Origin of the sequence: Bacillus sp. CGMCC 1.60114, from assembly GCF_042676365.1 — a bacterium.
Classification (GTDB): domain Bacteria; phylum Bacillota; class Bacilli; order Bacillales; family Bacillaceae_G; genus Bacillus_A; species Bacillus_A rhizoplanae_A.
In genome coordinates, this window is sequence record NZ_JBHTHG010000118.1 from 324148 (window position 1) to 379673 (window position 55526).

65 protein-coding genes and 2 pseudogenes (2 of these 67 only partly in view) are annotated in these 55526 nt (G+C 35.8%); 56 read left to right on the plus strand and 11 right to left on the minus strand.

The window, feature by feature from the left end:
- From ACFQZ1_RS22920 to ACFQZ1_RS22970, 11 genes are all read left to right on the plus strand, one after another.
- On the plus strand, positions 1-331 hold the 3' end of the coding sequence (locus ACFQZ1_RS22920) for an NAD(P)/FAD-dependent oxidoreductase (protein ID WP_377884446.1). 1142 nt of this gene lie to the left of the window's left edge; only the last 331 of its 1473 coding nucleotides appear in the window; its start codon lies beyond the left edge, outside the window; the stop codon is at positions 329-331.
- An 826-nt stretch (positions 332-1157) separates the two neighbouring features.
- Positions 1158-2468, plus strand: coding sequence for an aspartate aminotransferase family protein (locus ACFQZ1_RS22925; protein WP_377884447.1), 1311 nt, complete (start codon positions 1158-1160; stop codon positions 2466-2468).
- On the plus strand, positions 2465-3163 hold the full coding sequence (locus tag ACFQZ1_RS22930; protein WP_377884448.1) for a 3-oxoacid CoA-transferase subunit A: 699 nt from the start codon (positions 2465-2467) through the stop codon (positions 3161-3163). Before ACFQZ1_RS22925 ends, ACFQZ1_RS22930 begins: the two co-directional genes overlap by 4 nt.
- Complete coding sequence (locus ACFQZ1_RS22935) at positions 3148-3810, plus strand: CoA transferase subunit B (protein WP_377884960.1); 663 nt, start codon at positions 3148-3150, stop codon at positions 3808-3810. Before ACFQZ1_RS22930 ends, ACFQZ1_RS22935 begins: the two co-directional genes overlap by 16 nt.
- Before the next feature lie 15 nt (positions 3811-3825).
- On the plus strand, positions 3826-5094 hold the full coding sequence (locus ACFQZ1_RS22940) for a peptidase (RefSeq protein WP_377884449.1): 1269 nt from the start codon (positions 3826-3828) through the stop codon (positions 5092-5094).
- Positions 5091-5945: a putative beta-lysine N-acetyltransferase gene (gene ablB, locus ACFQZ1_RS22945; RefSeq protein WP_377884450.1), complete on the plus strand. Its 855-nt coding sequence runs from the start codon at positions 5091-5093 to the stop codon at positions 5943-5945. Before ACFQZ1_RS22940 ends, ablB begins: the two co-directional genes overlap by 4 nt.
- A gap of 202 nt (positions 5946-6147) precedes the next feature.
- Positions 6148-7527 carry a sigma-54 interaction domain-containing protein gene (locus ACFQZ1_RS22950; RefSeq protein ID WP_377884451.1) on the plus strand — a complete coding sequence of 460 codons (1380 nt, stop codon included), beginning with the start codon at positions 6148-6150 and terminating at the stop codon, positions 7525-7527.
- A 248-nt stretch (positions 7528-7775) separates the two neighbouring features.
- Positions 7776-9194 (plus strand): lysine 2,3-aminomutase, encoded by a 1419-nt coding sequence (gene kamA / locus ACFQZ1_RS22955; protein WP_377884452.1) that lies wholly within the window; start codon positions 7776-7778, stop codon positions 9192-9194.
- Positions 9191-9463 carry a YokU family protein gene (locus ACFQZ1_RS22960; RefSeq protein WP_377884453.1) on the plus strand — a complete coding sequence of 91 codons (273 nt, stop codon included), beginning with the start codon at positions 9191-9193 and terminating at the stop codon, positions 9461-9463. Before kamA ends, ACFQZ1_RS22960 begins: the two co-directional genes overlap by 4 nt.
- Before the next feature lie 74 nt (positions 9464-9537).
- Positions 9538-9753, plus strand: a complete 216-nt coding sequence (locus ACFQZ1_RS22965; RefSeq protein ID WP_336480491.1) for a YozE family protein — start codon at positions 9538-9540, stop codon at positions 9751-9753.
- 353 nt (positions 9754-10106) lie between these two features.
- Complete coding sequence (locus tag ACFQZ1_RS22970; RefSeq protein WP_377884454.1) at positions 10107-11582, plus strand: recombinase family protein; 1476 nt, start codon at positions 10107-10109, stop codon at positions 11580-11582.
- A 307-nt stretch (positions 11583-11889) separates the two neighbouring features.
- Here the strand turns inward: ACFQZ1_RS22970 and ACFQZ1_RS22975 are convergent, their stop codons facing one another.
- Complete coding sequence (locus ACFQZ1_RS22975) at positions 11890-12063, minus strand: hypothetical protein (protein ID WP_377884455.1); 174 nt, start codon at positions 12061-12063, stop codon at positions 11890-11892.
- 364 nt (positions 12064-12427) lie between these two features.
- Between ACFQZ1_RS22975 and ACFQZ1_RS22980 the strand changes: the two genes are divergently transcribed.
- The 3 genes from ACFQZ1_RS22980 to ACFQZ1_RS22990 all read left to right on the plus strand — a co-directional run bounded on the left by ACFQZ1_RS22980 (position 12428) and on the right by ACFQZ1_RS22990 (position 13345).
- A complete protein-coding gene (locus ACFQZ1_RS22980) occupies positions 12428-12565 on the plus strand; it encodes a hypothetical protein (RefSeq protein WP_377884457.1) in 138 nt (45 codons plus the stop codon).
- Positions 12566-12626: 61 nt separating this feature from the next.
- Complete coding sequence (locus ACFQZ1_RS22985) at positions 12627-12764, plus strand: hypothetical protein (protein WP_377884458.1); 138 nt, start codon at positions 12627-12629, stop codon at positions 12762-12764.
- A gap of 8 nt (positions 12765-12772) precedes the next feature.
- Positions 12773-13345 (plus strand): hypothetical protein, encoded by a 573-nt coding sequence (locus tag ACFQZ1_RS22990; RefSeq protein ID WP_377884459.1) that lies wholly within the window; start codon positions 12773-12775, stop codon positions 13343-13345.
- Between the two features lies 1 nt (position 13346).
- Here ACFQZ1_RS22990 and ACFQZ1_RS22995 read toward each other — a convergent pair whose 3' ends face one another.
- The gene (locus ACFQZ1_RS22995) at positions 13347-13502 is read right to left on the minus strand and encodes a DUF3930 family protein (protein ID WP_377884460.1); all 156 of its coding nucleotides are present in this window, start codon (positions 13500-13502) and stop codon (positions 13347-13349) included.
- A gap of 154 nt (positions 13503-13656) precedes the next feature.
- On the opposite strand from ACFQZ1_RS22995, the gene ACFQZ1_RS23000 reads away from it, so the two are divergent.
- The 5 genes from ACFQZ1_RS23000 to ACFQZ1_RS23020 all read left to right on the plus strand — a co-directional run bounded on the left by ACFQZ1_RS23000 (position 13657) and on the right by ACFQZ1_RS23020 (position 16594).
- Positions 13657-13842, plus strand: a complete 186-nt coding sequence (locus ACFQZ1_RS23000; RefSeq protein ID WP_377884461.1) for a YozD family protein — start codon at positions 13657-13659, stop codon at positions 13840-13842.
- A 276-nt stretch (positions 13843-14118) separates the two neighbouring features.
- Positions 14119-14310 carry a hypothetical protein gene (locus ACFQZ1_RS23005; RefSeq protein WP_377884462.1) on the plus strand — a complete coding sequence of 64 codons (192 nt, stop codon included), beginning with the start codon at positions 14119-14121 and terminating at the stop codon, positions 14308-14310.
- Complete coding sequence (locus ACFQZ1_RS23010; protein WP_377884463.1) at positions 14310-15128, plus strand: serine/threonine protein kinase; 819 nt, start codon at positions 14310-14312, stop codon at positions 15126-15128. Before ACFQZ1_RS23005 ends, ACFQZ1_RS23010 begins: the two co-directional genes overlap by 1 nt.
- Positions 15110-15868, plus strand: coding sequence for a sporulation protein (locus tag ACFQZ1_RS23015; protein WP_377884464.1), 759 nt, complete (start codon positions 15110-15112; stop codon positions 15866-15868). The genes ACFQZ1_RS23010 and ACFQZ1_RS23015 overlap by 19 nt, the downstream gene beginning before the upstream one ends.
- A gap of 72 nt (positions 15869-15940) precedes the next feature.
- Positions 15941-16594, plus strand: a complete 654-nt coding sequence (locus ACFQZ1_RS23020) for a phosphatase PAP2 family protein (protein WP_377884465.1) — start codon at positions 15941-15943, stop codon at positions 16592-16594.
- Positions 16595-16663: 69 nt separating this feature from the next.
- On the opposite strand, the gene ACFQZ1_RS23025 is transcribed toward ACFQZ1_RS23020, so the two are convergent.
- On the minus strand, positions 16664-17545 hold the full coding sequence (locus ACFQZ1_RS23025) for a cation diffusion facilitator family transporter (protein WP_377884466.1): 882 nt from the start codon (positions 17543-17545) through the stop codon (positions 16664-16666).
- A 483-nt stretch (positions 17546-18028) separates the two neighbouring features.
- Here ACFQZ1_RS23025 and ACFQZ1_RS23030 point away from each other — a divergent pair, with 483 nt between their 5' ends.
- Together ACFQZ1_RS23030 and ACFQZ1_RS23035 are read left to right on the plus strand one after the other, a co-directional pair.
- Complete coding sequence (locus ACFQZ1_RS23030) at positions 18029-19498, plus strand: RNA-guided endonuclease InsQ/TnpB family protein (protein ID WP_377884467.1); 1470 nt, start codon at positions 18029-18031, stop codon at positions 19496-19498.
- A 440-nt stretch (positions 19499-19938) separates the two neighbouring features.
- The gene (locus ACFQZ1_RS23035) at positions 19939-21306 is read left to right on the plus strand and encodes a beta-propeller fold lactonase family protein (protein ID WP_377884468.1); all 1368 of its coding nucleotides are present in this window, start codon (positions 19939-19941) and stop codon (positions 21304-21306) included.
- A 90-nt stretch (positions 21307-21396) separates the two neighbouring features.
- Here the strand turns inward: ACFQZ1_RS23035 and ACFQZ1_RS23040 are convergent, their stop codons facing one another.
- Both ACFQZ1_RS23040 and ACFQZ1_RS23045 read right to left on the minus strand, forming a co-directional pair.
- Positions 21397-21711, minus strand: coding sequence for a thioredoxin family protein (locus ACFQZ1_RS23040; RefSeq protein WP_377884469.1), 315 nt, complete (start codon positions 21709-21711; stop codon positions 21397-21399).
- Between the two features lie 79 nt (positions 21712-21790).
- Positions 21791-22159, minus strand: a pseudogene (locus ACFQZ1_RS23045) (tyrosine-type recombinase/integrase).
- A gap of 113 nt (positions 22160-22272) precedes the next feature.
- Between ACFQZ1_RS23045 and ACFQZ1_RS23050 the strand changes: the two are divergent.
- The 9 genes from ACFQZ1_RS23050 to ACFQZ1_RS23090 all read left to right on the plus strand — a co-directional run bounded on the left by ACFQZ1_RS23050 (position 22273) and on the right by ACFQZ1_RS23090 (position 25053).
- The gene (locus tag ACFQZ1_RS23050; protein ID WP_377884470.1) at positions 22273-22371 is read left to right on the plus strand and encodes a hypothetical protein; all 99 of its coding nucleotides are present in this window, start codon (positions 22273-22275) and stop codon (positions 22369-22371) included.
- Entirely contained in the window at positions 22368-22565 is a 198-nt protein-coding gene (locus ACFQZ1_RS23055) for a hypothetical protein (protein ID WP_377884471.1), read from the plus strand. Before ACFQZ1_RS23050 ends, ACFQZ1_RS23055 begins: the two co-directional genes overlap by 4 nt.
- 286 nt (positions 22566-22851) lie before the next feature.
- Positions 22852-23214, plus strand: coding sequence for a cell division protein SepF (locus ACFQZ1_RS23060; protein WP_377884473.1), 363 nt, complete (start codon positions 22852-22854; stop codon positions 23212-23214).
- An 18-nt stretch (positions 23215-23232) separates the two neighbouring features.
- A complete protein-coding gene (locus ACFQZ1_RS23065) occupies positions 23233-23397 on the plus strand; it encodes a DUF3954 domain-containing protein (protein WP_377884474.1) in 165 nt (54 codons plus the stop codon).
- A gap of 26 nt (positions 23398-23423) precedes the next feature.
- A complete protein-coding gene (locus ACFQZ1_RS23070) occupies positions 23424-23675 on the plus strand; it encodes a helix-turn-helix domain containing protein (protein WP_377884475.1) in 252 nt (83 codons plus the stop codon).
- A 19-nt stretch (positions 23676-23694) separates the two neighbouring features.
- Entirely contained in the window at positions 23695-24150 is a 456-nt protein-coding gene (locus ACFQZ1_RS23075; protein WP_377884476.1) for a nucleoside triphosphate pyrophosphohydrolase family protein, read from the plus strand.
- A 37-nt stretch (positions 24151-24187) separates the two neighbouring features.
- Complete coding sequence (locus ACFQZ1_RS23080) at positions 24188-24406, plus strand: hypothetical protein (RefSeq protein ID WP_377884477.1); 219 nt, start codon at positions 24188-24190, stop codon at positions 24404-24406.
- A 38-nt stretch (positions 24407-24444) separates the two neighbouring features.
- Positions 24445-24711 (plus strand): hypothetical protein, encoded by a 267-nt coding sequence (locus tag ACFQZ1_RS23085; protein ID WP_377884478.1) that lies wholly within the window; start codon positions 24445-24447, stop codon positions 24709-24711.
- A gap of 165 nt (positions 24712-24876) precedes the next feature.
- Complete coding sequence (locus ACFQZ1_RS23090; RefSeq protein WP_377884479.1) at positions 24877-25053, plus strand: hypothetical protein; 177 nt, start codon at positions 24877-24879, stop codon at positions 25051-25053.
- A gap of 156 nt (positions 25054-25209) precedes the next feature.
- On the opposite strand, the gene ACFQZ1_RS23095 is transcribed toward ACFQZ1_RS23090, so the two are convergent.
- Positions 25210-25323, minus strand: coding sequence for a YjcZ family sporulation protein (locus ACFQZ1_RS23095; RefSeq protein ID WP_377881711.1), 114 nt, complete (start codon positions 25321-25323; stop codon positions 25210-25212).
- Between the two features lie 175 nt (positions 25324-25498).
- Between ACFQZ1_RS23095 and ACFQZ1_RS23100 the strand changes: the two genes are divergently transcribed.
- The 7 genes from ACFQZ1_RS23100 to ACFQZ1_RS23130 all read left to right on the plus strand — a co-directional run bounded on the left by ACFQZ1_RS23100 (position 25499) and on the right by ACFQZ1_RS23130 (position 28075).
- Positions 25499-25714, plus strand: coding sequence for a hypothetical protein (locus ACFQZ1_RS23100; RefSeq protein ID WP_377884480.1), 216 nt, complete (start codon positions 25499-25501; stop codon positions 25712-25714).
- 10 nt (positions 25715-25724) lie between these two features.
- Positions 25725-25847 (plus strand): DUF3983 domain-containing protein, encoded by a 123-nt coding sequence (locus tag ACFQZ1_RS23105; RefSeq protein ID WP_377884481.1) that lies wholly within the window; start codon positions 25725-25727, stop codon positions 25845-25847.
- 116 nt (positions 25848-25963) lie between these two features.
- Complete coding sequence (locus ACFQZ1_RS23110) at positions 25964-26134, plus strand: hypothetical protein (RefSeq protein ID WP_377884482.1); 171 nt, start codon at positions 25964-25966, stop codon at positions 26132-26134.
- A 23-nt stretch (positions 26135-26157) separates the two neighbouring features.
- Positions 26158-26643, plus strand: a complete 486-nt coding sequence (locus tag ACFQZ1_RS23115) for an ArpU family phage packaging/lysis transcriptional regulator (protein ID WP_377884484.1) — start codon at positions 26158-26160, stop codon at positions 26641-26643.
- On the plus strand, positions 26640-27182 hold the full coding sequence (locus ACFQZ1_RS23120; protein WP_377884487.1) for a site-specific integrase: 543 nt from the start codon (positions 26640-26642) through the stop codon (positions 27180-27182). The genes ACFQZ1_RS23115 and ACFQZ1_RS23120 overlap by 4 nt, the downstream gene beginning before the upstream one ends.
- A gap of 167 nt (positions 27183-27349) precedes the next feature.
- Positions 27350-27625, plus strand: coding sequence for a stage V sporulation protein S (locus ACFQZ1_RS23125; protein ID WP_253630046.1), 276 nt, complete (start codon positions 27350-27352; stop codon positions 27623-27625).
- A gap of 243 nt (positions 27626-27868) precedes the next feature.
- The gene (locus ACFQZ1_RS23130) at positions 27869-28075 is read left to right on the plus strand and encodes a hypothetical protein (protein ID WP_377884489.1); all 207 of its coding nucleotides are present in this window, start codon (positions 27869-27871) and stop codon (positions 28073-28075) included.
- A gap of 105 nt (positions 28076-28180) precedes the next feature.
- Here the strand turns inward: ACFQZ1_RS23130 and ACFQZ1_RS23135 are convergent, their stop codons facing one another.
- A complete protein-coding gene (locus ACFQZ1_RS23135; RefSeq protein WP_377884490.1) occupies positions 28181-28375 on the minus strand; it encodes a hypothetical protein in 195 nt (64 codons plus the stop codon).
- Positions 28376-28534: 159 nt separating this feature from the next.
- Between ACFQZ1_RS23135 and ACFQZ1_RS23140 the strand changes: the two genes are divergently transcribed.
- The gene (locus ACFQZ1_RS23140; RefSeq protein ID WP_377884492.1) at positions 28535-28771 is read left to right on the plus strand and encodes a DUF3947 family protein; all 237 of its coding nucleotides are present in this window, start codon (positions 28535-28537) and stop codon (positions 28769-28771) included.
- 247 nt (positions 28772-29018) lie between these two features.
- Here the strand turns inward: ACFQZ1_RS23140 and ACFQZ1_RS23145 are convergent, their stop codons facing one another.
- Positions 29019-29234 carry a spore germination protein gene (locus tag ACFQZ1_RS23145; protein WP_377884494.1) on the minus strand — a complete coding sequence of 72 codons (216 nt, stop codon included), beginning with the start codon at positions 29232-29234 and terminating at the stop codon, positions 29019-29021.
- A gap of 307 nt (positions 29235-29541) precedes the next feature.
- On the opposite strand from ACFQZ1_RS23145, the gene ACFQZ1_RS23150 reads away from it, so the two are divergent.
- Both ACFQZ1_RS23150 and ACFQZ1_RS23155 read left to right on the plus strand, forming a co-directional pair.
- On the plus strand, positions 29542-29721 hold the full coding sequence (locus tag ACFQZ1_RS23150; protein ID WP_377884496.1) for a hypothetical protein: 180 nt from the start codon (positions 29542-29544) through the stop codon (positions 29719-29721).
- A gap of 550 nt (positions 29722-30271) precedes the next feature.
- On the plus strand, positions 30272-31096 hold the full coding sequence (locus ACFQZ1_RS23155) for a GH25 family lysozyme (RefSeq protein ID WP_377884498.1): 825 nt from the start codon (positions 30272-30274) through the stop codon (positions 31094-31096).
- Positions 31097-31278: 182 nt separating this feature from the next.
- Here ACFQZ1_RS23155 and ACFQZ1_RS23160 read toward each other — a convergent pair whose 3' ends face one another.
- Complete coding sequence (locus ACFQZ1_RS23160) at positions 31279-31773, minus strand: cupin domain-containing protein (protein WP_377884500.1); 495 nt, start codon at positions 31771-31773, stop codon at positions 31279-31281.
- Between the two features lie 492 nt (positions 31774-32265).
- Here ACFQZ1_RS23160 and ACFQZ1_RS23165 point away from each other — a divergent pair, with 492 nt between their 5' ends.
- The 9 genes from ACFQZ1_RS23165 (at position 32266) to ACFQZ1_RS23205 (ending at position 45027) form a co-directional block, all read left to right on the plus strand.
- The gene (locus ACFQZ1_RS23165; RefSeq protein WP_377884501.1) at positions 32266-33582 is read left to right on the plus strand and encodes an MFS transporter; all 1317 of its coding nucleotides are present in this window, start codon (positions 32266-32268) and stop codon (positions 33580-33582) included.
- A gap of 273 nt (positions 33583-33855) precedes the next feature.
- Positions 33856-34164, plus strand: coding sequence for a magnetosome magnetite crystal formation protein family (locus tag ACFQZ1_RS23170; RefSeq protein WP_377884503.1), 309 nt, complete (start codon positions 33856-33858; stop codon positions 34162-34164).
- Between the two features lie 858 nt (positions 34165-35022).
- A complete protein-coding gene (gene mmgD / locus ACFQZ1_RS23175) occupies positions 35023-36141 on the plus strand; it encodes a citrate synthase (protein ID WP_377884505.1) in 1119 nt (372 codons plus the stop codon).
- A 98-nt stretch (positions 36142-36239) separates the two neighbouring features.
- Positions 36240-37676 carry a 2-methylcitrate dehydratase gene (prpD, locus tag ACFQZ1_RS23180; protein ID WP_377884507.1) on the plus strand — a complete coding sequence of 479 codons (1437 nt, stop codon included), beginning with the start codon at positions 36240-36242 and terminating at the stop codon, positions 37674-37676.
- Between the two features lie 17 nt (positions 37677-37693).
- On the plus strand, positions 37694-38602 hold the full coding sequence (gene prpB / locus ACFQZ1_RS23185; RefSeq protein WP_377884509.1) for a methylisocitrate lyase: 909 nt from the start codon (positions 37694-37696) through the stop codon (positions 38600-38602).
- 403 nt (positions 38603-39005) lie between these two features.
- Positions 39006-40766: a sigma 54-interacting transcriptional regulator gene (locus ACFQZ1_RS23190; RefSeq protein ID WP_377884511.1), complete on the plus strand. Its 1761-nt coding sequence runs from the start codon at positions 39006-39008 to the stop codon at positions 40764-40766.
- Between the two features lie 139 nt (positions 40767-40905).
- Complete coding sequence (locus ACFQZ1_RS23195) at positions 40906-42615, plus strand: acyl-CoA dehydrogenase family protein (protein ID WP_377884513.1); 1710 nt, start codon at positions 40906-40908, stop codon at positions 42613-42615.
- A 16-nt stretch (positions 42616-42631) separates the two neighbouring features.
- Positions 42632-43522 (plus strand): NAD(P)-dependent oxidoreductase, encoded by an 891-nt coding sequence (locus tag ACFQZ1_RS23200; protein ID WP_377884515.1) that lies wholly within the window; start codon positions 42632-42634, stop codon positions 43520-43522.
- A gap of 44 nt (positions 43523-43566) precedes the next feature.
- The gene (locus tag ACFQZ1_RS23205) at positions 43567-45027 is read left to right on the plus strand and encodes a CoA-acylating methylmalonate-semialdehyde dehydrogenase (RefSeq protein ID WP_377884517.1); all 1461 of its coding nucleotides are present in this window, start codon (positions 43567-43569) and stop codon (positions 45025-45027) included.
- A 69-nt stretch (positions 45028-45096) separates the two neighbouring features.
- Here ACFQZ1_RS23205 and ACFQZ1_RS23210 read toward each other — a convergent pair whose 3' ends face one another.
- Positions 45097-46149: an enoyl-CoA hydratase/isomerase family protein gene (locus tag ACFQZ1_RS23210; RefSeq protein ID WP_377884519.1), complete on the minus strand. Its 1053-nt coding sequence runs from the start codon at positions 46147-46149 to the stop codon at positions 45097-45099.
- Positions 46150-46163: 14 nt separating this feature from the next.
- Positions 46164-46949 carry an enoyl-CoA hydratase-related protein gene (locus ACFQZ1_RS23215; RefSeq protein WP_377884521.1) on the minus strand — a complete coding sequence of 262 codons (786 nt, stop codon included), beginning with the start codon at positions 46947-46949 and terminating at the stop codon, positions 46164-46166.
- A 740-nt stretch (positions 46950-47689) separates the two neighbouring features.
- On the opposite strand from ACFQZ1_RS23215, the gene ACFQZ1_RS23220 reads away from it, so the two are divergent.
- The 7 genes and pseudogenes from ACFQZ1_RS23220 to ACFQZ1_RS23250 form a co-directional block, all read left to right on the plus strand.
- Positions 47690-47950, plus strand: a complete 261-nt coding sequence (locus tag ACFQZ1_RS23220) for a hypothetical protein (protein WP_377884523.1) — start codon at positions 47690-47692, stop codon at positions 47948-47950.
- 532 nt (positions 47951-48482) lie between these two features.
- Complete coding sequence (locus ACFQZ1_RS23225) at positions 48483-48722, plus strand: DUF2584 family protein (RefSeq protein WP_377884525.1); 240 nt, start codon at positions 48483-48485, stop codon at positions 48720-48722.
- Positions 48723-48743: 21 nt separating this feature from the next.
- A complete protein-coding gene (locus ACFQZ1_RS23230) occupies positions 48744-49901 on the plus strand; it encodes an exonuclease SbcCD subunit D (protein WP_377884527.1) in 1158 nt (385 codons plus the stop codon).
- Positions 49898-52987, plus strand: a complete 3090-nt coding sequence (locus tag ACFQZ1_RS23235; protein ID WP_377884529.1) for an AAA family ATPase — start codon at positions 49898-49900, stop codon at positions 52985-52987. The genes ACFQZ1_RS23230 and ACFQZ1_RS23235 overlap by 4 nt, the downstream gene beginning before the upstream one ends.
- Before the next feature lie 343 nt (positions 52988-53330).
- Positions 53331-53807: pseudogene (locus ACFQZ1_RS23240) on the plus strand (GNAT family N-acetyltransferase); the annotation flags it as partial.
- 105 nt (positions 53808-53912) lie between these two features.
- The gene (locus ACFQZ1_RS23245) at positions 53913-54449 is read left to right on the plus strand and encodes a DinB family protein (RefSeq protein WP_377884530.1); all 537 of its coding nucleotides are present in this window, start codon (positions 53913-53915) and stop codon (positions 54447-54449) included.
- 189 nt (positions 54450-54638) lie between these two features.
- On the plus strand, positions 54639-55526 hold the 5' portion of the coding sequence (locus tag ACFQZ1_RS23250; RefSeq protein ID WP_377884531.1) for a metallophosphoesterase. 249 nt of this gene lie beyond the right edge of the window; 888 of the gene's 1137 nt are visible here — the first part of the coding sequence; the start codon lies at positions 54639-54641; its stop codon lies beyond the right edge, outside the window.

Consider the following 55526-nt stretch of genomic DNA (forward strand, 5'->3'; position numbering starts at 1 on the left):
AGAAGCAGTACCAGGTGACTTAGGTCTTGTATTGCCATACAATACAATGAAAAGTTTAATTGAAATGACAGAAGCATTGAATCACGTCACACCAGGTATTGCATCTGAACATACATTATTTTACGGCGTAGAAGCGAAATTCTACTCCGCAAGACCAAAACTAACCGAACATTTTGAATCTGAAATTTCCGGCTTATACTTAGGCGGAGACGGTGCTGGCGTAACACGCGGACTAGCGCAAGCAAGCGCATGCGGCGTTTACATCGCTCGTCACATTGTAGAGCATTTAACGAGTAAAACAGAAAAAAGAGAAGAAGTTGTAGTGGGGTAATATATAATAGAAGAAAAACGATCTTATTGTATAGAATAAGATCGTTTTTTTTAGCATTAATTCATCAACTGAATGAAATTACATGTCTATTAAAAATATAATATACAATGGAAATCACTGATAGTTAGCTATTTATAAGAATTAGAGCATAGTATGTAATTTAGCACTTATAGGCGTTGGAAAGGTAGAAGAAATAAATTCATCCCGTTATTCATTGGAAGTAAGACCCCTACCTCAAGATTGAGAGAAAAGTAAAGAAATCCCTCACCATCGAAGTTTCACTTTATTAAAAATCTCAAGTTAGGAAATAAAATTTGATTGTTATACTAACCTGTTGTTCTTTGCCATAGGGCTCTCTTTCGTTTTGCACTAAGAAGCAATGCGGTTTCTATTTTAAGAATTAAAGAAGTGAGAGGAGATGATTGATTAATGGGAAATTTCCCCTTGTTGAATTTTGTCTAAATTTATTTGAAAGTATACGAGATAAAGTGACCAAGAAGGAAGGAGATTTACTAGAGGGTTGTCGAAGTTTACACATTAACAACATGTTTTTACTTCGAAGGTTATTTTAGAAGAGAGGAGTAAGAGGGATTTTTTAGTTACTGGCGGTGTTTGTGTAAGGAGGGGGATGTAGAGAGAATATTGTTGACTTCTACTCAGTTATTTCTGAAATTTCTTTCTATTTCATTTTTATGCATTTATTTTTATATTCTATAATAATGGCTTTTTAATAGATTCACTGCATAGGCAGAGAGTTCTTTTTTTATGAGAGAAAAGTTGATTTTCTTTATATTTACATATGAGTTGAAGAAACGGGGGAAGCGTCATGCGCGATTACTTAATTAAACCACTTGTTGGTCAACCTTATCCGATGATTTCGCATGGGGAAGGTGTATATTTATATGATCAAAACGGTAATAAATATTTTGATGGTTCGTCAGGGGCAATTACGGCAAGTATCGGACATGGCGTAAAAGAGATTGCTGAAGTTATTAAGCAGCAAGCAGAGGAGATTGCATTTGTATATCGTTCACAGTTCACGAGTGAGCCGGCAGAGAAGCTTGCGAAGAAGCTGAGCGATTTAAATATGGGGGATTTAAATTGGAGTTTTTTCGTTAATAGCGGTACAGAGGCAAATGAAACGGCAATGAAGATTGCGATTCAACATTTTCAAGAGCGCGGTATTCAAGGGAAAAATAAAATTTTGTCACGCTGGATGAGTTATCACGGAATTACGATGGGAGCATTATCATTATCTGGGCATCCGCTGCGTAGGCAACGCTTTGTTTCCATGTTGGAAGATTATCCGACATTACCAGCACCATATTGTTTCCGCTGTCCAGTACAAAAGGTGTATCCTACATGTCAACTTGCATGTGCAACAGAGTTAGAGAGAGCAATTGAACGTATTGGAGCGGAGCATATTGCGGCATTTATTGCTGAGCCAATTATCGGTGCAGCTGGGGGAGCAATTGTACCGCCGAAGGATTATTATAAAGTGATTAAGGACATTTGTGAGCATTATGATATTTTATTTATTGCTGATGAAGTCATGACAGGACTTGGCCGTACTGGTGCATGGTTTGCGATGGAACATTGGGGTGTTCAGCCGGATATTATGACGCTAGGAAAAGGATTAGGAGCTGGCTATACACCGATGGCAGCAACTATGGTAAGTGATCGCGTGATGGAACCAATTCTGCGTGGTTCTCGTTCTGTAATGAGTGGACATACATTAAGTGCAAATCCACTTTCCGCTGCGACAGCTTTAGCGGTGATTGAATATACGGAGAAGCATCGTTTACCAGAAGCGGCTGCTGAAAAAGGAGAGTATTTAATCGCAGGGCTGCAAAAAGTGCAGCAAGAATCGACAATTATTGCTGATGTACGCGGGAAAGGTTTGATGATTGGAGTAGAATTGCAACCGTTTACAAAGGCGTCTGAACTTATTTCAGTTGCGGCGAAAAATGGTCTTCTTTTATACCAAGCTGTATCAGGACAAGCAGGTAAAGAAGATAGTGCATTGTTAGTTGCACCGCCACTTACTACTACATATGAAGAGCTTGATGAGTTACTTCATATTTTTGCGAAAAGTGTAGAGGAAATAACTCAAAAAGGAGGGCATAGTATCGTATGACAACTATTACAAACGCATTTGGGAAATTAAAATCAGTGCAAGATGTTATGCCATATTTTCATGATGAGATGACACTTATGTTTGGAGGATTTGGAGGCATTGGCTCTCCTCCCTCTTTAATTCAAGCGATTTTAGATAAAGGAATTACCAATTTACATTTAATCGGTAATGATACTGGTTTTCCTGATGTGGGAATTGGCCGCCTTGTGACAAATGAGCGTGTAAAGTCGTTAATTACATCGCATATCGGTTCAAATCCAAATGCAGGACGGCAATTAAATGAAGGAAGATTACATATTGAATTTTCTCCTCAAGGTACATTAGCAGAACGAATTCGAGCTGGCGGTGTTGGGCTTGGTGGTGTTCTTGTTGATGTTGGGATGGATACGATTGTAGAAGAAGGGAAACGAACTGTTGAAATAAATGGGAAGACATATTTAATTGAGACAGCATTAACAGCGGAAGTGTCCATTGTGTTTGCGAAACAAGCGGATCCGTTTGGTAATCTTGTGTTTGATAAAAGTGCACGCAATATGAATCCACACGTTGCAATGGCTGGGGATATTACGATTGTGGAAGCAGAAGAAATTGTTCCACTTGGGGCACTAGATCCAGAAGAAATTATAACACCTGGTGTATTTGTTGATTATATCGTTCCATCGGGAGGAGTGAATTGGAAATGGGCATGGGAGTAGAGATTCGTAATAAAATTGCAAAGCGTGCTGCAAAGGAAATTCAAAATGGAATGATTGTTAATTTAGGGATTGGTATTCCATCTCTTGTTCCGAATCATTTGCCAGATGATATGCATGTTATGTTTCATGCGGAAAATGGCATTGTTGGTATGGGGCCGACACCAGCAAAGGGTGAAGAAGATGAGAATCTATGTAATGCGGCTGGATTGCCAACATCAATTATTGCCGGGGCTAGTTATTTTGATAGCAGCATGGCATTTGGGATGATTCGAAAAGGGTTGCTTGATATTACAATTCTTGGGTCATTGCAAGTAAGTGAAAACGGAGATCTAGCAAACTGGATTGTACCAGGTAAGCGTGTACCAGGTATTGGCGGGGCGATGGATTTAGCACAAAAGGCAAAGCGTGTTGTCGTTGTGATGAATCACGTTGATAAATATGGGAATGCGAAAATTGTTTCAGAGTGTACACTTCCGCTCACGTCAAAACGATGTGTTGATGTAATTATTACAGACATGGCAGTAATGGAAGTAACGCCGGAAGGCTTAGTGTTGCAAGAATTGATGAGTCCGTACACAGTAGAAGATGTAAAAAAATGCACAGAAGCTGCTTTTCATGTGAGTCCATCTTTACTAGTAATTGAATGAAAGGAGATGTAACAATTGGAGCAATATAAAAAACGAGTGTGTGAATATATTGAAACTAATGAAAATATGAGTGTGAAATTATTAAAACGTTTAATCCAAGAGAAAAGTACGAGCGGGGATGAAAGCGGCGCGCAGGCGGTTGTGATTGAAAAGTTGCGTGAACTTGGTTTAGATTTGGATATTTGGGAGCCTTCATTTACGAAATTGAAAGATCATCCATATTTCGTTTCACCGCGCACAAACTTTACTGATAGTCCGAATATTGTGGCGACATTAAAGGGAAGTGGCGGCGGAAAGTCAATGATTTTAAATGGGCATATCGATGTTGTGCCTGAAGGAGATTTAAACCAGTGGGATCATCATCCATATGCAGGAGAACAAGTTGGGAATCGTATATATGGGCGTGGCACAACAGATATGAAAGGCGGTAATGTTGCGCTCATGCTGGCGATGGAAGCAATTATAGAAACGGGAATCCGTTTAAAAGGAGATATATATTTTCAAAGTGTAATAGAAGAAGAAAGCGGTGGTGCAGGTACGCTTGCAGCAATTTTACGAGGTTACGAGGCGGATGGTGTAATTATCCCAGAGCCGACAAACATGAAATTTTTTCCGAAACAACAAGGTTCAATGTGGTTTCGTTTATTCGTAAAAGGGAAAGCGGCTCATGGTGGTACGCGTTATGAAGGTGTGAGTGCCATTGAGAAAAGTATGCTTGTTGTAGAGCATATGAGAAAGTTAGAAGAAAAACGAAATGAAAGAATTACAGATCCGTTATATAAAGGAATTCCAATTCCAATTCCGATTAATATCGGGAAAATTGAAGGTGGCAGTTGGCCGAGTTCTGTGCCCGATTTTATTACTTTAGAAGGCAGATATGGTGTTGCACCGAATGAAAGTATGGAGGAAGCAAAAATAGAGTTTGAAAATTGGGTAGGACAATTAAGTAAGGTAGATCCATGGTTTATAGAACACCCGGTAGAAATAGAATGGTTTGGCGCACGTTGGGTTCCGGGCGAATTAGAGGAAAAGCATCCGCTTATTACAACGCTGAAGGACAATTTTATGCATATTGAAGGCGCGGAACCGATTGTTGAGGCATCGCCATGGGGAACAGATGGTGGTTTATTTACACAAATCGCGAATATTCCAACTATCGTGTTTGGTCCAGGTGAAACGAAAGTTGCCCATTATCCAAATGAATATATTGAAATTGACAAAATGATTGCAGCGGCAAAGATTATCGCATGTACATTACTAGACTGGTGCGAGGTGGACGAATGAAATATTATGAAGAATTTGCAGAACAGACGAAGTACTATACATTAGAATGCTCGTTAGATTATTTTAATAAGCGTATTCGTGTTGATCATTATAAAGGAAATGTCGAGCAAGTAATGCGTAAAGTGGAAGAACTCGCAAACTCTCATTCTTTCACTAAATTAATTATAAAAGGAAAAAGAGAGCACGTTCCTGCGTGGCTCTCTCTTGGCTTTATGCTTGAAGCTAGTATTCCGCAATACTTCCAAGGGCATGATGCATTTTTTATGGTGAAATATCGGGATGATGAACGCCGTAATAGTGTGCAGTGGGTGAAGGAAGATGAAATTATAAGTGGTGTAAATGCGAAAAAAGTAATAGAAAAGGAAATACCAGCACAGTTTGTTTTGCGAAAAGCAACAGAACAAGATGCACAGCAGCTTGCGGACGTATTTGGAAAAGTATTTGAGATTTACCCAACACCTTTGAACGAAGCAGACTATATCGTGAAAACGATGAAGGAAGATACGATTTATTATGTGTATGAAATGGAAGGAAAGATTATTAGCACAGCTTCAGCAGAAATGAATGTAAAAGAAGGAAACGCGGAGTTGACGAATTGTGCAACATTACCAGAGTATCGAAAGCATGGATTCATGAAAAGCTTACTTATGAAGTTGGAAGAAGAGCTGCGGGATAGATCTATTTTTTGTTCGTATACAATTGCACGGTCGCTTTCTTTTGGTATGAATGCAGCGTTTTATCAGCTTGGATATACGTACACAGGCAGACTGGCGAATAACTGTTATATTTTCGATAAATTAGAGGATATGAACGTTTGGGTAAAAGATCTATCCCACATTAACGGGCAATAAGCCCCTTACTGAGGGAGGTTTTACTTTATCTCGTATTTAATAGACATTACAGAATAGAAATAAAGGTTCGTAAAGAATCAATTTATTCAACTTCCATAAGTTGGGGATGAAAAGCCCTTGCTGATGGGAGTTTCATTTTACCGGTAGGTGCTAAAAATTCGGCACGATAATTGCTGATTTTTTAGCAAAGGAGGGAAATACGTTGCTGGCGATTTCAACACAAGAAGTGATTGAAGCAATTTTAAGTAGTATTGATGAAGCTATTCATGCAGTAGATGAAAAAGGGGTTACGATTTTTTATAACACAGTAGCAGCAAAACATGACGGATCAAATGTAGAAGATGTACTTGGTAAGTATTTATTAGAAGCGTTTCCTTCGTTAACGCCAGAAACGAGTACATTGCTAAAGGTACTGCAAATGAAAAAGCCAATCCTACATCAAGTGCAGCGATATCAAAATCAAAGTGGGAAAGATGTTTATACGGTAAATACAACGCTTCCTATTTTTATAGAAGGGCGCATTGCTGGCGCTGTTGAGATTGCAAAAGATTACTCTACCATTCAAAAGCTGACAGAAAGTATTGCTGATTTGCAGTCAAAAATGAGGCGATCACCAGCGAAAAAAACAGAGCAGAGGCATGTAGCATTTGATACGATTATAACGAATGATAAGCGCTTTTTGCAGACGAAACAGCTTGCACACAAGGTTGCTACCACTAATGCGAACGTACTTATTTACGGTGAAACGGGAACGGGAAAAGAGTTATTTGTACAAGCGATACATGAAGCTTCGAAAAGAAGAAATAATCCATTTATCGCTCAAAACTGCGCTGCTTTACCAGAATCATTACTTGAAAGTTTACTGTTTGGAACAACAAAAGGTAGTTATACAGGTGCCATAGAACGTGCAGGTTTATTTGAGCTAGCGGATGGTGGTACGTTATTTTTAGATGAATTAAATTCGATGCCTTTAGATTTACAAGCAAAAATGCTACGAGTATTAGAAGATGGTGTCATTCGCCGCATCGGTGATAACAAAACAAGAAAGGTTGATGTACGTGTTATTACAGCAATGAATCAACCTCCAGATGAGTGCCTTCGTGAAAATAAAATTCGTACGGATTTATATTATCGATTAAATGTGTTTTCTTTATATATTCCACCGCTTCGCGAGCGAAAAGAAGATATTTTATTGTTAGTCCCGCACTTTTTGAAGGCTTATAACGAGGAATATAAAAAGCATGTGATTGATATGAATGAAGATGCGAAAAAGCAATTGCTTCAGTATCATTGGCCAGGTAATGTGCGTGAATTAAAGCATATGATAGAACATGCGGTCATTGTTGCAGAAGGGAAAACATTAACGTTATCTTGTTTACCGCGTTCGTTTCGACAAGTGCCGAATCCGCAGAAAAAGCCGATATTACCACTTCGAGAGGCGCTTCATGAAACGGAAAAAGAATTGATTGAACAAGCAATGTTAGAAACGAAAGGAAATGTTCTGCAAGCTGCAAAGTTGTTAGGCATTCCAAGACAAACTTTACAGTATAAACTAAATAAAAATGCGAAAGCTGCCGAATAATTGGCAGCTTTTGTGCGTTTGCACCAATAAAAAAGCAATTACATATATAGAAAGTAAAAGAAAATTCACTTTTTTCTGTTAATTATTTCGTTTAGTTTCTGTATAAAACGATATTTTTATAGTAAAGAAACGTGTAATAGCAAAGGTTGTACTAGTAGAGATAAATAGAAACTTAGATCTAATAGTTATAGTTGGCATGATAATTGCTTTAATAAATAGCGAGCGTTTGAAAAAAAGGGGGAATTGCAATGTTACACGACGTATATAAACCAAATCGTCATTGGAAAGAGATTGAATTATGGAAAGATGTTACAGAGGAACAATGGAATGATTGGATTTGGCAATTAACAAATACAATTAAAACATTAGATGATTTAAAGAAAGTAATCAATTTAACACCAGAAGAAGAAGAGGGTGTTAAAATTTCAACAAAAACAATTCCATTAAACATTACACCATACTATGCATCTCTTATGAATCCAGATGATCCGCGTTGTCCGATTCGTATGCAATCTGTACCGATTTCAGAGGAATTGTATAAAACGAAGTACGATTTAGAAGATCCGCTTCATGAAGATGAAGATTCACCAGTTCCAGGATTAACACATCGTTATCCAGACCGTGTTCTTTTCTTAGTAACAAATCAATGTTCTATGTATTGCCGATACTGTACACGCCGTCGTTTTAGTGGACAAATTGGAATGGGTGTTCCGAAGAAACAATTAGATGATGCAATTGCATATATTCGCGAAACGCCGCAAGTTCGCGACGTCTTAATTTCTGGCGGTGATGGCCTTCTAATTAACGATAATATTTTAGAGTACATTTTAAAGAGCTTACGTGAAATTCCGCATGTGGAAATTATCCGTATTGGAACGAGAGCTCCAGTTGTGTTTCCGCAGCGTATTACAGAAAACCTTTGCAATATTCTTAAAAAATATCATCCAGTTTGGTTAAATACACACTTTAATACTTCTATTGAGATCACGGAAGAATCAAAACTTGCTTGTGAAATGCTTGCAAATGCAGGTGTACCACTTGGTAACCAGGCTGTTATTTTAGCAGGTATTAACGATAGCGTACCGATTATGAAAAAATTGATGCATGATTTAGTAAAAATTCGCGTGCGTCCTTACTATATTTATCAATGTGACTTATCTGAAGGAATTGGCCATTTCCGTGCACCAGTTTCCAAAGGTCTTGAAATTATTGAAGGCTTACGTGGACATACGTCTGGTTATGCAGTGCCAACATTTGTTGTAGATGCGCCGGGTGGCGGTGGTAAAATTGCCGTTCAGCCAAACTACATTATTTCACAAAGCGCTGATAAAGTTGTTCTTCGTAACTTTGAAGGTGTAATTACAACGTATCCAGAGCCAGAGAATTATGTAGCAGGCAGAGCAGAAGGGTACTTTAAAGAAATTTATCCAACTTACGAAGAAAAGCGTTCTGATGTAGGAATCGCAGCGCTGATGAGCGATAAGAAGTTTAATCTAGTACCAGAAGGCTTGCAGCGTATGAATCGCCGTAAAGATTACGAAACAAATACAACACATGCTTCATTAAAAGATAAACGTGACAAGCGTGACCAGTTGAAGGATAAAAAATTTCAAGCGCAAATGGCAAAACTAGATGAGAGCACAAAAACTGAGGGAGATGCAGTATGAGATGTATGTGGTGTGAAGGTGAGGAAGCAATTGAAAGTGTAAACACTGTATACTGGGAATTACCAGATGGAACAAAAACAGTTACAATTGAAGAAACACCTTGTATCGCATGTCAAAATTGCGGAATGCATTATCAATCAGAGGATATTGTGAAAGAAATTGAAGATCAGCTCTTTTTGATTTATACGAAAGATTTGCCAAAACAAGTCACATATACAGAGCTTATGGAGCGTCCACGTTTATTAAAGCGAAATTATTTTGATTTTTAACCAGCATTTTTATGCTGGTTTTTTTCTTATTTGCCTTGTATAATGTAGCCAAGTTAGAAAGGTAGGGAATATTGTTGAAAAAGTCATTTTATCACTATATGATGAAGCACCGTGCTTCTTTATTGAAAGATGAACTATCAGACTTGGCAGAAACAATGTATGAAGATCATAGTTTTCCAAAACAATCGGAGGATTATGATGAGATTAGTTCATATTTAGAGCTGAGCGGTTCATTAGAAAGCATGACCATTTTTGATCGCGCATGGGAATTATATATGCAAGAACGATAGAGTGAAATGTCTATCCGAAGGTTGTTTTACCACTACCAATTTTCAATTAGTGTTAAATACACTCCAATAGAGGAGTGTATTTTTTTATGAAAAAAATATTCAATTATACAACCTCATGTGATAAGCGTTTTTGTGGTGGGCCGCATATACTGTTAACGTCACATACTTAAAATCACGACTTAAAAAGGAGAGAGAAAAATGACGAGAAAAAAGCAGCCCAAATATAATATAGGAGATATAGTCGTGATTACGTTATATGGTACAGTCGGTAAAGTTACAAATATTAATTTTCTATTTTTATTCGTTTAATAATGTGGAATCATTCCCGATACATAGACTAAGAGGTGAAGAGAATGGGATTAGCCGCAATTTATTTACGTTTATCTAGAAACGAAGAGCAACTAAACATAGATGAGATTTTATCTAACCATAGAAAAGCTCTAACGAAGCTTGCAAAACAGCAGAAATTAACTTACGACATTTATCAAGAAATTTCAAGCGGAGTCAATACTGATAGACCTCAATTGAATTTGCTATTAAGCAGGTTAGATGATTATGACGCTCTCCTTGTAATGGATATAGACAGAATTTCTCGTGATAACGCTCATGCTGAAGAAATTAAGAAAATGCTGATTCTTCATGACATCAAAATTTTAACTCCTCAAGGTGCAATTGATTTGTCACAGGAAAGCAATGAAATGCTGTTCTCCTTTCAAGCGATGATGGCAAACTTTGAATATAAACAAATTCGTAAACGTTTGGGGAGAGGTCGATTAGCAGCAGCAGAACAAGGGAAATGGACGATGTCAAATCAAATTCCTTTGGGATACAAGAAAAATGAAGAAAAACGATTAGAGATAGTTGAAGAAGAGGCTAAAATAATTCGCTTGATTTTTCAAAAGACATTGGAACGAGTTAGCGCTAATGAAATCGCAAAACAGTTAGATACACTCGGGTGGAGAAGTAGACAAGGTAAAGTTCTTACATCAGCACATATTAGTCAAATCAGAAAGAACGTCGTTTATTACGGGGTTGTTCAAGCGCGCAGGCGAGTCAACGGCAGGGTGGTTGATGAAGTATTCGTTGAAAATGCTCATGAGTCAATCGTAAGCAAACAAGTATTTTTAGAAGTACAAAAAGTATTGGAAGAAAATACACAAGGTAACTTCTTTCATAAATCGAATGCGAAGAGAAAACTTCAAAATTTAATTTACTGTAATTGCTGTAAAAGGAAGAGATACATTCAATGTGATGGTAATGGCGTTGATTATATAAAATCATGTGTCTATAAAATTGATAATAATAAATGTAGAGATCGCGGATACAAGTATGATCCAATTGAGCAATTTGTAATACAAAAGGTTAAAGAAAAGAAACCAGCATTTGAACAAGAACTAAAAATGTTAAAATCTCTTGATACCACGGAAATAGAAAAGAAATTATTAATTCAAAGGGAGTCCTTAGAGAAACAAATAGATAGATTTAATAAGCGACAACGGAACCTCAATGAGATGCGGATGGATGGAGAGATAACAAAAAATGAGTTTTATGAAATGCGTGAAGAAAATGAAGGACAAATTAAACAAACTGAGCAACAAATAGAACTTATTGATATTAGGTTAGAGAATTTATCTAATACAGATGAAGAGCAGACAAGATTACAAGATGCTATTAAAAAACTAGATAAATTAGAAGAACTTAAAGCAGAATCATGTAATACTTTTTTGAAGAAATTTATAAAGAAGATATGGTTCAGTAGTAATGCAGAAGCGAATCATGATACGACGAGACCGAGAGAAGAGGCTACAATAGAGATTGAGTGGTTATAAATTGATAAGGTTTCAGGATGGTTCTTAAAAAACTTTAGAGATTCACTGTTGAATTATATAATGTGAAGCATGAAGCATGAGTGCTGAGGACGTTTCAAAACTCATCTTGGTCCAAAATAAGTAAAGGACTCTATCGAAATTGATAGAACCCCTTGGTTAAAATTTCATTTATTAGCTCTCACATCATTAATTATATACGGTTTATTCCAATTTATAAGCGGTTTTAGGTGAAATTCCTGAAAGTTACTAATTAGTCCAAACTCTGTTGAAGTAAAAAGGATTCTTCTTTACGAATAACCTTTGAAAATTATTTCTTCTTTTTCTCTTCACCTTTTTCTATATTCCATTCGTCGCCCCAATAAATTGAAATACCATCTCCATCTTGCATGTTTACATCTTCTACATCATTCAATTCATCAATGTTTTGGATTTTTCTTGATGCTAACTCTTTTTTTGAATTATTTGACTCATTAGTAGGCATATTCATTTCTCCCCTTTAATTTAATAATCACTACATACACCGGTATTATTTCTATTTTATGAAATCTTATACCCGTTTTATCATATCTAGTGAGAAGACCCCCACCTCAAGCACGAAGCGGTAGGTGGGGGTAGTTCAATGAAGAAACAACTTTGGTGATGAAGTTGCAAAGTCTTAATTAAATCAGGTGATCTTAAAAACTAAACAATAGATTAGATTACAAATAAGCTTCCTACGGGAGGCTTATTTTTTATGTTTTTTAGTTCTTGATTTGCATTTTCCATTCTCTCGATAGAAAACCGATAGGGACACAGAACACAGACAAAATGTCTCGCATATCATATCGGCAGAGGTGAGAGGCATCATGAATTTTAAATACAATGAAATTGGAGAATTTGATGCTTGTAAAGCAGCAAAAGCCCTCCTTGAATTAGCACAAGAAATAAAACTGGAAGATGAAAATAAAGATAAAAGTGAAGATAAAAATGAAAAAGCAAGTTGAACCCGTACATATATTTATGTGTACGGGTTTTCTTTTATAATTATTTTTAGGAGTGATACATATGAAGGTAAACGAATATTCCATTGATTCAGAGGATATAAGAGAGAGAATGAAGCTCTACTCCAAACTAAAGGATACTGATGACTTCAAGGAATTTTATGAAGAGGAAGTTAAGCCAATAAAAATGGAAAAATTATAAATATAAAAATGCTAGACGGTGTTTATGTATATGAAGTGAACAATCACGATGGATTTTACGTAGAACATACATTGCAACTTGTGACAGAACAAGAGGTGAAAGATGGCGAATTAGAATGGATTGAACTGCGCTATAAATTTACATTTGGCGATCTTGTTCAAGTAACAGGCTATGAAAAAGACGTATTTCGCGTTGTCGGATACCGGACAGAAGTGTGGCGTTATAAAAACGATGCTTGGGAAGACACAATTTATGAATTATCACGTATTACTGATGGTGAGTGGCTAGAAGCGGATGAATCAGATTTGACGCTTATTGCGAATGCACAAACAGCAAACGCAATTTTAAAGAAGATAAAGCAAGATAAGGCGGGAATGAATAAGCTGGATCTAGGTAAATTAAAGTCTATTAATAATTCGAAAAAAGTAAGTATAAAAACGAATCGAAAAGAAATTATTGACGGTCTATTAGATATTTTTAATGATTATAGAACATTATATGAAACATTTCAAGATGAAGAATATAAGATTGTGATGGAAGTTGTACGTAACTATTTAATCAAATTATCTGAGAAAAAATAAGTTAAAAAGAGAGAAGGAATTGAAAGGAAATATAAGCTGTATATGGTATGCCTACAATCGTTAAAAATATAATAAATATAGAAATAAGCTTGTCCACCCATTCATCCTCATGTATGAAATCTTCTTTTGCATGCATCATCTCTTCTTTATATTTCATTGTGTTTTCCTCCTTTATATAGCTTGTACTACATCCTATGCAAGAATTTCTCTGCATATAACCTACATATCTAGTATGAAAAGAAAAATGTTTTTCTATTCTTATACATAATTTCTATTTTTCTTCATAAAACAGAATTAAAGGGGTGATGCTCATGAAGGAAATAGAGGTCGTGATTGATACGGAAGAAATTGCGGAATTTTTTTATGAGCAATTAATTGTGAGAGGGTATGTACCAAAGCGAGAAGAAATTGAAGATCTTGCAGATATTGCATTCGATTACTTGTTAGAGAAATGTATGATTGATGAAATATTTGACGAAGATGATGAAGGAAAGTAACGACGGGACAGACTCGTCGTTTTTTATATCGTGCATGGCTTGTCTATGTTTATCCCGCTATTCGTGGGCAGTAAGACTCCCACCTCGGGATTGAGAGAGAAGTGATGAAGATAGGTAGCGGGGAACTGACCGTTAAAGCCCGATTGGGCGGGCTTTCCATCAGCGGAGGATAAAGAAAATCCCCACTGATGGAAGTTTCACTTTATAAAATGGTTATAACTATATCGTGTTGTATTTGGTATAATAAAAGTGAAAATTTTCCGAAGAGGTGAAGGAATGTTTAAAAAAATTATTGATTCTTTGCTAGGAAATAAGCATAAGTATCGCTCATACTCCAGTAGTGATTATCGTCACAGACATCGTTCTTATTCTAGCAGCGATTATCATAAGCGTCGTCCATCTCATGAGTATGGGCATCACCATTATAAAAGAAAACATAAAAGTCGCAGCTTTTTCTCTAGTAGTTGATGATTTTTCGTAAAATATTGACATGGTTTGATCGACCTCTATCCATTAATATCGTCGTTGCACAGCGGTATCAAATTAAGAGTATTCTCGGTATGGGAAGTTATGGTTTTACATATCTTGTTACAGACATGTTGTCTGGTGAGAATAAAGTATTAAAACAGCTTCGAAAAAGTAAACAGAGGTATGCATCAGGAAGGAAATCGTTCACATACGAGCAAGCCATTTTGCAGCAGTTAGAGCACCATGCAATTCCTCATTTTTTTCATAGTTTTATATGGAGAAAAGAGCCATTTTTTGTAATGGAGAAAATGTCTGGAAAAACATTTGAGGATTTTATTTTTCGAGATGGAAAAATGTATACAGAGAAAGAAACTTTTCTTATTTTATATAAAGTGCTTCAAGTTGTTTCCTATTTTCATAGTCAGGGCATCGTTCATCGTGATTTACGAATTCCAAACATTTTAATGAAAGATGATGATATATCTATCATAGATTTTGGATTAGCTCGATTTATTGGTGAAATTGACGAGCGTGCTCAGTATTATAAAGGTGAACAAGCATATATGCGTGAAATTCAGTATCGTAGTGATTTTTATGCCTTAGGTCACTTTGTTTTGTTTTTATTGTATTCTAGTTATGAATCTTCAAAAGAAGAACAGCCTTGGTATAAAGAATTAACATTATCAGTACATAGTTGTGACGTAATCATGAGGATGCTGCAAATGAAAGAGCCGTATTATGAAGATATACAAGAGCTAATAGCAGATGTGCGTTGTATAATAGAAAGGATGGGAAATACATGTTCCAAAAATTTTTAGCAAGCGTTGGTATTGGTAGTGCAAAAGTTGATACTGTATTAACACAAGAGGAATGGCTCATTGGGGAAGAAATTACAGGGGTTGTACATATTACTGGTGGATCGGTAGAACAAGAAATTGATAGTATTTATTTAACGTTATCTACGACATATACTCGTGAAGTGGATGATAAAAAAATAAGTTCAACATATGATTTAAAGAAAGTCCGTTTAACAACTCCAATTACAATTGGAATAAATGAAAAACGAGAAATCCCATTTTCTTTTCCAATGCCGATTGAAGTACCGTTAACATTTGGTATGAAAAACGTCTGGGTACATACTGGTCTTGATATTAAACGCAGTATTGATCCGAGTGACCGTGATTATATTCAAGTACTCCCAAATATATTGTTAAAAAGTGTATTAGATGCAGTTCAAAATCTTGGATTTCGTCTTCGCCAAGCAGAATGTGAAGAACTTCCATATCGTTTGCGTGATCACGTACCCTTTGCACAAGAATTTGAATTTGTTCCTGTATCCGGACAATATTACGGAAAGCTCGATGAATTAGAGCTCCTTATTATACCACGCTCATACGATAGCCTAGAAATTATGATGGAAGTAGATCGAAAAGCAAGAGGTCTTGCTGGATTATTTGCTGAAGCTTTAGATATGGATGAAAAAACTGTTCGCTTCACAGTGAAGCGTGAAGACATTCCTGTAATGCAGCAAAAAATTAACAATTATATTTCTCGATAATGCATGCATAAAAAAGAAATGGAGGGGGAAAATAAAGCATCCCCTCCATTTCTATATAGTGAGGTTATGCAGATGAAGAGATATCGACATTTATATGCGTTACTATTTATTTTACTCATTTGTTTTATTATGTTGTCTTTTTCTTATAAAACACCTTTTATTGATCAATTTGATATTGCAGTGAGTAATTATATACAAAGCTTTCGTAATGAATATCTTACTTCTTACTTTATATGGATATCTTTTATTGGATCGAAAAAAGTGTATTTTCCTATATTGTTTATTTTGATTATGTATTTCTTGATTCGAAGACGATATATGACAGCGATTTTGTTAATGATAAATTTTTACGGTTCACGCTATATGAACTATATGTTAAAACTATGGTATGAGCGACCAAGGCCTGATATATCACAACTTGTTACTGCGACAGGTTACAGTTTTCCGAGTGGACATTCGATGAATGCTGTCGCATTTCTTGGGTTTATTGCATACATTACGATTACCGAACATCGCTTACAATTGCATCAAAAAATATTACTTATTTTTATCGCTTGTTTTCTTATTTTTTCAATTTCTATCAGTCGTGTATATCTAGGTGTGCATTATCCGTCTGATATTTTAGCGGGTTGGGCTGCTGGGGGGAGTTGGCTTATTTTGTGTATCATGTTTCATCAAACATTTATCCCACACTCAGTGGATAGAAAATCTTCTGTATCAAGATAGTAAGTAATTGCAGGAGGTAATGATAAAGACATTCATAATGACGGAAGTTTCACTTTACGCAAAAAGAACCTATGTGAGCATAGGTTCTTTTTGCGTTGGTTCCACATGAATATGTGTGTGCCAAATATTGTGATTGTGTTGCAACTTTTCTTCAATTTCATCGGTAATACGATGGCTTTCACTTACATCCATGCGTGCGTCTACTTCGATAGTAATATCAACATACGTTTGATTTCCATACATGCGTGCTCGAATATCAACGATATGTTCAACGCCTGCAATTGTTTTTACTGTTTCAACGTATTTTTCCATTTTGTCAGGGTCAATACCGTCTGTTAGCATATGTGTTGCTTCTTTAAAAATGTCCCATGCAGTTTTACAAATAATCATACCAACGATAAGCGCTGCAATTGGATCAAGAAGTGGCATCTGAAACTGTGAACCAAAAATACCAACAACTGTCCCAAGACTTACGAGAACATCAGATAAGTTATCTTTTGCTGCTGCTTCTAGTGCTTTACTCTTTGTTTGCTGTGCAATTTTACGATTATATATGTATACGCTATACATGACAGCAGCGCAAAATAAATCAACCCAAGCTGCAACTAAACTAGGTGTCGTTTGTTCTTCTTTGAAAAAGGATTGAACAGCATTCACAATAACTTCTAATCCGACAGTCATCATGATAAATGACGCGACGAGTGAAGCGATTTGTTCGGCTCTTGAATGACCATATGGGTGATCAAGATCGCGAGGCTTTCGGGAAATTTTTAATCCGATTAAAACAGCTAGTGATGCTCCAATATCGGTCAAATTATTCAGACCATCTGCACGCAGTGCGCTAGAAAAAGCTATGTAGCTTATTACAATTTTAATGGATGACAAAAAAATATATGCAACAATGCTTAGCATTGCCCCTTTATCAGCAGCTTTGTTAGAAAGTGAATCCATATTTTTCACTCACCTTTCTCTCAAAGATTCTCTATGTATAAGCGTATCAAATGAAAGTCGTGTGGGTCTATACAAACATTGTTGTGTACTTTTAGCTTTTTAAGAAAGAGAGAACATTGTTTCGTGAGGGCAAAAAAAGTTCGCTCATAAAAAACAGAAAAAAGTGCTTATATATACGTAAGCAAAATAAACGTAGAAAAAGTCGATTTCCTGTAAATTGAGGTAATCGGCTTTTTGTGGTTAAGTACTAAAAATCTCATAGAACTAAAATAAGGAACTAGTTTTTAGGTATTAGTTTTGGTACCAAATGTGATTAGGCTTTTAGCAATTTCGTAATAAACCTATCATACCTTTCGAGAGGACTCCCACCTCTAAACATATGTGAAGGTGGTGAGGTGAATCGAAAAAAATATTTTATGTTCAAAAAATGACAGAAACATACGTTCTTGTTTTGGTATAATATCCTTAACAAGGAGGTGAAAAATGACAATGGAAAATCAAACAAATTATAAAACTCTTCAGATCTGGATTAAAAAAGGGCATCGTATGTATTCTTATTTTCAAGAATCTTGCCAAAATGCTAAGAATATGTACAACACGACAAACTTTTATATACGACAAGTGTATACAGGTTTGACACAAGATAAGGAGTTGCAACCTTTACAAAAAGAAATTTTGGACATAATTTCCAAAAGCGTTGAGAAGATAAATGATACACAACTTCTTGCCTATCAAAAGAAATTGGAAAAAGAGAAAACAAAACCAAAAGAAAAACAAAAAGAAGTGAAATGTAATTTGTTTTCAGAACCAACTACAGAAAAACCTTATGTAGATTATAATTTTCTGGATGCATTATTTAAAGTCATGATTCAGAATGATTATCGTGCTTTGCCTACGCAATCTAGTCAATCCATCATGAAAAATGTATTCCAAAATTGGAAGTCTTTTTTTGCTAGTTTAAAAGATTATAAAAAGAATCCAAATAAATATACTGGAAGACCTAGAATTCCAAAATATATTCGTTCTTCTGAAAAAGAGATTCTGTATACAAATCAAGATTGTGTCATTAAAAATGATAAGTTTTTAAAGTTTCCAAAGACAAAATTGCAATTAAACATTGGGAAATTAGGGTTTACTGAAGGTAAGTTGAAACAAGTTCGTGTCATTCCTAAATACAATGAATATGTAGTGGAATTGGTGATAGATGTTCCTTCAGAACAACAATCCGTTGAAGAGAATGGTCGTTATATGAGTATTGATTTAGGTATTGATAACCTTGCAACCATTGTAACAAACACAGGTATAAAGCCTATACTTGTTAAGGGCAAACATGTCAAAAGCATAAATCAATATTACAATAAAATGAAGAGTCATTTTACAAGTATTCTCAGGAAAGGTAAACAAACAAAGGAAGGACCTTTTACTTCTAAAAGAATAGAAAAACTTCACCAAAAGCGTTACCTGAAAATAAAGGACATCTTCCATAAAGCTAGTCATCATATTGTAAAACTAGCTCAAGAAGAGGAAGTTTGCAAAATTGTGATTGGTCAAAACAAAAGTTGGAAGCAAGAAACGAATATGGGAAAGAAAAATAACCAAACGTTTTGCCATATCTCGCATCGTGTATTGATTCAAATGATTACATACAAAGCAAATGCAGTAGGCATTCAAGTTATTGTGACCGAGGAATCTTACACATCAAAAGCAAGTTTTCTAGATCATGACTTTATTCCAACGTATGGAGCAAATGACCAAAATGCAACTTTTTCAGGAAAACGAATGAAGCGTGGTATGTATCGTTCTGCAAAAGGAATCGAAATCAACGCAGACGTAAATGCTGCGGCTAATATTTTACGAAAAGTAGTCCCGAATGCATGGACAAACGGGATAGAGGGGTTAGGCGTGAAACAGCTCGCTAGTGTGTTAACTCCACTGACGTTAATCGTCCGTTAGGGCGAAACGTTAGAAACCCCCACTTCAAGCTTTGCTAAGTGGGGGAGTATTCATTAGAGTTTCATAAACGGTGGTTTTTGTTACACTTTTTTATGTAGAAAAGGGCGCTTAATGAATTTGTCATTAGCGGAATTAAAACAACTATTCTGCTTTATCAAAATTAGAAGAACATGAATCCTTTGTAAAGGGAAAGTGTAATACAAAATTTTTTGAAAAAAACTATTATAATATTCGAACCAATTTGTCCATTTATACGTTTACATAGAATGAAGGGATAAAAATTCAGACTCAATTACAAAAGGAGGGAATCAAAAAACGTATAGGATATTTCCAGAGATTCAAATGTCCTGTTTACCTGCTGGGCTTGTGTGCCCCTATGGAGCTTATTCGCGCGTCTTGAAAATTTATCATGCAAAAAAATTTTTTAACGAGGTGAAGAAATGTTAAAAAAAATGAAAGTTAACGGTGTATTGATTGTAGCTTTGATGTTTGTTGTTATTTTTCCGGCTGCTATTTTTGCCTCATCTACTGAAAATAAAAGCTCTATTGCAGTGGAGAGCTTCGATGGCAGCATCACTAACAACTCCCTTGCTATAAGTCCCGATGAGCAAATTGCGGTTGTTTCAGATAGTCGCGAACAATCCATCCGTATCTATGACCTTGCTAAAGGCACTTTACGCAAGAAAATCGATGGCTTTGTTACACCGAGAAACATCGTGTTCGTTGACAATGGTTCAGAGTTCGTCGTCTCGGACAGTACGCTAGGCACTTTGCGCTTCTACAACACAAAAAGCCTAACCTTAAAAGATGAAGTCGTGGTCGGCCCCGGTGCATTCGGCACCGCCGTCAGCCCTGATGGAAAGACGCTGTACGTGAACAATCAGGCGCACAGTTCTGTAACGATCGTGGATCTTGAGAAACGTAAACCGACTGCGGTCATCACTGGTTTCGCCCAACCGCGTCAAGGTATTAAAGTCTCTCCGGACGGAAAATATGTGTTTGTAACAAACTTTAAAGGAGATAAGGTGTCCGTAGTTGATGCAGCTACTAAGAACATCGTACGTGAGATTACTGGTTTCTCTATGATTCGTGGAATCTCCGTGAGTGCTGATGGTCAAACAATGTATGCCGCAAACAGCGGTCGTGACAGCATTTCCGTGGTAGACATCTCTCAAGGACAAATCGTCAACGAGGTAAAAGTTGGACGTGAGCCATACGGTGCAGCATTGTCGCCTGATGGCAAACTGCTTTTTGCAAGCAGTAAGGTAGACAATACGATTGATGTGATCGATGTCTCTAATAACCATGTAATTAAGACAATCAGCGGTTTCGCAGAACCCCGGCAAGCCATTGTCTTTAGCCAGGATGGAGAACGCGCTTATGTCCTTAATCGAGATCTTTCCATTGCCCGTGTGAATGTAAAAACCCTTTCCATGACCGATACGATCAGTGAAAAGTCAAGTAAATACAAACTTCAAGTGTTAGAATCGGACGGAATCGGAAAATATTTAGCAGACGATAAAGGAATGACACTTTATTACTTCACAAAGGATGAACCAGGAGTAAGTAATTGTAAAGGTAAATGTTCTGAAATTTGGCCTTCATTCCATGCAGAAAATATAGTGGCTCCTAGTGGATTTAACAAAAGCGATTTTGAAACTATCACAAGAGAAGATGGACAGAAGCAAACAACGTATAAAGGCCATCCTCTTTATTACTTTAATAAAGATAAGCAGGTCGGTGATATAAATGGACAAGGGGTAAATAATGTCTGGTATGTTTTGACTAAAAAGATTTTTGAAAAATAAACAATAGCTTCAAGTGACATAATCCGTATAAGAAAAAACCTCTTCGATATCAAAAGAAGAGGTTTTTTCTTATACGGTATTCGTATTATTTTAATATACTTCTAAAAACTCAGTAACTTGTTCTTCTGTCTTTGCATTCGCACTATGTAAATGACCAAGTTTTTCACCATTTTGATACACCAATAAGCTTGGGATTCCCATTACTTGAAATTCTTCAGCAATGCTTGGGAACTCATCTTTATTAATAGAATACCATTCAAATTTATTGAACTCTTCCATTACGTCATCGATAAAGTTATCCATACGTACACAATCTGGGCACCATGTTGTAAAGAACTTAACTACTACTGGGTTTTCCTTTGCGATAAGGTCGCGAAACTCCTTGTCAGACTTGATTTCTTTCATGTTTTTAACTCCTTTCAATGTCACACGAATTCGCTAGTATTTTTATGCAAAATCCGTATTTGCAAACATTTTGCAAACATTAGTGTTTTTGAAATAGATTGTTTGCAAAATCTTCTACAGCTTTTTCTTGAAGACCCGGTACAACATGAGAATAGGTATCTAATGTGATGCCTATTCTTTTATGTCCTAATCGCTCACTTACAATCTTCGGATGAATACCTTGTTTGAGCATCAATGTTGCGTGAGTATGCCGAAGATCATGGAAGCGAATATCAGGGACTTCACTTTTCTTTATAAGCTTTTTCTACAAATGTGTCAAACTTTTGAAATTGCAGGGATACCTGTTAGATGTGGAACAGATTAAATCGAAGTCATTATATGCACTACCATAGCGTTCTTTTTCCGCATTAATTCGGTCAAATTGTTCTTCTAGGGCATGTAATGTAATTTCAGGAAGAACAATTAATCGTTTTCCGGAAGAAGTCTTAGGTTCATGAAATTCTTTTGTAACATGAGAAAGCTTGTCTAGTAACAGGACAAGCTTCTGATGAAAATGTCGAGTTGCTGGATGGAAGAATAACCCTAAGCCCCAAAGGAGCAAAAGTATTAATTGACCTTATTCTTGAAAAAGGAGAAGAGAAGGGGTGGCTTGGTAAATGACTCTACAATTCAAGTTCAAAATACAAACAGTATTTGAGCATTGGAGATGCCCACATGTAATTGTCGCTGAGTCAGAAATACAAGCAAAGTATGAGTATTATCGCACATTCAATCGAGGATTTTTTGAAATGGAGTTTCCACAGTTTGTAAAGCATATAGAGTGTGAAAATTTAGGAATAGCAGATATAGAATAGTTTTTTGGAAGTGAAGAACAATTCCGTAGAATGTGTCAAAAAAGAAAAATCACATTCGCTTATCTAGGAATGCGAGTTCAAATTTTAGGGAAGATGGGCACGATTGTTGGCAATTATAAAAACGATTTATACGTTCTATTCGATGGAGACACTATTCCATATAGTTGTAATCCTACATTCGAAATAGCGTATTTCGATAAAGATGGACGGATTATTAAGGACAATCGAAAAGGCGTTTATGCGGTTTGAAATTACTAATCTTATAGAGTAAGGAGAGTAGGATAAAATGGCGAAGCAATTAAACATTTTCGATGTGGAGCCGGAAATCATGCAATTCGATATTAGTAAGGCAATTGTAAAAAGAGGAACTGGAAATATTACATACACTGATGTACGCGTGCAGATTCCTTCTAATGCTAAGAGTATTGATGAATTACCCCGTACAACTAAACAAGATGATCGGTATGAAATTTTTGAAGAACATGCAATTGGAATATGGCGTTTCAACCGTGAACGTGACAATTCTTTTAATTGGGAAACTGCTGAAGAATTATGTAAGGCAGCAAGGGATCATAAGGAATCTATTCCATTAAGAATACATCTAGGAGAGGGATTTTGTCCTGTAAATGTTGTGGAGTATTTGAAATAAATAAAGGGAGATGGGTGCGTGAAAGCTGAAATTGATGTTACAAAAAATCAAATTTACGTTGTAAAAGATGGTCGTGTTATTTCGGTAGAGCCACCAGTAAGTGGATACGGTGAGCAAGTTGCTGTTTGGATAAACGGTGAAGTTGATCGTGTGGATGCTAAGTTTACTAAAAAGATAAAATAATCATTTTTTAGAAAGTAGGTTCGCTTATGAGTGTAGCAAGAAATCATGAAGCGATGAAGGAATCACGTTTAAAAATATACATCGCTTTAGAAGAAGCTAATTTCATTTGGGATGAAAGAGATGTAGTTCGTTTTCGTGAAATGTGGAGTCAAGGTATGAGTATATCGAAGATGGCAAAAGCGTTAAGGAGACACCAAGCGGAGGTCGCGCTCCTTGTAATAGATCAGGCTGATAAATATTTAATTGAAAATCGTCCGATAGGATTAGGAATTTGCTAAATAGGAAGGGGAAATCAAAATGAAAGCAATGAAAAACGGTGTTATGGAAGTAACTAAATTAATTAGTAAATCAAAGGAAGGAAAAGCTGTAATGAATATCGATCAAATTTGTGAATTAGATCAATATCAAGAAGCGGTATTACGTACATGGAACACAAATAACAATTTCGGTGGACGTGTTTTAAATGCTGCTTTGGGGCTTACAGGAGAAGCTGGTGAGGTTGCCGATATCGTAAAAAAGGCCATTTATCATGGTCATGGATTCCAGCCAGCTCATTGTTCAGGTGAAGAGGACGGAAATACTCATAAACTCGCTTTAGAGTTGGGAGACATTATGTACTATGTAGCAATTATGGCGCATGAAATGGGATATACCTTACAAGATATCGCTGAAATGAACATTGCTAAATTAGCTAAGAGATATCCGGATGGATTTAGTAGAGAAGCCAGTCAAAAACGAGTGGACGTGAAATAGTACCAAATTTGAATTTTGTACAAAAGCAGGTGAGTAAATGGGAATGAAAGCGCCAATAGATAAATGCCCTCATTGCAGCTCTAATGAGGGATATTACACGAAAGAGCAAGTATATGGAACTGTAAGATATAAACATAATTTTGATGGAAGAGAAGCTGATAACAGCTCATTGCACGACCATGTATCTTATAAAGGCGGGAAAGTTGCTTACTGTATTGATTGTAATAAGAAGTTATTTAATATGAGTGTTTTATAACCAAAGCGTTAATTTATAAAAATCGGAGGCGTTACAAAATGGATGATTTAAAACAAGTAACTCAATATAAAGCTTCAGATGGAACGGAATTTGATGTGAGCGTAGATGAGAATGGTTTGTATCATATTCTCGTTAAGTTCCCTTATTTCACAACATCAAAAGATGGAAAATACACAAATAATTTTATTAGCTATGTGAAAAACGATATAGAAGATGAAACGACAGTTAAAGGGATTGCATCGTTTGCTTGCTATTGCTATCAAAGACAGTTAAATCATTATTCAGAAACAAATCAAACAAAATAGTTATTTTATTGTAAGCAAAAAGAACACACAAATAAGTATGCTCTTAGACAAGAAAGGTGGTTTTCTATGGGAGGAGATTCTCCATACAATAACATATGCTTGTCCAGTTTAAACGTGAGAATTTTTTAATAAAAACGCTATTTTAATTGAAAAGGGGAATGAGAGATGGATGATTCAAAAGCTGTTTATTGGGATACTTTGCTTAAAATAGCACGTGAAGTTGGAGATAATAATTTAATTCAAACTATGACTGATGTTAAAACGTCCGTTGATGATGAAGTTATTAAAAAAATTAAAGAAGGAAAGTTAGTATACACAATAAGAGCAGCTAGCAAAAGCTAACTGCTCATCCCTTGGAGAGGGAAAGTAGGCATACAGGTTGTGAGTACTAAAAGGTGCCTGTTTGTAGTATGTGCAGATGGAGAAATGTTATACAGGAGGAGAAGTATTAATTCAATAAGAAAAGACACTCAAATTGAGTGCCTTCTCTTAGCAGCATCAGCAGAAGCCACCGCCTCCAAAACAACTACAACCAATTATGATTAATAAAATAAACAACACAATAAGTAAGGCGAAGCCGCCACCGAAGCCACCACAACCAGCAAAACCCATGAACTATTCCTCCTTTTGGTGAGGAAATAAACTATGTGGGTTGTCGTTAAGGTATTCCAGCGGATTTACATTACGTTATGTGAAATAGAACTAAACAGTGCATGTATGTTATCAAGAAAAAAAGATAGATTTTTTAAACCAAATAATCCTTTGAATAGAAAGTGAGGTTAGGAGAATGGAAGAGAAAAAACAATTAGAGCAGATGAAGAAGAATATTTTAGATTTATCAATAGCATTAATCGATGCACCATTTCATGGAGTGAGCAATGAGAAACGAATTGCAATGGAATTTGCCATTAATAAAATATTAGAAAATACAGGTATTACTATTGAAAGCCTTCTGAAAGAGCAAAGAGAAATGTATATGTTAGCTAAAGAAGATAGAAAGTGAGGCTGTAAGAATGGCGAATTTAAAGAAAAAGAAGACAAGAAAAGCTATTCAACGTCGCGCTAAGTCAGTTGATAATCATCAAGTTGCAAATGCATGGAGAAACATTTTTGTAAAGGCTGGTATTTTAAAGTAAAGGAAAAAAAGAATATGGTCTGGCTAGAAAACTAGAGGACACCCAATCATTAAAGTGGCTTATTGGCTACATAGTGGTTGGTGTTCTTTTTATTTTGCGAAAGGGAGATGGGGAGAATGAAGGCACTAAAGGACCAATTACGTGAGTGGAAAAAGCAATCGCAGCAGATGAAAAAGAAAAATAAGAAAAAGCGTAAGGAACAGCTAAGTAAACGAGATATAGAGGAATTAATGGGGATTCGTGGACCTCGATATGAAAGAAGACGTGGCGCGCTAAGACAAAAGTAAAAAATAAAAAGGAGTGGTCTTACATGACTAAACAATTATCTTTCTTGCCAAAAATCGATAGAGCAGCTACACAGGAAAAATTGGAAGGTGTTTTTGAAAGTGTACGTATATATAGACAGTTTGGAATGATTCGTAAAGAAATGAAAGTCACTCCTTCTTATTCGATTAGAGAGCATGGACCTACACATACAGTTGGTAATCCATTAGAAGATGTTGCAGTAGAGAATTTACAGCAAAATAAGCGTGAAGAATGGCTTGGAAAAATGTCATTTCGTATCGACCAGGCATTAAGTCGTTTCGGTCATAGCCAAGCAGGAAAGAATCAACGAGATATTATTGTCAAGCGATACCTTGAAGATGAAGATGTATGCGATTATCATGTTTACAACGAAATCGGAATGAGTGAGCGCACTTATCGACGTGTTAAAGCAAGAGCATTCTACAAGTTTGCTTTTGCTCTTAGATTAGAAGTTTACGAGCAAGAACAAACTGGAGGTGATGAGCAATGAATTTTGTTCAGCCGCTACGTGATCCAGAGCAGATACAGCAAATAAAAGAATATCTAAAAGAAAAGAGTGAACGTAATTATATCCTGTTTGTAATGGGAATCAATACAGGATTACGTATTAGTGATATCTTGAAACTAAAAGTTGGTGACTTAAAGGGAAGCCATATCTCAATGCGTGAAATGAAAACAGGTAAGCAGAAGCGCATTCAAATTACTGCAGCATTAAGAAGAGAGTTGAAATGGTTTATTGAGGGAAGAGAAGATCATGAGTACTTAATTAAAAGCAGACAAGGAAGTAACAGGCCAATAGGTAGAAGTATGGCATACAAGATACTTAGAGCAGCGGCAGCAGAGTTTGGTTTAGATGAGATAGGAACACATACATTACGTAAGACGTTTGGATATCACATGTACATGCAGACAAAGAACATAGCGTTGCTTATGGAGATATTTAATCATTCATCAGAAAGAGTAACACTTAGATATATAGGGGTAAACCAAGATGCAATGGATAGAGCGATGACTAAGTTTAAGATTTAGTAATTCGCTTTTTATTTATGTAGATGAGCAGGTACAACATAAAAAGTATCGAATAAATACATACAATAGTATTGTTTGCTTTGGATATGAATATTAGTTAAAGGTACGTTAATTACATTCCAGTCAGTAACCAAAAAGACGATTAAATAACAAAGGGAGCAAATTACATGGAAAATATATTAAAAGTATCATCAAAATCAAATCCCAATTCAGTTGCAGGCGCAATTGCAGGCGTATTAAGAGAAAGCGGTAATGCAGAAATTCAGGCGATTGGAGCTGGCGCTATAAATCAAGCAATTAAAGCCATTGCTATTGCAAGAGGATTCGTAGCTCCTAGTGGTATTGACTTGGTTCTTATTCCAGCATTTCAAGAGATTTCAATCGATAATCAAGAAAGAACAGCAATCAAATTAATTGTAGGTCCTAGAAAATCTAGGTCTTAGAAGAGACCAACAATATAAGAATATTTGAAAAGACCGATAGAAGTCGGTCTTTTTCTTTTTTACTTATAGTTAACCATTTTTATTGTGTTGTGTAACTCAAAAAAGAAAGTGTTATAAAGTTAATAATAGCAATGGGTTCAGCGTTTGGGATAGTTACACAAAATATAAGATATGGATAACTGGTATTTAAATATGGATTATTTATATGATTAGAGTAGATGGAATTATAAAGGGGATGAAAACATGAAGGAAGTTAGTATACAAAGAGTTTTGAGCGTAACAGAAGAAATTGGAACTGGTGTACATGACCTATTTAGTACAGGCATTGAATATGTACCGTATTTAGGTAAGTTTATTCGAAATGTTAAATTTAATAGATTGGAAAGAAGAATGAAGGAGCATAGTTACATCCTTTGCTTCAACAATTTTTCCCTCATAGATAGTGACTAAAAATATTTTATTAGTATCTGGCACCCCGAAATCAATATTCCAGTATTTTCTTTTACCATTGCTCCCAATTGACTTCCCGGGCTTATCTCTGTCTATATTTACTCCCTATAATAATTGAGCGTTTTTATTCCATTCCAAAGCAGAAGGATATGCTAATTCAATCGCTTGTTTTATTGATAATTCTTGGTGTTCAACGACTTCTAATGTATCTTCAGTTGATTGTAATGAACGAGCAGATACTTTCTCAACAGTACCAATTGAAACTAACAAAAGTAAGACGAAAAGGATTATTTTTTTCATTTTTTGCACCTTTTTTAGGATGTATTCTTTCCAAAACTTATTTAATTATCCTGCTCGTTAGTTGAACAAGGACTCATGTATAGTATAACTTAACACTTTCCAAAATTAATCTTCATAACATATTTTGTAGTAACTTATACGAAAGTGAGTTGAATAATAATGTTTTATCCTTATTTTAACAACCAAATGAGAATTCCTGCTGGGTATGGTGCTAGTGTAACGGCTAGTGGAGCGCAAAGTACAATTCAAGCTATTCAACAAGCATTACAAGCACAGCAACAAATGCAACAAAGTATGCAACCTTACTATCCAATGCAATATTATTACCCAATGCATATTACACAATATGGAATATCTTTTTCAACGATTCCGTATGGAACTGAATACAATTTATAGTAAATAATAATAAAAAATAATAGCTGTTTAATGGAAAGTTATTCATGTCAGTAAAATTTAATCCGTTTGAGGATTATCGTAATGAAGGAAAACGAAAGTGGTACAAGTTCAATAAAAAGAGCAGATAGCAAAAGCTAACTGCTCTACAAAATAAATATGGGGTCGCTTCGCTAAAATTAGCTGAAACTAGCTGTAGTATAAAAGGGATTTGAAATATTATGCAGTGGAGAGAACAGGATAAATAATTTTAGGCTGTTCCAATTTGATTTTGATCAGCTACATCTGAATCAAATGTATTCGTACCGCTTACACCGTTAAAGGTATTAAGAACAAAAGCAACGTTAGATGAACCGGATCCGTTATAAGCTTTCGTATTTTCTTTCGGAGATACATTATAGAAGTCTCCTAAGTTAAAAGAACCGTTACTATTTTGAACGACTAAGTTCCCAACAATAGACGGCATATTTTCACCTACTTTATCAGGGATTGTTTAAATCAATATATGATTCATTCTTCGAAAGGGTTCGACTGCAATGTATTTATGGAATTGCGAAGGGATTAAAACAAATTAAGACATATTCCAGTGCGGCGAGTGTGATAATAATCGTATTGGTCATACTGTTTTGCATCTCATTGAGCATAGTTACACTAATGCTATGTTTAAAAAATGTAAAACCACCATCTTGGAAATGACTTGCAACATTTCCATTCGTTCTGATGAATTCAACATTTGCAAAATGTAAATTAAATTGGTGAAAGGAGTGGGGTGGATGATTAAACAACAAGGTTATGATGAGTTAGAACTTCATGAAGGAGAAACGTTGACTCAAGCTTTGTTAAAATTGAATGAGAATACTCGTCGAGAGTCTGAAGTACAATACGTTGAGATTCATCAAGTTGTACCTCATGGCAATCAGCGTTTTACAGTAATACTTAATGTATATAAGTGATGAAAATAAAAAGGCATCCATAACGGGTGCCTTTTTATTTTGTCTTGTAATTCTTACTTTTAATGTCTATTGCACTAGATGCCCAAACGTAAAGGCATGCTAATGTTAATAGTGCGCGTATCCAACCAAATTCATTATCTGTAATAATCCTTGAAATGAATAGAATGGCATTAAAAACAAATAAAGGAAAAAAGAGAATTATATCTCGTTTTAATGATTTTAAACTTTGCATAACCTTCACCTCCAATATGATATTACATTGAGGGATATAGAACAGCAAAATTATTTTACCAAATTGTAGCATGGTGTCTTATATATATAAAGAACTGCAATTGAAGTAGAAAAGTAGTATGAGAGGAGGAGTTATATATTGAATGGAACAAGCTTATAAAATAAAGTATGATGTGTCCTGATGAAAAAAGAAGAACAAAATTAAGCGGGATGTACTGAGATAGTGATAAAACAAGAAGGATTTGTTGTTGTTTTAAGCGTTTATACAAATCATGAGACAAGTTATCGAATACAATAATCCACAAGGAGAAAATAAATCATGGGACATATCATAGATATTTCAAAATGGAATGAAAATATAAATTGGGATATAGCTGCTCAGCACATTGACTTAGCAATCTGCCGTGTGCAGTATGGTTCCAAAAAAGTAGACGACATTTATACAGACCATGTGGAACATTTTGAAGCGCGAGGTATTCCCCATGCAGCTTATGCTTACGGATGCTATGTATCTGTGGCAGATGCTATTGTAGAGGCGAAAGACTTTATGAACCGTGTAAGCCCTAATGCTAAATTTCTAGTCCTAGATGTCGAGGAAGACACTTTAACGAATTGTGGAACTGCTAATCTAGCAGAAGCGTCGCAGACCTTTATTGATACATGTAAGGAAGCTGGTTGGAAAGTAGGGTTATATGTATCACACTATATGTACGGATCATATGGATTGCAAAATGTGAATGCAGATTTCATATGGTTACCTCGTTATGGAACAAATGACGGAACACCACAGGTAAAACCTGATTATGCGTGTGACTTGTGGCAATACAGTGATAATGGGTATGTTGAAGGGATTGGGAAAGTTGATGTGAACCTATTAACAGGGGACAAGCCGTTAGAATGGTTTATAGGCACGGAGTCCTATCGTATTTATGTAGGGGATTTCGATTCTGTTGAATGGATTACAGATGTATTGAAAAAAATTAAGGAAGTATTACCTGGTTATGGTGTTTGGGTACAATGTCTAGATGATGGGAATCATCGCATTGCAGTTGGTGATTTTAATTCAAAGATATGGTGCGATGAGACATTTGCGAAGTTGCAAGCAGTGTATCCGAGGTATGGAATGTGGATTTCACAAATATAATGAGAAAAGCTGGCTCATGAGAGTCAGTTTTTTTTACTGACATTAGTCCTTTTATAAAGTATAAAGAAATTGGAAAACTAACAGTTAAGTATGGTGTGTTTGTAAATATCTATATTATTAATGGATTTTAAAAATAGTTTTCTATATTAATACCCCAAATACGGATGAAATGGAATTTGTTGTTAATAATAATAAGATGGATGTTGTGTATGTGTTTGATTTTGATTGGGTATATGCTGCATTGTATTTCGATTTTGATTACAGTTTTTTGGAGGGCCAATTACAGTAGTAGATTGAATAGGAGATACCGCCTGTTTCCATTGCTGTTCATTGAGACAATAAGTATGAGCCATTACGTTGGATGGAGTTAATTTTAAAATATCTGATCCGAAAATAACTTCTGAAGTAGGAGCGTTAAAAATGGCTAATAAATGTGTATTGTCTACAGTAGCAATTTCATAATGCCACCAACCTTGCGGTGCATTAGTAACTTGACCTGGTTTTATAGGGAAATTAAGAATTTGATTCGTAAATGGGTTAAGTAAGGAAACGACAGCTGCACCAGAAATACAATAAACGAGTTCAGCAGCATTTTGGTGTACATGAGGCTCTACAATATTATCCGCACTTAAAAAAATGTCTAGTAAAGATGTATTTAATTGTTTAATCCCTAACACATTTATATAATTTTACGCATCCTTTGTGAAAAAATTACTTTTACTTACATCTTGAGCGAATTGGATAGAAGGAGAGGTGTAATCTATATAGCCTGCCTTGCTGTTTCGAAATATGTCTAGGTATATGGAGTATGATATGAGTCTATTTATTTTATTGTGCAGCAGTCTATGTAACTTAAAATTTAAAACAAGGAACAAAATTGGAGCGTTTTTTTAGAATTGTAAATGTAAAGGGGACACAAAATAACAGAAAAATTGATTAAAGTGAAATGAATATTAGTGGGTATTGAAGTAATATGATAAATTGTTATTATTGGAACTTTCTGTTTAATGAATAAGTGTAAATAATATGAGGTTAGGAGAGTTAATTTGAGAGAATTTAGCTTGTGTTCTGAAACGTGGGGATTAGTCTTGAAATCTTATGAAAAAAAGACTTTAACAATTGGTTTATACAATATGCAAAGTCGGTTTCTAGGAAAGGGGGACTGAGAGATGTTGCATAGAGTTGATGATTCAAAAGCTTTAGAAAATCAACCGGTTTGGTTACAAAGTTACATTGATTCTCCAGAAAAGCAACAACAGTTATATCGCCGGACGTTAATCATTGTTGTCATTTCACAAATTTTCGGTGGTGCAGGACTTGCAGCAGGCGTAACCGTTGGAGCACTTCTTGCACAAGACATGCTAGGTACAGATAGTTTTGCAGGGGTTCCGACTGCGTTGTTCACTTTAGGTTCTGCTGGAGCAGCGCTACTTGTAGGGCGACTCTCTCAGCGTTTTGGGCGACGTTTAGGACTCGCGACAGGATTTTTGACTGGCGGTATCGGCGCAATCGGAGTAGTAATTTCAGCACTAACTAATAATCTTGTACTTCTTTTTTCTTCACTATTAATCTATGGTGCCGGAACTGCTACAAATTTACAAGCACGCTATGCAGGTACAGACCTAGCAAATTCTACACAGCGAGCAACAGCAATCAGCATTGCAATGGTATCAACCACCTTAGGTGCTGTCGCAGGGCCAAATTTAGTTGAAGTAATGGGTCGATTTGCAATAATGATTAAAGTTCCTGCACTAGCCGGTCCGTTCATTTTAGCAGCTGCAGCTTATATCCTTGCCGGTTTGGTACTTCTAGCTCTACTTCGTCCAGACCCCCTCGTTGTTGCAAAAGCAATTGCAGATGTGCAGAGAACGAACGAGAGTAATCATTTAGATGAGAGCTCTAGTAAACTAGCAATAAAAAAGCGAGGAATTGTTGTTGGTGCCACAATCATGGTCTTAACTCAGATTGTCATGGTTTCAATTATGACAATGACACCTGTACATATGGGACATCATGGACATGGCCTGAAAGAGGTGGGACTGGTAATTGGTTTTCATATCGGCGCAATGTACCTGCCATCTCTTATGACTGGTATTCTCGTAGATAAGATTGGACGTACTGCAATGGCAATCGCTTCTGGTGCCACTCTACTCGCAGCTGGTGTACTGGCTGCTGTTGCACCTGCTGATTCTATGTTAGTACTCATCATTGCTCTTATTTTGCTTGGGCTTGGTTGGAACTTTGGCTTGATTAGCGGTACTGCGCTCATCGTGGATGCAACTACTCCGTCCACTCGCGCAAAGACGCAAGGATCTGTTGATGTCTTAATCGCTTTGGCAGGGGCATCCGGGGGGGCACTATCTGGCATGATCGTCGCTCATTCTAGTTACACAACACTTTCATTTGCTGGAGCCGTCCTTTCATTACTGCTTATCCCAGTCATTGTCTGGTCCCGTGGCAATCAACAGAATACTAATAGAAGCTAATAAAGTGAAACTTCCATCAGTGGGGGGGTTCTTCATCCCCCACTGATGGAAAGCTCTCACCAATCGGGCTTTTACGGGCAGTTATTCCCCACATATCTTACTTGCTTCTCTCTGAATCTTGAAGTGGGGGTTTTACCGCCCGTTAATGCGGGATAAAATCATCCAACTTTTGAAAGAGTATAAATCAGTCTCAAGATCCATTCACAAATTATAGGGTATAATGTAAAATATTACATAATAAGGAAAATAAAAATGAAAAGGAGTAATTTTTGAATGGAGCATAAAGGACTGAAAATATTCATTCATGCTAGTACTTGGTTTGCACCTGTTTTAGTTCCTTTTATTATATTTCTTGTTAGTTCAGATCGAGAAATTAAAAGTTTATCATTACAGGCAGTTATATTTCATTTTGTGATAGGTGTATTAATTGCTATTTCAGTATTTTTTTCTTGGGTATTAATTGGAATTCCGTTCTTAATTATTTTTGGATTAATGGCTTTAATTACTCCAATCATCGGTATCATTCGTGCGATAAAAGATCGACCTTTTCAATATCCGATTGTTGGGTCATGGCTGAAGTAGTACTTACAAGTATAAAGTGAAGTTTCTATCAGTGGGGGACATCCGTCACTGATGGAAATCTTGTCCAATCGGTCTTTATTGGCAGTTATCTTTTACCTACCTTTTTTGGACTGCTCCAACTTTGAGTTAGGTGTCTTACTGTCCGTTAGTACGATATAAATATGTAAAAAGGATAGCGTGTAGCTATCCTTTTTATATTGAAAATCATGATGTGGAAGGTGGTACCCATCCATTGATGAAGGTTGCAATTCATTATTAGAAAGCTAGAAGTTAAATGAGAGTGAAAAATATATTAATAAAACAAATCGCTAAGATATCATAAAATTAATAATATAAAATAAATTGTAATTGTTTAAAAAGTCTGATATATTTGAGTGGAAAATGAAAGAGATGTAAAACGGGTAGAGATACAATGTTTGTTTTAGCTTTTTAAAAGGGAAGTTATGCTGTCCAGTAACTGTATTTTGAATCGAGTACATAGGCCCTTGCCCGTTTTAGTGCACATCATAGCCTACGTGGATAGGAGGTGTTAAGTGCGAAGGTAGAAACTGTATTTTTTAGTATCTCTTCGTATAGTAACAGCTTCTTGGGAAGTTGCTCTTTTATTTTCGAAATTGATTAATAAGTATGAAGCTACAGGTAGTTCTTTGTTTGGAACATGTGCTAGGTTTTTTAACTCTTTCAAAACTACTATATGAACAATCTAAACATAGAAAAACCTTGTACGCTGCTTACCGCGTATTCTTTATTAGTGGATGAAATAGCTAGAAGAGAATACTGTGGAAAATATATTTGTGCAATCTTGGAAAGGCTTACAGAAATGTAAACGAAGATCTATTTGGATGGGAGGAAGGTAAAATGGGAGCTGAAAATAATTATTTTCCAGGACTTGATGGGGTAGTTGCAGCAGAGACAAAGATTTCTTTTCTTGATACAAAAAAAGGAGAAATCGTTATTCAAGGGTATGATCTGATCGAGTTATCTAAAACGAAAAGTTATTTAGATATTGTTCATCTTTTATTAGAGGAGAAACTTCCTAATTCAGATGAAAAAGCGGCATTGGAAGAAACGCTAAAACATGAATATGAAGTTCCTACTGGTGTTTTTGATGTTTTAAAAGCATTGCCAAAACAAACGCACCCGATGGACGGGTTACGCACGGGAATTTCAGCACTCTCAGGTTATGACAATGAAATTGATGATCGCTCATTAGATGTAAATAAAAAACGTGCTTATAAATTGTTAAGTAAAGTACCGAATATAGTAGCTAACAGTTATCGAATTTTGAATAATGAAGAACCAATTGAACCGATTCAAGAGTTATCTTATAGTGCGAACTTCTTCCATATGCTTACGGGTAAGAAGCCTTCTGAATTAGAAGAAAAAATATTTGATAAATCACTTGTTTTGTATAGTGAACACGAGATGCCTAATTCTACTTTTACGGCTAGAGTAATTGCGTCGACGCAATCAGATTTATACGGTGCTTTAACCGGAGCAGTTGCTTCTTTAAAAGGTAATTTACATGGGGGTGCCAATGAGGCAGTAATGTACATGCTGCTTGAAGCGGGTACTGTTGAGAAATTTGAAGAATTACTGCAAAAGAAATTGTATAACAAAGAAAAAATTATGGGATTTGGACATCGCGTCTACATGAAGAAGATAGATCCAAGAGCACTTATGATGAAGGAAGCATTAAAACAGTTATGTGATGTGAAAGGCGATTATACATTATATGAAATGTGTGAAGCTGGAGAAAAGATTATGGAGAAGGAAAAAGGAATCTATCCAAACTTAGATTATTATGCTGCTCCAGTTTATTGGATGTTAGGTATTCCAATTCAACTGTACACACCAATCTTTTTCAGTTCAAGAACGGTGGGCTTATGTGCGCATGTGATTGAGCAACATACAAATAATCGATTGTTCCGCCCACGTGTAAATTATATCGGCGAGCGACATGTGCTTAGCAAATAAAAACAACTGGGGAGTTGTTAAGGCCGCCCGCCAGGTGGGTGTTTGACCGACACCCATTCTTAATAATAACGAAATTTCGACAGAAAGGGAAGGATAGCGTGATTAAAACAAATGAAATTAAACAAAAGGATGCAATTTTAGAAGAAATTACGGATTATGTACTAAATAAAGAGGTGACAAGCTCAGAAGCATTCAGTACAGCACGCTATGTGTTACTTGATACGCTTGGATGTGGAATTCTAGCACTGCAATATCCAGAGTGTACGAAATTACTAGGACCAGTTGTACCAGGAACTGTTGTGCCAAATGGTACACGTGTGCCGGGAACTTCATTTGTACTTGATCCAGTACGCGGTGCCTTTAATATTGGATGTATGATTCGTTGGTTAGATTATAACGATACATGGCTTGCGGCAGAATGGGGACATCCGTCTGATAATTTAGGTGGCATTTTAGCTGTTGCAGATTATGTGAGCCGCGTTCGTATTTCAGAAGGAAAAGAACCATTAAAAGTACGAGATGTACTTGAAATGATGATTAAAGCACATGAAATCCAAGGTGTACTTGCATTAGAAAATAGTTTAAACCGCGTTGGTCTTGACCATGTGTTATACGTAAAAGTAGCGACAACAGCAGTTGTTACTAAAATGCTTGGTGGCACGCGTGAAGAAATCTTTAATGCATTGTCTCATGCATGGATTGATAACTCTAGTCTTCGTACTTACCGTCATGCTCCAAATACAGGTTCACGTAAATCATGGGCAGCTGGGGATGCAACGAGCCGCGGTGTTCATCTTGCACTTACTGCATTAAAAGGTGAAATGGGTTACCCAACAGCATTATCTGCACCAGGATGGGGATTCCAAGATGTATTGTTTAACAAGCAAGAACTAAAATTAGCAAGACCTTTAGATTCTTATGTAATGGAAAATGTATTGTTTAAAGTATCATACCCAGCAGAATTCCATGCTCAAACAGCTGCAGAATGTGCAGTGAAATTACATCCAGAAGTGAAAGAACGATTAGATGAAATTGACCGTATTACAATTACGACACATGAATCAGCAGTTCGTATTATTGATAAAGAAGGCCCATTAAATAACCCAGCTGACCGCGATCATTGCTTGCAATACATTACTGCAATCGGTTTATTAAAAGGCGACATTGTTGCAGATGATTATGAGGATGAAGTAGCTTTTGACCCTCGCGTAGATGAATTACGAAATAAGATGGTTGTTGTTGAAAATAAACAATACAGTTTAGATTACCTTGATCCGAACAAGCGCTCAATCGCCAACGCTGTTCAAATTCATTTTAAAGATGGTACAGTAACAGAAAACGTAGAATGTGAATATCCATTAGGTCACCGTTTCCGTAGAGACGAAGCGATTCCAAAGGTAGTTCAAAAGTTCTCTGCAAATATGGCTGTTCATTATTCTAATAAACAACAAGAAAACATTCATGAAGCTTGTTTGAATGAAGAAAAATTAGAAAATATGAATGTGAATGAATTTGTAGATCTTTTCTTAATTTAAGTATAGGGGGAATAAGAATGGCTTGGGTTGTAAATAAACAGTCAACACAAGAAGAACTTGCCAATCGATTCCGGGCTTTAGTAGAGGCGCCTGAAATCTTGCAAATTCCTGGTGCACATGATGCGATGGCTGCTCTTGTTGCAAAAAATGCTGGATTTTCAGCTCTTTATTTATCAGGAGCTGCTTATACAGCAAGTAAGGGTTTACCAGATTTAGGTATTGTAACATCTACTGAAGTAGCTGAAAGAGCAAGAGATCTTGTTAGAGCAACGGATTTACCTCTTCTTGTCGATATTGATACAGGATTTGGTGGAGTGTTAAATGTAGCGAGAACTGCTGTAGAGATGGTGGAAGCAAATGTAGCTGCTGTTCAAATTGAAGATCAGCAACTTCCTAAAAAGTGTGGACATCTCAATGGGAAAAAACTTGTTTCTATTGAAGAAATGCAACAAAAAATTAAAGTTATAAAAGAAGTAGCACCATCGATGGTTGTTGTAGCTCGTACAGATGCTCGTGCAGTTGAAGGATTAGATGCATCGATTGAGAGAGCAATTGCTTACATAGAAGCAGGTGCAGATGCTATTTTCCCAGAAGCTTTGCAATCAGAAGAAGAGTTTCGTTTATTTACAAAAAAAGTAACAGTACCTTTACTTGCTAATATGACCGAATTTGGAAAAACACCATATTATACTGCTGAAGAGTTTGCTAATATCGGTTATCAAATGGTCATATATCCAGTAACGTCTCTTCGCGTAGCAGCAAAAGCTTATGAGCGTATTTTTCAGCTTATAAAAGAAGAAGGATCGCAAAAAGAAGGGCTTTCCGATATGCAAACAAGAAGTGAATTGTATGAAACAATTTCGTATCATGATTTTGAAGAGTTAGATAAGGGAATTGCAAAAACAGTCTTATCTGATGGGCAATAGATAAAGTAAAACTACCAGCAATAGAGGGACATTCCCCCATTGCTGGTTAGTTGAACTAATCGGGTGCATGCCAGCAGTTGTCGCCTATCTATCTTCCTCGCTCTTCTCTGAATAGTGGAGGATGGGGGGCTTACTGCTCCAAAATAGCGAGATAAAATAAGAAAGCGATGATACACATTTTTAGCAAAAACACCTGCTTGATGTGAAATGAATCATCGCTTTTTTGTCATATTACGGATAGTAAGAATGAGATTGATAAAAGTTTTTGGACGAAAAAAAATGAAATCCTCGTTTGTGTAGTTGCATTTTATCATAATATTTTTTTCACGGTAGAAAAGCATTAGCATGTTAAGTAGATAGGAAAAGAGGAGTATAGACATTCTAAAGGAAGGGAAATTCGGTTATGATGGCTGCAAAATATGACTCTGTTCGAAATTGGATGAAGCAGGACCCGTACATTTTGAGGAAAGATGATACAATTCGAGAAGCATTACGACTACTAGCTGAATCAGAGAGCACAGAACTCCCTGTTTTAGAAAATAATCATGTGATTGGGGTTGTTAAACTAATTGATTGTGTAAAGTGGTTAGAGGATCATTCAGAGTGGGATGAACCGATTGTCACTATACTGAGACATTCTTTCTATAACGTAAGGGAAGAGTTTTCATTAAGCGAGTTAGAAAATATTCCACTTTACGTTACCTGTGAGGAAAACAGAGAGCTTAAAGGAGTGTTCAGTAATAAGGAATTATTAGCCTTTCATAAAGATTTGGTTCAAGAAATCGAATGTGCACATCAAACGATAGAGTGGTTTAAACTTTGTTTTGATACTGCATACGAAGGTATTGCAATTGTGGATGAAAATGGAGTTATCCAAATGTTTAATGAAACATACAGTCGTTTTGTTGGTGTTACGAAGGAAGAAGCAATTGGGCAGCGCGCTGAAAATGTAATTGAGAATACGCGGCTTCCAGTTGTATTAAAAACAGGAGTACCAGAAAGAAATCAAGTGCACCGTCTGCAAGGACAGAATCTAGTTGTGCACCGGATGCCGATTTGGAAGCATGGAAGAGTGATAGGTGCTGTAGGGATGCTTATTCATGAAGGGATTTCAGATATTTATAAAATACTAGAACGATTTGATCAAAAGGATAGGACAATTAAACCAACGTTTTCTAAACCGAAAAAGAAGCAGATTCGATTTGAAGATATTCTTGGAGAAAGCCAAATAATTTCTGAAACGAAAAAAATGGCTCGAAAAGCAGCTAGATCAAAAGCATCCGTATTAATTACTGGGGAAAGCGGTGTTGGTAAAGAGCAATTTGCACGTGCTATACATGATACCGGTATAACAAAAAACGGTCCATTTATTAGTGTGAACTGTGCTGCTATTCCTGATAATTTACTAGAATCTGAATTGTTTGGTTATGCAGAAGGTGCTTTTACAGGTGCGAAAAAGAATGGGAAGGCAGGGAAGTTTGAACTTGCAAATCATGGAACATTATTTTTAGACGAGATTGGTGATATGTCTCTTTTAACGCAAGTGAAAATTTTACGTGTTTTACAAGAAAGGGAAATAGAAAGAATAGGTGGTACACATCCAATTCCTGTTGATTTCAGGCTAATCGCAGCTACAAATAAAGATTTAAAACAAATGGTTAGAGAAGGAACCTTTAGGGAGGATTTATATCATCGTCTTCATGTTATTCCGATTCATATTCCACCGCTTCGCTTTCGAAAACAAGATATACCACTCATTGTCGAAGAACATTTACAAAAGTTATGTCAAATGTATGGTGCCGAAGAAAAGACACTTGATAAAGAGGTATTACGCCTTATGTTCCATTATAATTGGCCGGGAAATGTCAGGGAATTAATCAATGTGTTAGAAAGGCTATTTGCACTATCAGATGATGCACATATACGGGCTAAGGATTTACCAGAAGAATTTTATTATCGGGATATGGAGCAAAAGAAATTAGTACCTATGATTCAGTCTTTACCGGCAAAACAAGAAGCGATGAAAGTGGTGCGTGAAGAGGAAGAAAGAGGATTAATTGAACGTGTTTTAAAAGAAGCAAAAGGAAATAAGTCAAAAGCAGCGGCCTTGTTAGGGATTTCTAGGGCGACCCTTTATAATAAATTGTCAAGATTCAAAATCTAAACAATTATTATAGTGAGTGTAAAACTGTCTAGACAGTTTTACGTTTTCTTTTCATTTTGCCCTTGTTCTATCAAGTTTTTAGATTGGCATAGATTTTGCATATAAATAAAATGAAGACCGAAATGATAGGGGGATACGGATGGAGAAAACAAAGTTGCAATGGGACGAATTTTTTTCGCTGAATCAGGAGCTTAATACAACCTTTTTTACACCTGAGGATTTTTCAGGTGATGAAGATTTAATCGCAAAAACTACAGAACAATTTGTGAAACAGGAAATTGTTCCTCAAATTGAAAATATCGAGCAGCACAATTATCAAGTTTCCCGCAGGTTGTTTGAAAAGGCTGGAGAACTTGGGTTGTTGAGTATAGAGGTTCCAGAAGAATATGGTGGATTTGAATTGGGGAAAGCAGTTTCTGGACTTGTGGCGGAAAAGATGGGATATGCAGGAGCCTTTAGTGTTTCCTTTAATATTCATGCTGGAGTAGGAACGCTGCCATATATATATTACGGAACAAAAGAGCAGAAGGAAAAATACTTACCTAAAATTGCATCAGGTGAATGGATTGGAGCTTATGCTTTAACAGAACCTAATGCTGGATCTGATGCATTAAGTGCAAAAACAAGCGCTGTCTTAAATGAAGAAGGAACAGCTTGGACATTAAATGGTGAAAAACAGTGGATTACAAATGCTCATATGGCTGACGTATATGTTGTTTTTGCAAAGACAAATAAAGGAATGACAGCATTTATTGTCGAAAGAACATGTGAAGGCGTTTCGATTGGCCTAGAAGAAAAGAAAATGGGTATTAAAGGTTCTTCAACTGCGACACTGATTTTAGAGGATGTCGTCATTCCTGCTGAAAATGTACTAGGGGAAGTAGGAAAGGGACATCACGTAGCCCTTAATATTCTCAATTTTGCTAGATTGAAACTTGCTTTCGGGAATATTGGAACAGCAAAGCAAGCAATTGGCCTATCTGTTCAATACGGAAAAGAACGAAAACAGTTTCAAACAGAATTAGTTGATTTCACGATGATTCAAGAGAAAATTGCAAATATGATTATCGCTACATACGGTGTAGAGAGCGCAGCTTATCGAACAGCAGGCGTAATTGATGAAGCAATTCATGAGAGTGATGAAGGTATTATGCAGAAAATGTCTCAATTTGCAATGGAGTGTGCGATCAACAAAGTGAATGCTTCAGAAACACTTGGAAATATTGTAGATGAAGCGGTACAAATTCATGGTGGTTATGGTTATATGCAAGAATATGAAGTAGAACGATTGTATCGTGATGCAAGAATTAGTCGTATATTTGAAGGAACGAATGAAATTAACCGCTTAACAGTTGCGAAAATGTTAATGAAACAAACGAAACAACTAGGGAACCAAGTAGATGAAGACACATTTGAAAATGTAGAACGAAATCATCGTTATATTTTATTATCGAAACAATTATTGAAGCAATCTTTGAAAACGCTATCTCAAACTCCTGAATTAAAAATTGAACAAGAACAAGAATATTCACGCGTGTTAGCAGACATGTTGAAAGATGTATATGTAATGGAATCGGCATTTTTACGTACAAAGAAAGCGATAAGTAAAAATGGTGAAGAAAAAGAACGTACAAAACAGTTTATAACGGATGTGCTTTGTGAAGAAGGATACCGAAAAGTAGAATCAGCAGCAATTGTTCTTCTTTCTGCAGCGGTGCAAGAAGAGCAAACTAGAAACGCCATTCTAGATGAAATTCGTCAACTGTCAGTACCTCTATACACGAACTTGTTTACGAAAAAGAGAGAAATCGCAAAAACGATTATAAATCGCGGGAAATATATTGTTTAAATAGGAGGAGAGCAGTATGAAGAAGATTGGTTTTATCGGTTTAGGTAATATGGGTCTTCCAATGTCTAAAAATTTAGTTAAATCAAATTATACGGTATATGGAGTCGATTTAAATAAAGATGCTGAAGCTTCCTTCGAGAAAGAAGGGGGAATCATCGGTTTATCAATTGCAAAATTAGCAGAAACATGTGATTTGATTTTTACAAGTTTACCGTCACCGCGAGCTGTTGAAGCTGTTTATTTTGGAGAAGAGGGTTTAATTGAGAATAGTCATTCGAATGTTGTTTTAATTGATACAAGTACAGTAGCTCCGCAACTAAATAAAAAGCTTGCAGATGCTGCGAAGGATAAAAAAGTCGATTTCTTGGCTGCACCGGTTAGCGGTGGAGTGATTGGAGCGGAAAACCGCACATTAACTTTTATGGTTGGTGGACCAAATGAAGTATATGAAAAAGGTTTACCAGTGATGGAAGTATTAGGAGCAAATGTATTTCATGTGAGTGAGCAAATTGATAGTGGTACGACTGTAAAATTGATTAATAACTTATTAATTGGTTTTTATACAGCGGGTGTTAGTGAAGCTCTGACATTAGCAAAGAAAAACAATATGGATTTAGATAAAATGTTTGATATTTTAAATGTGAGTTATGGACAAAGTAGAATTTATGAGCGTAATTATAAAAGCTTTATTGCGCCAGAAAACTATGAACCAGGATTTACTGTAAATCTACTAAAGAAAGACTTAGGATTTGCAGTTGATTTAGCAAAAGAAGGTGAGCTTCACTTACCAGTGAGTGAAATGCTTTTGAATTTGTATGATGAAGCTGGTAAAGCGGGATATGGTGAAAAAGACATGGCTGCTTTATATCAAAAGGTAAGTGAACAATTAATCTCTAGTCATAAATAATAATGAATACTAGCAAATATAAAAAATAAAAAGGAGCGAATACAATGATTACAACAGAAATTAAACGCGTGAAAAATCATATTAATGGTGAATGGGTAGAATCTACTGGCACAGAAGTGGAAGCTGTTCCGAATCCTGCGACTGGGAAAATAATTGCTTATGTTCCACTTTCTCCAAAAGAAGATGTGGATCGTGCTGTTGAAGCTGCAAAAGCAGCATATGAAACATGGTCTAAAGTACCAGTTCCAAATCGCTCAAGACAGCTATATAAATATTTACAACTTTTACAAGAAAACAAAGATGAGCTTGCAAAAATCATTACATTAGAAAATGGTAAAACATTAAAAGATGCAACTGGTGAAGTGCAGCGAGGGATTGAAGCTGTAGAACTGGCAACATCAACACCAAATTTAATGATGGGGCAAGCACTTCCAAATATTGCGGGTGGAATTGATGGTTCAATTTGGAGATACCCAATTGGAGTTGTTGCTGGTATTACACCGTTCAACTTCCCGATGATGATTCCACTTTGGATGTTCCCATTAGCAATCGCTTGCGGTAATACATTTGTATTAAAAACATCTGAAAGAACGCCGCTTTTAGCAGAAAGACTAGTAGAATTATTCTATGAAGCGGGCTTCCCGAAAGGGGTTTTAAACTTAGTACAAGGCGGAAAAGATGTTGTAAATAGCATTTTAGAAAATAAAGATATTCAAGCTGTTTCATTTGTTGGATCCGAGCCAGTTGCACGCTATGTATACGAAACAGGAACAAAATATGGAAAACGAGTACAAGCACTTGCAGGAGCGAAAAACCATGCAATTGTAATGCCGGACTGCGATATTGAAAAGACAGTACAAGGTGTCATTGGTTCTGCATTTGCGAGCAGTGGAGAGCGCTGCATGGCATGCTCTGTTGTAGCGGTAGTGGATGAAATTGCTGATGAATTCATTGATGTTCTTGTATCAGAAACGCGTAAATTAAAAGTCGGTGATGGTTTCCATGAAGAGAATTATGTAGGTCCATTAATTCGTGAATCTCATAAAGAGCGTGTACTAGGCTATATTAATAGCGGTGTAGCAGATGGAGCTACTTTATTAGTAGATGGCCGTAAAATTAATGAAGAAGTTGGGGAAGGGTATTTCGTTGGAGCAACAATCTTTGATGATGTGAATCAAGATATGAAAATTTGGCAAGATGAAATTTTTGCTCCAGTATTAAGCATTGTGAGAGTAAAGGATTTAGAAGAAGGAATTAAGCTTACAAACCAATCAAAATTTGCAAATGGTGCAGTCATTTATACGTCAAGTGGTAAACACGCACAAACATTCCGTGATAATATCGATGCAGGGATGATTGGCGTAAACGTAAACGTTCCAGCTCCAATGGCATTTTTCGCATTTGCAGGAAATAAAGCTTCTTTCTACGGTGACTTAGGTACAAATGGAAAAGATGGTGTACAATTTTATACACGTAAAAAAGTAGTAACAGAGCGCTGGTTTTAGGAAAAATGTAAAAAAAGTGTCCAATATCATGGACACTTTTTTTAATAACATAAGCTTTATTTTGTATAATTAGCTTCTTAGAAGGTTAAAAAAATTATTTACAATCTCTTCTGAAACATCTTCTAAATGTTTATATTTATACTGTGGATTTTGATCTTTATCTATGACAACCGAGCGTATTCCCTCGAAAAAGTCTTCATGTCTCAGAAAGTTTTTAGCGAGCACAAGATCAGTAGCAAAGCACTCTTCTAATGTCTTCTCCTCTCCATCAATAAATTGTTTTAAGGTTACTTTTAAGGAGAATGGGGATTTTGACAACATTATTTCTTTTGTTTGAGTTGCAAAATGGGTCCCATCTTTTTCTAAAGAATGAATAATCTCTTCAACAGTATGAAAAGAAAAGTGCTTATTAATCTCTGTTTGGAATGAGGACAGTTCACTTTCATTAGCAGGAAGATCGGAATAGTCATCGATTAGCTGTGTTAATGCTGTATGTATGTCTTTTGCATGCCAATCTATTTGTTCGATATGATTAAGAAAAGCATTCAAATTTTCACTTGTCATGTAAAAGTCTGCAGCATTTATATATAATACATCAGGAGCTTTAATGACAGAAGCTGTTAATGCTAAGTAACGTCCTGTATATCCAGGAGCTCTATTCAAGAAATAATCAGCTCCGACATCAGGGAAAAAACCAATATTCATTTCTGGCATAGCCCATTTTGTTCGCTCAGTTACAATTTTATGACTAGCTCCGTAAGTGAGCCCAACACCTCCGCCCATAACAAAACCATCTAAACATGCGACAATCGGTTTAGAAAACTTATAAACAAGCATATCTAATTGGAATTCATCTTCAAAAAATTGCTCAGCTTTTTGCATAGCAGATTCATGTAAACGAGCTTCGTAAAGAGTTTTAATGTCACCACCAGCACAAAGCCCCTTTGTACCTGCGCCTTTTATAATGACAAGATGAATTTGATCATCAGATTCCCATTCTTTTAGCTTTTGTGTAATCGGTCCTATCATTTCATATGAAATTGAGTTTAATGCTTTTGGGCGATTTAACGTAATAGTAGCTACGCCATTTGCGTGAATCGAAAATAGAACTTGATCAGTCATAATATGTCCTCCTTTTATGAATGTCTAAAATTAGGTTTTCGCTTCTCTACGAAAGCTTGAATGCCCTCTTTAGCATCATCAGTTACAAATAACTCAGAGAATTTTTCGCGCTCTCTTTTCAGGCCTTCAACCATATTTTCGTTATATCCTTGTGTAATGCATTCTATCGCACGGGTGATGCTAGTCATGCTTTTTCCATCTAAGTATGATTGAGCAATTAGGAGAGCGGTTGGTAACAGTTCCTCTTGGGAAACGACTAATTGAACGAGACCAAGCTCGGCCGCTTCTTTTCCGCTTACTTGTTTGCTCGTTAAAATTAAGTCTAAAGCCGTTGCCATATTTGTTATTCTGCTAAGGCGTTGTGTACCACCGAATGTTGGGATTAATCCAAGTTTTAATTCCGGTAAACCAAGGATAGCATTATCTGATGTAATTCTAAAATGACATCCCATAGCTAATTCTAATCCACCGCCAAGAGCAGGACCGTTTATGGCAGCAATAACCGGCTTCTTCATGGCTTCTATTTCGTCACAAAGTGCTTGTCCTGCTTTTGCCATTGCTAATCCTTTCTCTTGGTCTCCCAGTGCTGAAACAAACTCTTTAATATCGGCACCTGCTACGAAAAAACGTCCAGCACCAGTTAGAATAATAGCTCTTGTTTCGTCATCTTCAGCAAGCGTTGAAAAGATAGAGCGTAATTCAGCTATGCAAGCAGATGATAAGGCATTTGCCGGGGCATTATTTACCTCTACTATTGTAATAAAGTTTTGTTTTTTTACATTTGCAAATTTAGTTTCCATTATCTATATCCTCCTTTTTGATCATCTATTTTTTTGCAAGAATTGTGCCAATTCAAATGTTGTACGTTAACAAGGAGGAATTGAACACAAAGTGTTTAAACGTCTAAACAAATAGACATTTTGTAAGGAAACAGAGTGAGCATATTATGCAATGATTATACAATGAAAATCGATGTCTAAGGGTGTAAAAAGAGCTCGGCTTTTGTATATAAATTTCTAGTTTTATTTCTTGAATCCTGCAATTTTATATGTCTTTTTTTGTTTTAAAATGAAGAGCAAATGAGTATACTGTAGAAAGTAAAAGAGATGTTCAATAGTAGTGCGTTCTTTCGTGTTTTGTATATCATCCTGCTAAAGTTTTTAGACTGAAAGAATATGTCTTTTAAAATAAAAAAGTGACAAACAATTAAAAATACGTAAACAAGGAAAGTATGAGAATGTATGAAACGGAAACCTGGCATATTTTGACGAGTTATTTTTGAAGGATTTTCATTAAAGAAAAAGGAATATACAACTTCTAACGATAAATTGATATTGTTTGGAAAAGGTTGTTATTGAATATATAATTTGTAATTTTTTAGAATAAAGGTTTTAATAAATATGTATAGTATATTTTCTATATTTAGGTTTGTGTTTTGTTGTTATTATGTCCTATGTACTAGGTTCACTTGTAAGTTTTATTTATCATAAGTATAGAATGTCTAATGTGCCCAAAGAAAGGAAAGAAAGGGGAGATCGGAATGTCAGGGCCTTTGTTATTATCGGTCATTATTTTATCTTCTCTTATGATTGGCTTAACTTTCTATTTTCATCAAGAAGATGCACAACATGATACTATACAAGATAAAGTACGCTTTGTATTCCCAGTCTTTATCTTAACAATTGCGATTAGTTTTGCATTAACTCAAAATGATTATGTTGCGATTCTTTCGTGGCTTTTAACAACAGTATTATTATTTGTAGTTTTGTACGTTGTGATGAAGGATTATTTACAAAAATAAAGTGAAGTTTCTATCAGTGGGGGATCATCCCTCACTGATGGTTAGTTGAGCAAATCGGATTTTTCCGGACAATTATTCTCCACCTATTTTCTTCGAATTTCTCACAAATAGCGGGATAAAAGTGCCTTAAACGGCATTTTTATTTTAAACATAAAGATAATTTCATATACCGTATTAAGATTTAAAATTAAAAATAGCATCAACAAAATTATTTATGTCTATCTCGCTGTTCACAGATGTGAATAGGTTTCTATAATATATTGAAAAAAGTAGTTCCAGAGGAGTTTGTTGTAGATGGTATATGGAAAACTCTTTCAGCAAGATATTAAGGAGATAAGTGGCGGGGTTTTCATATTCTTTTATTACTTTTCTCATACTACAAATGAAGAGTTGAAGATATATTGCATTCATAATGTTGTAAGTAGAGGGAATTCTCATTTGGGAAGTCATATCTTTCTTACTGATTCCCTTGTCAATCAGTAATGCCCGCTATACTATTAAAATAGAGACATAAAAAAAGGAGTGTTTTCGCATGAAATTTGAAATGCATACAAAGATTATTGCAAACGAAACAGAGAAACGATTACATATAGAAGATAATATATTTCAGTTAATTATAGAAGGATATCATTTATTTGTAGTTGATGAAATATTGCCTGTGTATAAAACAAATCAAGAACTTGTTGGAAGTGCAGTTATAAAAAAAGTGGAATGGACAGAAGGAAAGACGACGCTTTTATATCAGCTTATTTCACTTCAATCTGTGAATTAATAAAAAGAAAGGAAGGGAAAAATGAAATTTTTTCATACAGCCGATTGGCATTTAGGAAAGCTTGTTCACGGTGTTTATATGACAGAAGATCAGCGATATGTCTTAGAACAATTCGTACAAGCTGTTGAAGAAGAAAAACCAGATGCCGTGATTATTGCAGGAGATTTATACGACCGTGCTATTCCGCCAACAGAAGCGGTAGATTTATTAAATGAAGTATTACAAAAAATTGTGATTGAATTACAGACACCAGTACTTGCGATAGCTGGGAATCATGATAGTCCAGATCGTATTCATTTTGGGAGTGGCTTAATGAAGAAACAAGGGCTGCATATTATTGGGCAATTTCAATATCCATATGAGCCTGTTATCATGAATGATGAATACGGAGAAGTGCATTTTCATTTGGTTCCATATGTTGATCCAAGTATTGTTCGTCATGTGATGAAAAATGATGATATTCGTAGTCATGATGATGCGATGCGTATTTTTATGAATGAGTTATCGGAAAGTATGGATAAAGAGGCGCGTCATGTTTTTATCGGACATGCTTTCGTAACATCGTCCGGGGAAGCGGAAGAAAATACAAGTGATGCTGAGAGACCATTATCAATTGGCGGAGCAGAATATGTAAATAGTCATTATTTTGATGCTTTTCATTATACAGCGCTTGGTCATTTACACCAAGCGCATTATGTACGTAATGAAACAATTCGTTATGCAGGATCACCCCTCGCGTATTCGATTTCGGAAGAGCATCATAAAAAAGGATATTACATTGTTGAATTAAATGAAACAGGGGAAATAACGACTGAGAAACGGTCATTAACACCAAAGCGGAAAATGAGAACAGTCGAAGCAAAAATTGATGAATTGTTGCAGCATCCTGTTTGTGAAGACTACGTATTTGTGAAATTATTAGATGAAAACCCTGTACTACAGCCGATGGAAAAGATTCGTTCGGTTTATCCGAATGCGATGCATGTAGAGCGTGTTATGCAAAGAAAAGAGTTAGCAAATGAAAATGCTACAGTCACTTCACGTCATAAAATGGATGATCTTTCCCTTGTAAAAGCTTTTTATAAAGAAATGAAAGGGACTAAATTATCGGAAGAAAAAGAACATCTCTTCTTAGAAGTGTTAAAGAAAGTTCATGAGCGAGAGGGGGAGAGAGCATGAGACCTATCAAACTTATTATGACAGCGTTTGGTCCATATAAGCAGCAGGAAACGATTGATTTTGAAGAATTAGGTGAACATCGAATCTTTGCGATTTCTGGAAATACAGGTGCAGGAAAAACAACGATTTTTGATGCGATTTGTTATGCGTTGTACGGAGAAGCGAGTGGAGAAGAACGCAATGATACGAGTATGCTTCGTAGTCAATTTGCTGATGATAACGAGTATACAAGCGTTGAATTATTATTTCAATTAAAAGCAAAAACCTATTGTATAAAGCGTCAACTGGGCCATAAAAAACAGGGGAACAAAACGATTACAGGCCATACGATTGAATTTTATGAAGTCGTTGATGACGAAAAAATCCCATGTGTAGATCGCTTTCACGTGACCGATGTAAATAAAAAAGTGGAAGATTTAATTGGTCTTAGTAAACATCAATTTAGTCAAATTGTGATGCTTCCACAAGGTGAGTTTCGTAAGCTATTAACATCTGAAACAGAAAATAAAGAAGAAATTTTACGCCGCATTTTTAAAACGGATCGATATAAATTAATGCGAGAGTTATTAGATCAAAAGCGTAAAGAATGGAAAGATGTTCTGCAAGAAAAGCAAAAAGAACGGGAATTGTATTTTCGTAACGTTTTCAAGCTTCCAGTGCGGGATGGTGCGCTGCTGGAAATATTAGCAAATCAAGAACATGTGAATACACATCAAGTAGTAGAAGCGCTTCAACAAGAACTCGCTTTTTATGAAAAACAAGAAAAGCAATTTGAACAGCAAGAATTAATGCAGCTAAAGCAATTAAAAGAAGCGGAAACAGGGTATCATGAAGCGAAGGCTTTAAATGATAGATTGCAAGATTTGCAAACAAAACAAAGTCGTTATGACTCATTGCAGCAGGAACGTTCTTCTATTGAAGGAAAAGAGCAGCAATTTAAACAAGCTGAGCAAGCAAGCCGGTTATTGCCATTTGAACAGTGGTATGATGAAGCGGTTCAAAGTGCTCAGCAAGCCGAGCAATATATGAAACAAATCGCTGCAAAACAAGAACAACTTATATTAGCCTATGAGCGTGCAGAGCAGCAGTATGAACAAGAAAAAAACAATGAAGCAGTTCGTGAAGAAACGAAGCGAAACGTACAAATGCTAGAAGAGTTAAAAGAGGTTATCGCAACATTTGCTGATAAAAAAATAAAATTAGCGGCGTCAGAAAAACAAATGGAGCAATTTAAACTTGAAATAAGTCAGTTAGAAAAACAGCAAGAATCTAGCAGTACACAAAAGCAACAGCTTTCCAATAAGTTAAAACAGATTGAACAAGCACTTGAGCAATATCGAGCAAAAGTAGAACAGTTAAGTCGTATGCGTGAGGATGCAAAAGTATTAAAAGATGCATATCAAGTGTGGCAAGAAGTGCAAAAGTATGAGAGGGAAAGAAAAGGCGCGTTAGAACATATGAGTGCGGCTCAACAAGCGTATGAAACGTTGGAGAAATCATGGTTAAGCGAACAAGCTGGTCAGTTAGCGATTCATTTACACGATGGTAAACCTTGCCCGGTTTGTGGTAGTACTTCTCACCCAAACAAAGCGACTGAACAAGAAGTGTCTATTAATGAAGAGCAGTTAAATATTCTTCGTGAACAAAAAACACAAGCTGAAAAGCAACACGTTCAAATAGAAGAAAAATGTAATTTTTATAAAGGTCAATATGAAGAATTATGTAAAGAAGTACAGAGTCGTGGATACGCTGTATCAGAGTTAGCAGATGCATATCAAACGTTAATTCAACAAGGCAAACAGCTAGCTGCAGAAGTAAATGAATTAAAAGCAAGTGAAGAAAAACGGAAACAATTATCACCGCAGTTGCAAAATCTAGAAGAACAATTAGATATATTGCAGAGGGCTAAACGTGATGTAGAAGGAAAATTGCATCGCTCTGAAATGGAATCGATCCAAATGCGAACGTCATATGAAAATGACAAAGAAAAAATTCCAGCAGAAATGCAAACATTAGAAGCGTGGCAACAAGCGTATGAAGAAAAAGCTTCTTTACTTCGTCGTCTGCAAGAAGCATGGCAAAGAGCCCAAGAGGAATTTCAGCGTTGCATGAGTGAAAAAATTCGTGTTGAAGAAGCATATAAAGCAGCACAGCAACAATATACACAAGGAAATGAGAACAAAGAAGAAAAGTATGCACGTTTTATGGCAGAACTTGAAGCAAGTGGTTTTGCGAGTCAGCAAGCATACACAGAGTCTAAAATGTCAGACGCAGAGCGTAACGATTTGCAACAACACATTCAAGCGTATTACTCAATGCTTGAAGTATTAACAAAACAAATTGAAGAATTAACAGAGCAGCTACAAGGAAAAGAATGGACAGAGTTAACGCAACTAGAAGAACAGTTGAAAGGACTAGAAATTCAACTTGATATTATAAAAGAACAACGTCAGCGTACAAAAAGTGCCAATGAATATATTTCCGATTTGCATGAAAATATTCGCCGCATTGATGAACAAATTTATGAAGAAGAAGCGGCATTCCAAGAACTTGTTGATTTATATGAAGTTATGAAAGGTGATAATGAAAGTCGCATTTCGTTTGAGCGCTACATTTTAATAGAATATTTAGAGCAAATTGTTCAAGTAGCCAATGAACGACTTCGTAAATTATCAAATGGGCAATTTTACTTAAAACGAAGTGAACGCGTGGAAAAACGAAATCGTCAAAGTGGTTTAGGGTTAGATGTGTATGATGCTTACACAGGGCAAACGCGCGATGTAAAAACATTGTCCGGCGGCGAGAAATTTAATGCATCTCTTTGTTTAGCACTCGGTATGGCTGATATCATTCAATCATACGAAGGTGGTATTTCAATTGAAACGATGTTCATTGATGAAGGTTTCGGTTCATTAGATGAAGAATCGTTAACAAAAGCGGTAGATGCCTTAATCGATCTTCAAAAATCAGGCCGCTTTATTGGAGTAATTTCACACGTGCAAGAATTGAAAAATACAATGCCAGCTGTATTAGAAGTAATGAAGCAAAAAGATGGATGTAGTAAAACACGATTTGTTGTGAAATAGATAGAGTGCAACTTCCATTAGTCCGAGATAAAAATATCTGTTACGTTGAGAAAACAAAGATGAGCGTGTGAAATAAATGTGAGATTCTATTAAACAATTAGAAGTAAAGAGGATTATAAAAAGTAGTTATTATTCAAATATAATAACTGCTTTTTGTTTTAGAATTTAAACTTTTTGGATTAGTATGATAATATTTTGTAATAAGGTATCTACAAATATAGAAAAGAAAGAAGGGCGAGGGGGCATGATAGAATTACTACAATTTTCCCAAGAAGATTGTCCTGTTTATCTTAAAGAACAAATTATTTTTTTAATGTGAAATGAGTGGCCTCGAGTATTTGAAGGCCAGAATGGGGATATACGTTGGCCAGATTGTCCAGAAACTCATCCAACTTCTTTAGTTCTAGTAGAAAATGATGTTGTAATTAGCCATATTGCCATTCCGTATAAATATATAAAACATCGAGGACAAACTTATAAAGCATTTGGTCTTAGTGAAGTTATGACAAATCCTTCTTATCGTAATCAAGGGTTTGGTGTAAGACTTGTAAAAGAAGCTGTTTCTTTTATAGAAAAAACTGATCTGGATATCGGTATTTTTACTTGTGAGCCTTCTTTGGTCGATTTTTATACTCAAGGTGGATGGGAACAGGCAAAACATACATATCTTATTGGAGGTACGCGTAATAAACCGTTCCGAAGTGACTCTTTAGGTCTATGTACTATGATTCGTTTTTTCTCAGATCAAGCTCAACAAAATAGAGTTGCTTTTGAGGAAGCGGATGTTTACTTGGAATTAGGAGAAAGAAAACTATGGTAGGGTTACGGTTTCAGTTTCAGTTTCAGTATTATGAATCTACAGCATGAAATACATAGATGTAAAAAATAGTATGAGTTTATAAAATGATTAAAAAGGATGATGAGCATGCAAAAGAGACCAGAAGCAAATGAATATAACCCGTATTATTCAACATACATAAACTTATTGCCAGATGGAGATATCATACATATTCTAGAGCAGCAAATGAAGGAAACAATTCTTTTACTGATAGGTATTTCTGATAATGAGGCACATTTTCGATACGCTCCTAATAAATGGAGTATAAAAGAAGTAATCGGTCATATTGCGGATACTGAACGTATTATGGGTTATCGACTGCTTTCTATAGCGAGAGGCGAGACAGCGGAACTTCCTGGATATAACGATGATATGTATGTTCTTAGAGCTGCATTTGATAAGCAATCTATGCAAGATCTTCTTGAGAATTTAACAGTTGTTCGCCAATCTACTGTGCATTTGCTTAAAAGTTTAGATAAAGAAGCTTGGTTACAAAGGGGAATTGCGAACAATTCTGAAGTCACGGTTCGTGCATTGGCAAACATTATTGCTGGTCATGAGCTTCATCATCGTCAAATTATAAAAGAACGTTATTTGAGTTCGGATGCTTATCCATCCAGCTGAAATATGAAATTGTAAATGAAAATAAAAATAAAAAAAGAGATTGATTCGTAAACAATTCTGAATTAGTCTCTTTTTTGTTTTACTGCGTGTCAGTGGAATTATAAAAGTTTTTATGTCAAAATAAAATTCTCATTACATATAATTGTTAATTCATTATAGTATGTAAATATTCGTAAATGAACGGTTATAATGAAACATATAGAAGAGGGGGATACTTTGAAAACGAGAAATTTATTTAATATTTTTATTTTATTTACTCTTTATACGTTGTTAATGATTTACATTGGATGGAATGGCTGGGTATGGATTCATACGACTTTTCACATTCAATCTTGGGGATATTATGCGATTATAGTTGGATTATTTTCATACGCGTATGTTCTAGATCGATTGATTAAATTTGATTCACCTCTTAGAACAATTGGTTCTTATTGGTTTGCAGTCATACAATATGCAGTCATACTATTACCAATAGCGGATGTAACAGTGTTCATTTTAGATTGGTTCTCTATTCCAAAAGAACAATCTATTTTTTGGACTGGAATAATCGTTCTTCTTATTTTTGTTCTTATTTTTGCCTATGGAACATTTAATGCGTATAGTCCAATCGTTCGGAAATACGAGATTCACGTACCTAAAAAAGCTAATAATCGTAAGACACTTCGAATTGCGATGGCTTCAGATATGCACTTCGGTAAACTGTCTGGCTTGTCACACCTTCAAAGATTGGTTGATCATGTAAATGATATGAAACCGGATATCATACTTTTGCCGGGAGATATCATTGACGATCATCCAGAATATTTTATAAAAAAGAATATGGGACAAGTGATGAAACAAATGCATGCTCCGCTTGGTATCTATGGGGTGTTAGGAAACCATGAATATTACGGCGGAGCTATTCCGGAGTTTTTGCAGGAAATGGATAAGATTGATGTAAAGATATTATTAGATGAAGTTGTAAAAATTGAAGATTGTTTTTATATTGTAGGAAGAAGAGATAAGACGGATCGAAATCGTAAAAGTTTTGAGGAGTTAATGAGTGCTGTAGATAAGAGTTTTCCAATCGTTGCAATG

What these genes read in the sequence shown, in the direction of transcription:
- ACFQZ1_RS23025 (WP_377884466.1), bottom strand. Translation starts at nt 17,545, where the DNA reads ATGGATTCACTTTCTAACAAAGCTGCTGATAAAGGGGCAATGCTAAGC.
- ACFQZ1_RS23130 (WP_377884489.1), top strand. Translation starts at nt 27,869, where the DNA reads ATGAAGGAAGTTAGTATACAAAGAGTTTTGAGCGTAACAGAAGAAATT.
- ACFQZ1_RS23075 (WP_377884476.1), top strand. Translation starts at nt 23,695, where the DNA reads ATGAAAGCAATGAAAAACGGTGTTATGGAAGTAACTAAATTAATTAGT.
- ACFQZ1_RS23090 (WP_377884479.1), top strand. Translation starts at nt 24,877, where the DNA reads ATGGATGATTCAAAAGCTGTTTATTGGGATACTTTGCTTAAAATAGCA.
- mmgD (WP_377884505.1), top strand. Translation starts at nt 35,023, where the DNA reads ATGGGAGCTGAAAATAATTATTTTCCAGGACTTGATGGGGTAGTTGCA.
- ACFQZ1_RS23225 (WP_377884525.1), top strand. Translation starts at nt 48,483, where the DNA reads ATGAAATTTGAAATGCATACAAAGATTATTGCAAACGAAACAGAGAAA.
- ACFQZ1_RS23060 (WP_377884473.1), top strand. Translation starts at nt 22,852, where the DNA reads ATGGCGAAGCAATTAAACATTTTCGATGTGGAGCCGGAAATCATGCAA.
- ACFQZ1_RS23215 (WP_377884521.1), bottom strand. Translation starts at nt 46,949, where the DNA reads ATGGAAACTAAATTTGCAAATGTAAAAAAACAAAACTTTATTACAATA.
- ACFQZ1_RS23190 (WP_377884511.1), top strand. Translation starts at nt 39,006, where the DNA reads ATGATGGCTGCAAAATATGACTCTGTTCGAAATTGGATGAAGCAGGAC.
- ACFQZ1_RS23235 (WP_377884529.1), top strand. Translation starts at nt 49,898, where the DNA reads ATGAGACCTATCAAACTTATTATGACAGCGTTTGGTCCATATAAGCAG.
- ACFQZ1_RS23100 (WP_377884480.1), top strand. Translation starts at nt 25,499, where the DNA reads ATGGAAGAGAAAAAACAATTAGAGCAGATGAAGAAGAATATTTTAGAT.
- ACFQZ1_RS23010 (WP_377884463.1), top strand. Translation starts at nt 14,310, where the DNA reads ATGATTTTTCGTAAAATATTGACATGGTTTGATCGACCTCTATCCATT.
- ACFQZ1_RS23140 (WP_377884492.1), top strand. Translation starts at nt 28,535, where the DNA reads ATGTTTTATCCTTATTTTAACAACCAAATGAGAATTCCTGCTGGGTAT.
- ACFQZ1_RS23200 (WP_377884515.1), top strand. Translation starts at nt 42,632, where the DNA reads ATGAAGAAGATTGGTTTTATCGGTTTAGGTAATATGGGTCTTCCAATG.
- ACFQZ1_RS22995 (WP_377884460.1), bottom strand. Translation starts at nt 13,502, where the DNA reads ATGAAATATAAAGAAGAGATGATGCATGCAAAAGAAGATTTCATACAT.
- ACFQZ1_RS23115 (WP_377884484.1), top strand. Translation starts at nt 26,158, where the DNA reads ATGACTAAACAATTATCTTTCTTGCCAAAAATCGATAGAGCAGCTACA.
- ablB (WP_377884450.1), top strand. Translation starts at nt 5,091, where the DNA reads ATGAAATATTATGAAGAATTTGCAGAACAGACGAAGTACTATACATTA.
- ACFQZ1_RS22980 (WP_377884457.1), top strand. Translation starts at nt 12,428, where the DNA reads ATGAATTTTAAATACAATGAAATTGGAGAATTTGATGCTTGTAAAGCA.
- ACFQZ1_RS22960 (WP_377884453.1), top strand. Translation starts at nt 9,191, where the DNA reads ATGAGATGTATGTGGTGTGAAGGTGAGGAAGCAATTGAAAGTGTAAAC.
- ACFQZ1_RS22970 (WP_377884454.1), top strand. Translation starts at nt 10,107, where the DNA reads ATGGGATTAGCCGCAATTTATTTACGTTTATCTAGAAACGAAGAGCAA.
- ACFQZ1_RS23030 (WP_377884467.1), top strand. Translation starts at nt 18,029, where the DNA reads ATGACAATGGAAAATCAAACAAATTATAAAACTCTTCAGATCTGGATT.
- ACFQZ1_RS23155 (WP_377884498.1), top strand. Translation starts at nt 30,272, where the DNA reads ATGGGACATATCATAGATATTTCAAAATGGAATGAAAATATAAATTGG.
- ACFQZ1_RS22990 (WP_377884459.1), top strand. Translation starts at nt 12,773, where the DNA reads ATGCTAGACGGTGTTTATGTATATGAAGTGAACAATCACGATGGATTT.
- ACFQZ1_RS23230 (WP_377884527.1), top strand. Translation starts at nt 48,744, where the DNA reads ATGAAATTTTTTCATACAGCCGATTGGCATTTAGGAAAGCTTGTTCAC.
- ACFQZ1_RS23035 (WP_377884468.1), top strand. Translation starts at nt 19,939, where the DNA reads ATGTTAAAAAAAATGAAAGTTAACGGTGTATTGATTGTAGCTTTGATG.
- ACFQZ1_RS23055 (WP_377884471.1), top strand. Translation starts at nt 22,368, where the DNA reads ATGACTCTACAATTCAAGTTCAAAATACAAACAGTATTTGAGCATTGG.
- ACFQZ1_RS23125 (WP_253630046.1), top strand. Translation starts at nt 27,350, where the DNA reads ATGGAAAATATATTAAAAGTATCATCAAAATCAAATCCCAATTCAGTT.
- ACFQZ1_RS23015 (WP_377884464.1), top strand. Translation starts at nt 15,110, where the DNA reads ATGTTCCAAAAATTTTTAGCAAGCGTTGGTATTGGTAGTGCAAAAGTT.
- ACFQZ1_RS23205 (WP_377884517.1), top strand. Translation starts at nt 43,567, where the DNA reads ATGATTACAACAGAAATTAAACGCGTGAAAAATCATATTAATGGTGAA.
- ACFQZ1_RS22930 (WP_377884448.1), top strand. Translation starts at nt 2,465, where the DNA reads ATGACAACTATTACAAACGCATTTGGGAAATTAAAATCAGTGCAAGAT.
- ACFQZ1_RS23210 (WP_377884519.1), bottom strand. Translation starts at nt 46,149, where the DNA reads ATGACTGATCAAGTTCTATTTTCGATTCACGCAAATGGCGTAGCTACT.
- ACFQZ1_RS23150 (WP_377884496.1), top strand. Translation starts at nt 29,542, where the DNA reads ATGATTAAACAACAAGGTTATGATGAGTTAGAACTTCATGAAGGAGAA.
- ACFQZ1_RS23245 (WP_377884530.1), top strand. Translation starts at nt 53,913, where the DNA reads ATGCAAAAGAGACCAGAAGCAAATGAATATAACCCGTATTATTCAACA.
- ACFQZ1_RS23165 (WP_377884501.1), top strand. Translation starts at nt 32,266, where the DNA reads ATGTTGCATAGAGTTGATGATTCAAAAGCTTTAGAAAATCAACCGGTT.
- ACFQZ1_RS23135 (WP_377884490.1), bottom strand. Translation starts at nt 28,375, where the DNA reads ATGAAAAAAATAATCCTTTTCGTCTTACTTTTGTTAGTTTCAATTGGT.
- ACFQZ1_RS23120 (WP_377884487.1), top strand. Translation starts at nt 26,640, where the DNA reads ATGAATTTTGTTCAGCCGCTACGTGATCCAGAGCAGATACAGCAAATA.
- ACFQZ1_RS23195 (WP_377884513.1), top strand. Translation starts at nt 40,906, where the DNA reads ATGGAGAAAACAAAGTTGCAATGGGACGAATTTTTTTCGCTGAATCAG.
- ACFQZ1_RS22935 (WP_377884960.1), top strand. Translation starts at nt 3,148, where the DNA reads ATGGGCATGGGAGTAGAGATTCGTAATAAAATTGCAAAGCGTGCTGCA.
- ACFQZ1_RS23110 (WP_377884482.1), top strand. Translation starts at nt 25,964, where the DNA reads ATGAAGGCACTAAAGGACCAATTACGTGAGTGGAAAAAGCAATCGCAG.
- ACFQZ1_RS23170 (WP_377884503.1), top strand. Translation starts at nt 33,856, where the DNA reads ATGGAGCATAAAGGACTGAAAATATTCATTCATGCTAGTACTTGGTTT.
- ACFQZ1_RS23085 (WP_377884478.1), top strand. Translation starts at nt 24,445, where the DNA reads ATGGATGATTTAAAACAAGTAACTCAATATAAAGCTTCAGATGGAACG.
- ACFQZ1_RS23220 (WP_377884523.1), top strand. Translation starts at nt 47,690, where the DNA reads ATGTCAGGGCCTTTGTTATTATCGGTCATTATTTTATCTTCTCTTATG.
- ACFQZ1_RS23070 (WP_377884475.1), top strand. Translation starts at nt 23,424, where the DNA reads ATGAGTGTAGCAAGAAATCATGAAGCGATGAAGGAATCACGTTTAAAA.
- ACFQZ1_RS22985 (WP_377884458.1), top strand. Translation starts at nt 12,627, where the DNA reads ATGAAGGTAAACGAATATTCCATTGATTCAGAGGATATAAGAGAGAGA.
- ACFQZ1_RS23105 (WP_377884481.1), top strand. Translation starts at nt 25,725, where the DNA reads ATGGCGAATTTAAAGAAAAAGAAGACAAGAAAAGCTATTCAACGTCGC.
- ACFQZ1_RS22925 (WP_377884447.1), top strand. Translation starts at nt 1,158, where the DNA reads ATGCGCGATTACTTAATTAAACCACTTGTTGGTCAACCTTATCCGATG.
- ACFQZ1_RS23095 (WP_377881711.1), bottom strand. Translation starts at nt 25,323, where the DNA reads ATGGGTTTTGCTGGTTGTGGTGGCTTCGGTGGCGGCTTCGCCTTACTT.
- prpB (WP_377884509.1), top strand. Translation starts at nt 37,694, where the DNA reads ATGGCTTGGGTTGTAAATAAACAGTCAACACAAGAAGAACTTGCCAAT.
- ACFQZ1_RS22975 (WP_377884455.1), bottom strand. Translation starts at nt 12,063, where the DNA reads ATGCCTACTAATGAGTCAAATAATTCAAAAAAAGAGTTAGCATCAAGA.
- ACFQZ1_RS23145 (WP_377884494.1), bottom strand. Translation starts at nt 29,234, where the DNA reads ATGCCGTCTATTGTTGGGAACTTAGTCGTTCAAAATAGTAACGGTTCT.
- ACFQZ1_RS23000 (WP_377884461.1), top strand. Translation starts at nt 13,657, where the DNA reads ATGAAGGAAATAGAGGTCGTGATTGATACGGAAGAAATTGCGGAATTT.
- ACFQZ1_RS23020 (WP_377884465.1), top strand. Translation starts at nt 15,941, where the DNA reads ATGAAGAGATATCGACATTTATATGCGTTACTATTTATTTTACTCATT.
- kamA (WP_377884452.1), top strand. Translation starts at nt 7,776, where the DNA reads ATGTTACACGACGTATATAAACCAAATCGTCATTGGAAAGAGATTGAA.
- ACFQZ1_RS23005 (WP_377884462.1), top strand. Translation starts at nt 14,119, where the DNA reads ATGTTTAAAAAAATTATTGATTCTTTGCTAGGAAATAAGCATAAGTAT.
- ACFQZ1_RS23040 (WP_377884469.1), bottom strand. Translation starts at nt 21,711, where the DNA reads ATGAAAGAAATCAAGTCTGACAAGGAGTTTCGCGACCTTATCGCAAAG.
- ACFQZ1_RS23080 (WP_377884477.1), top strand. Translation starts at nt 24,188, where the DNA reads ATGGGAATGAAAGCGCCAATAGATAAATGCCCTCATTGCAGCTCTAAT.